At 28.8% G+C, this 57,671-nt stretch carries 56 protein-coding genes and 1 pseudogene (1 of these 57 running past the window's edge); 34 read left to right on the top strand and 23 right to left on the bottom strand.

From position 1 onward, the window contains the following. The 6 genes in view from L8U04_RS06185 to L8U04_RS06160 are tightly spaced (at most 59 nt apart) and all read left to right on the top strand, a layout consistent with a single transcriptional unit that may run on beyond the window. Positions 1-668: the 3' portion of a nitronate monooxygenase gene (locus L8U04_RS06185; protein WP_263659924.1), read on the top strand. It extends 430 nt beyond the left edge of the window; only the last 668 of its 1,098 coding nucleotides appear in the window; its start codon lies beyond the left edge, outside the window; its stop codon occupies positions 666-668. Further along, positions 661-2,541, top strand: coding sequence for an N-acetylmuramoyl-L-alanine amidase family protein (locus L8U04_RS06180; RefSeq protein ID WP_263709634.1), 1,881 nt, complete (start codon positions 661-663; stop codon positions 2,539-2,541). Before L8U04_RS06185 ends, L8U04_RS06180 begins: the two co-directional genes overlap by 8 nt. Further along, positions 2,538-4,373, top strand: a complete 1,836-nt coding sequence (mnmC, locus tag L8U04_RS06175; RefSeq protein ID WP_263661287.1) for a bifunctional tRNA (5-methylaminomethyl-2-thiouridine)(34)-methyltransferase MnmD/FAD-dependent 5-carboxymethylaminomethyl-2-thiouridine(34) oxidoreductase MnmC — start codon at positions 2,538-2,540, stop codon at positions 4,371-4,373. The genes L8U04_RS06180 and mnmC overlap by 4 nt, the downstream gene beginning before the upstream one ends. 59 nt (positions 4,374-4,432) lie before the next feature. Continuing rightward, positions 4,433-4,939 carry a PAS domain-containing protein gene (locus L8U04_RS06170; protein WP_263709633.1) on the top strand — a complete coding sequence of 169 codons (507 nt, stop codon included), beginning with the start codon at positions 4,433-4,435 and terminating at the stop codon, positions 4,937-4,939. Beyond that, entirely contained in the window at positions 4,914-6,287 is a 1,374-nt protein-coding gene (locus L8U04_RS08315; protein ID WP_133319243.1) for a methyl-accepting chemotaxis protein, read from the top strand. Before L8U04_RS06170 ends, L8U04_RS08315 begins: the two co-directional genes overlap by 26 nt. An 11-nt stretch (positions 6,288-6,298) precedes the next feature. Then, the gene (locus L8U04_RS06160) at positions 6,299-7,129 is read left to right on the top strand and encodes a hypothetical protein (protein WP_133319242.1); all 831 of its coding nucleotides are present in this window, start codon (positions 6,299-6,301) and stop codon (positions 7,127-7,129) included. On the opposite strand, the gene rseP is transcribed toward L8U04_RS06160, so the two are convergent. From rseP to murJ, 9 genes are read right to left on the bottom strand one after another with little or no spacing between them, the layout of a single operon-like run. Further along, positions 7,126-8,232, bottom strand: coding sequence for an RIP metalloprotease RseP (rseP, locus tag L8U04_RS06155; RefSeq protein WP_263709632.1), 1,107 nt, complete (start codon positions 8,230-8,232; stop codon positions 7,126-7,128). The genes L8U04_RS06160 and rseP overlap by 4 nt on opposite strands. A gap of 1 nt (position 8,233) precedes the next feature. After that, positions 8,234-8,764 (bottom strand): CDP-diacylglycerol--glycerol-3-phosphate 3-phosphatidyltransferase, encoded by a 531-nt coding sequence (gene pgsA, locus L8U04_RS06150; RefSeq protein ID WP_263671590.1) that lies wholly within the window; start codon positions 8,762-8,764, stop codon positions 8,234-8,236. 38 nt (positions 8,765-8,802) lie between these two features. Beyond that, positions 8,803-9,582: an enoyl-ACP reductase gene (locus L8U04_RS06145; RefSeq protein ID WP_087689753.1), complete on the bottom strand. Its 780-nt coding sequence runs from the start codon at positions 9,580-9,582 to the stop codon at positions 8,803-8,805. After that, complete coding sequence (gene dapA / locus L8U04_RS06140) at positions 9,582-10,478, bottom strand: 4-hydroxy-tetrahydrodipicolinate synthase (RefSeq protein ID WP_133319239.1); 897 nt, start codon at positions 10,476-10,478, stop codon at positions 9,582-9,584. Before dapA ends, L8U04_RS06145 begins: the two co-directional genes overlap by 1 nt. Beyond that, on the bottom strand, positions 10,468-11,721 hold the full coding sequence (locus L8U04_RS06135) for a M16 family metallopeptidase (protein ID WP_263709631.1): 1,254 nt from the start codon (positions 11,719-11,721) through the stop codon (positions 10,468-10,470). The genes dapA and L8U04_RS06135 overlap by 11 nt, the downstream gene beginning before the upstream one ends. Continuing rightward, positions 11,718-12,776: a quinone-dependent dihydroorotate dehydrogenase gene (locus L8U04_RS06130; RefSeq protein WP_133319237.1), complete on the bottom strand. Its 1,059-nt coding sequence runs from the start codon at positions 12,774-12,776 to the stop codon at positions 11,718-11,720. The genes L8U04_RS06135 and L8U04_RS06130 overlap by 4 nt, the downstream gene beginning before the upstream one ends. 50 nt (positions 12,777-12,826) lie before the next feature. After that, positions 12,827-14,590, bottom strand: a complete 1,764-nt coding sequence (locus tag L8U04_RS06125; RefSeq protein WP_263709642.1) for an ABC transporter ATP-binding protein — start codon at positions 14,588-14,590, stop codon at positions 12,827-12,829. Further along, a complete protein-coding gene (gene cysS, locus L8U04_RS06120) occupies positions 14,583-15,965 on the bottom strand; it encodes a cysteine--tRNA ligase (RefSeq protein ID WP_263709630.1) in 1,383 nt (460 codons plus the stop codon). The genes L8U04_RS06125 and cysS overlap by 8 nt, the downstream gene beginning before the upstream one ends. Then, the gene (gene murJ / locus L8U04_RS06115) at positions 15,965-17,419 is read right to left on the bottom strand and encodes a murein biosynthesis integral membrane protein MurJ (protein WP_263709629.1); all 1,455 of its coding nucleotides are present in this window, start codon (positions 17,417-17,419) and stop codon (positions 15,965-15,967) included. Before murJ ends, cysS begins: the two co-directional genes overlap by 1 nt. Before the next feature lie 124 nt (positions 17,420-17,543). Between murJ and L8U04_RS06110 the strand changes: the two genes are divergently transcribed. The 6 genes from L8U04_RS06110 to L8U04_RS06085 are packed head-to-tail and all read left to right on the top strand — an operon-like array spanning position 17,544 to position 23,362. Then, positions 17,544-19,400, top strand: a complete 1,857-nt coding sequence (locus L8U04_RS06110; protein ID WP_263709628.1) for a FapA family protein — start codon at positions 17,544-17,546, stop codon at positions 19,398-19,400. Then, positions 19,397-19,948 (top strand): Holliday junction branch migration protein RuvA, encoded by a 552-nt coding sequence (ruvA, locus tag L8U04_RS06105; RefSeq protein ID WP_220566641.1) that lies wholly within the window; start codon positions 19,397-19,399, stop codon positions 19,946-19,948. Before L8U04_RS06110 ends, ruvA begins: the two co-directional genes overlap by 4 nt. A 16-nt stretch (positions 19,949-19,964) precedes the next feature. After that, positions 19,965-21,005, top strand: a complete 1,041-nt coding sequence (locus L8U04_RS06100; RefSeq protein ID WP_263709627.1) for a D-alanine--D-alanine ligase — start codon at positions 19,965-19,967, stop codon at positions 21,003-21,005. Between the two features lie 2 nt (positions 21,006-21,007). Further along, positions 21,008-21,223, top strand: a complete 216-nt coding sequence (locus tag L8U04_RS06095; RefSeq protein WP_087699049.1) for a type II toxin-antitoxin system Phd/YefM family antitoxin — start codon at positions 21,008-21,010, stop codon at positions 21,221-21,223. Positions 21,224-21,225: 2 nt separating this feature from the next. Continuing rightward, positions 21,226-21,969, top strand: coding sequence for an alpha/beta fold hydrolase (locus tag L8U04_RS06090; RefSeq protein WP_263709626.1), 744 nt, complete (start codon positions 21,226-21,228; stop codon positions 21,967-21,969). Next, on the top strand, positions 21,962-23,362 hold the full coding sequence (locus tag L8U04_RS06085) for a Mur ligase family protein (RefSeq protein ID WP_263659596.1): 1,401 nt from the start codon (positions 21,962-21,964) through the stop codon (positions 23,360-23,362). Before L8U04_RS06090 ends, L8U04_RS06085 begins: the two co-directional genes overlap by 8 nt. Before the next feature lie 14 nt (positions 23,363-23,376). Here the strand turns inward: L8U04_RS06085 and flgH are convergent, their stop codons facing one another. Next, complete coding sequence (flgH, locus tag L8U04_RS06080) at positions 23,377-24,078, bottom strand: flagellar basal body L-ring protein FlgH (RefSeq protein ID WP_133319229.1); 702 nt, start codon at positions 24,076-24,078, stop codon at positions 23,377-23,379. Between the two features lie 85 nt (positions 24,079-24,163). Between flgH and pta the strand changes: the two genes are divergently transcribed. Together pta and L8U04_RS06070 are read left to right on the top strand one after the other, a co-directional pair. Then, positions 24,164-25,633, top strand: coding sequence for a phosphate acetyltransferase (gene pta / locus L8U04_RS06075; RefSeq protein WP_318530211.1), 1,470 nt, complete (start codon positions 24,164-24,166; stop codon positions 25,631-25,633). Between the two features lie 8 nt (positions 25,634-25,641). Next, the gene (locus tag L8U04_RS06070) at positions 25,642-26,823 is read left to right on the top strand and encodes an acetate kinase (RefSeq protein WP_263660271.1); all 1,182 of its coding nucleotides are present in this window, start codon (positions 25,642-25,644) and stop codon (positions 26,821-26,823) included. A 31-nt stretch (positions 26,824-26,854) separates the two neighbouring features. Here L8U04_RS06070 and L8U04_RS06065 read toward each other — a convergent pair whose 3' ends face one another. From L8U04_RS06065 to aspS, 9 genes and pseudogenes are all read right to left on the bottom strand, one after another. Further along, on the bottom strand, positions 26,855-27,625 hold the full coding sequence (locus L8U04_RS06065) for a MetQ/NlpA family ABC transporter substrate-binding protein (protein WP_263662390.1): 771 nt from the start codon (positions 27,623-27,625) through the stop codon (positions 26,855-26,857). 128 nt (positions 27,626-27,753) lie between these two features. Continuing rightward, positions 27,754-28,905, bottom strand: a complete 1,152-nt coding sequence (locus L8U04_RS06060) for a glycosyltransferase (protein WP_263709625.1) — start codon at positions 28,903-28,905, stop codon at positions 27,754-27,756. A gap of 9 nt (positions 28,906-28,914) precedes the next feature. Next, a pseudogene (locus L8U04_RS06055) lies at positions 28,915-29,571 on the bottom strand (methionine ABC transporter permease); the annotation flags it as partial. Between the two features lie 2 nt (positions 29,572-29,573). Continuing rightward, positions 29,574-30,530, bottom strand: a complete 957-nt coding sequence (locus tag L8U04_RS06050; RefSeq protein ID WP_263661301.1) for a methionine ABC transporter ATP-binding protein — start codon at positions 30,528-30,530, stop codon at positions 29,574-29,576. A 3-nt stretch (positions 30,531-30,533) separates the two neighbouring features. Beyond that, positions 30,534-33,146: a valine--tRNA ligase gene (locus L8U04_RS06045; protein WP_263709624.1), complete on the bottom strand. Its 2,613-nt coding sequence runs from the start codon at positions 33,144-33,146 to the stop codon at positions 30,534-30,536. Between the two features lie 74 nt (positions 33,147-33,220). Continuing rightward, on the bottom strand, positions 33,221-34,258 hold the full coding sequence (locus L8U04_RS06040) for a hypothetical protein (protein WP_263709623.1): 1,038 nt from the start codon (positions 34,256-34,258) through the stop codon (positions 33,221-33,223). 36 nt (positions 34,259-34,294) lie between these two features. After that, the gene (ppa, locus tag L8U04_RS06035) at positions 34,295-34,813 is read right to left on the bottom strand and encodes an inorganic diphosphatase (protein ID WP_263709622.1); all 519 of its coding nucleotides are present in this window, start codon (positions 34,811-34,813) and stop codon (positions 34,295-34,297) included. Positions 34,814-34,823: 10 nt separating this feature from the next. Next, positions 34,824-35,396, bottom strand: a complete 573-nt coding sequence (locus L8U04_RS06030; RefSeq protein ID WP_263709621.1) for an adenylate kinase — start codon at positions 35,394-35,396, stop codon at positions 34,824-34,826. Beyond that, positions 35,393-37,144: an aspartate--tRNA ligase gene (gene aspS, locus L8U04_RS06025; RefSeq protein WP_133319218.1), complete on the bottom strand. Its 1,752-nt coding sequence runs from the start codon at positions 37,142-37,144 to the stop codon at positions 35,393-35,395. Before aspS ends, L8U04_RS06030 begins: the two co-directional genes overlap by 4 nt. Before the next feature lie 85 nt (positions 37,145-37,229). Between aspS and L8U04_RS06020 the strand changes: the two genes are divergently transcribed. The 12 genes from L8U04_RS06020 to mrdA all read left to right on the top strand — a co-directional run bounded on the left by L8U04_RS06020 (position 37,230) and on the right by mrdA (position 47,935). After that, positions 37,230-38,060 (top strand): NAD(+)/NADH kinase, encoded by an 831-nt coding sequence (locus tag L8U04_RS06020; RefSeq protein WP_133319217.1) that lies wholly within the window; start codon positions 37,230-37,232, stop codon positions 38,058-38,060. Continuing rightward, a complete protein-coding gene (locus tag L8U04_RS06015; RefSeq protein ID WP_263709620.1) occupies positions 38,060-39,574 on the top strand; it encodes an AAA family ATPase in 1,515 nt (504 codons plus the stop codon). The genes L8U04_RS06020 and L8U04_RS06015 overlap by 1 nt, the downstream gene beginning before the upstream one ends. A 67-nt stretch (positions 39,575-39,641) precedes the next feature. Further along, positions 39,642-40,886, top strand: coding sequence for a diguanylate cyclase (locus tag L8U04_RS06010; protein WP_263661305.1), 1,245 nt, complete (start codon positions 39,642-39,644; stop codon positions 40,884-40,886). Beyond that, on the top strand, positions 40,877-41,674 hold the full coding sequence (locus tag L8U04_RS06005) for a TatD family hydrolase (RefSeq protein WP_220566657.1): 798 nt from the start codon (positions 40,877-40,879) through the stop codon (positions 41,672-41,674). The genes L8U04_RS06010 and L8U04_RS06005 overlap by 10 nt, the downstream gene beginning before the upstream one ends. Continuing rightward, positions 41,674-42,825 (top strand): lytic transglycosylase domain-containing protein, encoded by a 1,152-nt coding sequence (locus L8U04_RS06000; protein WP_133319213.1) that lies wholly within the window; start codon positions 41,674-41,676, stop codon positions 42,823-42,825. The genes L8U04_RS06005 and L8U04_RS06000 overlap by 1 nt, the downstream gene beginning before the upstream one ends. Next, positions 42,761-43,600, top strand: a complete 840-nt coding sequence (locus L8U04_RS05995) for a septal ring lytic transglycosylase RlpA family protein (protein ID WP_133319212.1) — start codon at positions 42,761-42,763, stop codon at positions 43,598-43,600. The genes L8U04_RS06000 and L8U04_RS05995 overlap by 65 nt, the downstream gene beginning before the upstream one ends. Before the next feature lie 4 nt (positions 43,601-43,604). Next, the gene (locus L8U04_RS05990) at positions 43,605-44,093 is read left to right on the top strand and encodes an HAD hydrolase family protein (protein WP_133319211.1); all 489 of its coding nucleotides are present in this window, start codon (positions 43,605-43,607) and stop codon (positions 44,091-44,093) included. Then, entirely contained in the window at positions 44,084-44,590 is a 507-nt protein-coding gene (locus L8U04_RS05985) for a hypothetical protein (RefSeq protein WP_263659606.1), read from the top strand. The genes L8U04_RS05990 and L8U04_RS05985 overlap by 10 nt, the downstream gene beginning before the upstream one ends. After that, the gene (gene lptA, locus L8U04_RS05980; protein WP_263662395.1) at positions 44,572-45,030 is read left to right on the top strand and encodes a lipopolysaccharide transport periplasmic protein LptA; all 459 of its coding nucleotides are present in this window, start codon (positions 44,572-44,574) and stop codon (positions 45,028-45,030) included. Before L8U04_RS05985 ends, lptA begins: the two co-directional genes overlap by 19 nt. Further along, a complete protein-coding gene (gene yihA, locus L8U04_RS05975; protein ID WP_133319208.1) occupies positions 45,027-45,626 on the top strand; it encodes a ribosome biogenesis GTP-binding protein YihA/YsxC in 600 nt (199 codons plus the stop codon). Before lptA ends, yihA begins: the two co-directional genes overlap by 4 nt. Beyond that, positions 45,616-46,107: a hypothetical protein gene (locus tag L8U04_RS05970; protein ID WP_133319207.1), complete on the top strand. Its 492-nt coding sequence runs from the start codon at positions 45,616-45,618 to the stop codon at positions 46,105-46,107. Before yihA ends, L8U04_RS05970 begins: the two co-directional genes overlap by 11 nt. Position 46,108: 1 nt before the next feature. Beyond that, positions 46,109-47,935: a penicillin-binding protein 2 gene (gene mrdA / locus L8U04_RS05965; RefSeq protein ID WP_263709619.1), complete on the top strand. Its 1,827-nt coding sequence runs from the start codon at positions 46,109-46,111 to the stop codon at positions 47,933-47,935. On the opposite strand, the gene queA is transcribed toward mrdA, so the two are convergent. Genes queA through tatB form a run of 3 tightly spaced genes read right to left on the bottom strand, consistent with a single transcriptional unit; the run spans position 47,928 to position 50,078 of the window. After that, the gene (queA, locus tag L8U04_RS05960; RefSeq protein ID WP_263709618.1) at positions 47,928-48,956 is read right to left on the bottom strand and encodes a tRNA preQ1(34) S-adenosylmethionine ribosyltransferase-isomerase QueA; all 1,029 of its coding nucleotides are present in this window, start codon (positions 48,954-48,956) and stop codon (positions 47,928-47,930) included. The two genes, mrdA and queA, sit on opposite strands and share 8 nt — an antisense overlap. Beyond that, positions 48,943-49,683: a twin-arginine translocase subunit TatC gene (gene tatC, locus L8U04_RS05955; protein ID WP_133319204.1), complete on the bottom strand. Its 741-nt coding sequence runs from the start codon at positions 49,681-49,683 to the stop codon at positions 48,943-48,945. Before tatC ends, queA begins: the two co-directional genes overlap by 14 nt. A 2-nt stretch (positions 49,684-49,685) precedes the next feature. After that, the gene (gene tatB / locus L8U04_RS05950; protein ID WP_133319203.1) at positions 49,686-50,078 is read right to left on the bottom strand and encodes a Sec-independent protein translocase protein TatB; all 393 of its coding nucleotides are present in this window, start codon (positions 50,076-50,078) and stop codon (positions 49,686-49,688) included. Positions 50,079-50,232: 154 nt separating this feature from the next. Between tatB and L8U04_RS05945 the strand changes: the two genes are divergently transcribed. Beyond that, complete coding sequence (locus L8U04_RS05945; RefSeq protein WP_263709617.1) at positions 50,233-51,213, top strand: permease; 981 nt, start codon at positions 50,233-50,235, stop codon at positions 51,211-51,213. An 8-nt stretch (positions 51,214-51,221) separates the two neighbouring features. Then, positions 51,222-51,539 (top strand): ArsR/SmtB family transcription factor, encoded by a 318-nt coding sequence (locus tag L8U04_RS05940; protein ID WP_263662398.1) that lies wholly within the window; start codon positions 51,222-51,224, stop codon positions 51,537-51,539. Here the strand turns inward: L8U04_RS05940 and hemW are convergent. Next, positions 51,536-52,585: a radical SAM family heme chaperone HemW gene (gene hemW / locus L8U04_RS05935; protein WP_263662399.1), complete on the bottom strand. Its 1,050-nt coding sequence runs from the start codon at positions 52,583-52,585 to the stop codon at positions 51,536-51,538. The genes L8U04_RS05940 and hemW overlap by 4 nt on opposite strands. An 80-nt stretch (positions 52,586-52,665) precedes the next feature. Between hemW and L8U04_RS05930 the strand changes: the two genes are divergently transcribed. From L8U04_RS05930 to ligA, 6 genes are all read left to right on the top strand, one after another. Next, on the top strand, positions 52,666-53,136 hold the full coding sequence (locus tag L8U04_RS05930) for an RNA pyrophosphohydrolase (protein ID WP_133319199.1): 471 nt from the start codon (positions 52,666-52,668) through the stop codon (positions 53,134-53,136). Further along, entirely contained in the window at positions 53,136-54,338 is a 1,203-nt protein-coding gene (locus L8U04_RS05925; protein ID WP_263659611.1) for an aspartate kinase, read from the top strand. The genes L8U04_RS05930 and L8U04_RS05925 overlap by 1 nt, the downstream gene beginning before the upstream one ends. Beyond that, positions 54,339-54,875, top strand: coding sequence for a HobA family DNA replication regulator (locus tag L8U04_RS05920; protein ID WP_133319197.1), 537 nt, complete (start codon positions 54,339-54,341; stop codon positions 54,873-54,875). 41 nt (positions 54,876-54,916) lie between these two features. Then, positions 54,917-55,528 (top strand): DNA polymerase III subunit delta', encoded by a 612-nt coding sequence (locus L8U04_RS05915; RefSeq protein ID WP_263709641.1) that lies wholly within the window; start codon positions 54,917-54,919, stop codon positions 55,526-55,528. After that, positions 55,515-56,657, top strand: coding sequence for a dihydropteroate synthase (folP, locus tag L8U04_RS05910; RefSeq protein WP_263709616.1), 1,143 nt, complete (start codon positions 55,515-55,517; stop codon positions 56,655-56,657). Before L8U04_RS05915 ends, folP begins: the two co-directional genes overlap by 14 nt. A 2-nt stretch (positions 56,658-56,659) precedes the next feature. Beyond that, on the top strand, positions 56,660-57,671 hold a 1,012-nt coding region (ligA, locus tag L8U04_RS05905), incomplete at its 3' end, for an NAD-dependent DNA ligase LigA (protein WP_263709615.1).

The following is a 57,671-nucleotide window of genomic DNA, read 5'->3' as shown; positions in this document are numbered from 1 at the left end:
CTATTGTATCATCAGCTAAGGCTTTAAAAATTATTTGTAAAAGATGGCAAAGTAGATACAATCGCTTACCTGATGCAGTTATAGTTGAAGGACCAAAAAGCGGCGGACACCAGGGTTTTACTTATGAGCAATGTTTAATGGATGAATATCAATTAGAAAATGTGGTGCCACAAGTTGCGCAAGAAATTAAAAATTGGGGCGACATACCACTGATTGCTGCAGGTGGAATTTGGGATAAGCAAGATATAGAAAAGATGATGTCTTTAGGAGCAAGTGGCGTTCAAATGGGAACTCGTTTTATAGGAACTTTTGAGTGTGATGCGAGTGATGATTTTAAACAAGTATTACTTGATTGTAAAAAAGAAGATATTGAGCTTTTAAAATCCCCGGTTGGTTATCCTGCAAGAGGAGTAAGAACTAATCTTTTAAATTTAGTAGATAAAAGAATGGGGCCAAAAATTTCTTGTGTGAGCAACTGCGTTGCACCATGTGGTAGAGGCAAGGAAGCTACTAAAGTAGGTTATTGTATAGCGGATAGATTATACGATGCTTGGAGTGGCAAAAAAGAAACAGGTTTATTTTTTACAGGAGCTAATGGGTATAGATTGGATAAACTTATTAGCGTAGAAGAACTAATGAAAAAATTAGTTTATGGTGAAGATGCTTAGAATATTTTTTATTTTTTTATTATTTTATATTGGTGTTTTTGCTAATGTAGAGGTTAAAAAATTTGATCAAAACTTTTTAACCTCTAATGCAGAAGAAAAATTGCAATTACATCAACAACTAAAATCTTTATATATACAAAGCGTAATTAATGATAATAATGAAGAAAAAAATGAGATTTTAAAAAGATTAATCATTAGTTCAAATTTTTTAGGTTTTGATGATAAGGCTTATGTGCAAGAGCTTAAAGAAAGCGGAGTAAGTGAAGAAGAAATTTCGCGTTTAAAAAATGCTTTAAAAGTTATACAAGATCAAAAAATAAAAAAAGAGCTAGTAAAAAACGAAACTAATACTACGGCTTTTACTAATAAAAAAGAAGATAAAAAAGAAGATAAAAAAGAAGATAAAAAAGAAGATAAAAAAGAAGATAAAAAAACTTCGGCACAAAAAGAGCTTTTTATTCTTGATGTTAAAAAATTAGATAATGGTATTTTGCTTGATTTGAGTGAAAAAATTAGCCAAAAAGATATAAAAAATTTTACTTTAAAAGGTGATAATTTTCGTTATGTTGCAGATTTTGATGGAATTTTAAAAGGGCCAAAGAGAAATTTTGAATTTAAAGATTTTGATATTATTGTATCACAATTTAATCCAACTAGCATGCGTTTAGTTTTGAGTTCTAAAAAAGAGTTAAAAGTAAAAATAGAGCTTAAAGATCAAAGTCTTTTTATGGGACTTGAAAAAATAGAAAAAAAAGAAGAACCTAAACCTATAGTTAAAAAACAAAGCGAGATTAAAAAAACAGAAGTTAAAAAAGAAGTTGTTAGAAATGAACCTTTATATATTTTAAAATCAAGTAAAGATAAAAGTGGTGTTAATTTAAAATTAAACAATGATATTGATATTGAAGATATTAAAATTAACTCTTTTAAAGATGGTAAAATGTATCGCTCTATTGTGAGTTTTGAAGCTATTCTAGAAGGTGATAGAAAAAAAATTGATATTAATAAAAATCAATCTATCACAATAGTGCAGTTTAATAAAACTACAGTAAGAATTGTTTTAAATTCTACTAGTGATTTTAAGACTAGTCTTGATTTGGATGATGATGAGTTATTTGTAGGATTTGAGAAAAAGATTAAAAAAGCACCAGTAAAAAATACTTCAAAAGCAGCAAAAGCTACTATCAAAAAATCAGGCAAAATTATAGTAATTGATCCAGGTCATGGAGGTAAGGATCCAGGAACTTTAGGAGATAAGGGTGTTAGAGAAAAGGATGTAGTTTTAAGTGTGGCTTTAAAACTTGGAAATGAGCTAAAAAAAAGAGGATATAAAATTTATTACACAAGAAGTACTGATAAATTTATAAACCTTAGAGATAGAACTTCCATGGCTAATGAGAAAATGGCAGATTTGTTTATTTCTATCCATGCAAATGCAGCACCAAATAAACAAAGAGCTAAGACTTTACAAGGAATTGAAACTTTCTTTTTATCTCCTGCAAGAAGCGAAAGAAGTAAAAAAGCTGCTGAAGCAGAAAATCAATCAGATTTTGAAGAAATGAATTATTTTTCCAAGCAAACATTTTTAAATTTTTTAAATCGTGAAAAAATAGTTGCTTCAAATAAATTAGCTATCGATGTGCAGAAAAAAATTTTGAGCAATGTAAGAAAAAAATATAAAGTTGTTGATGGCGGGGTTAGAGAGGCTCCGTTTTGGGTTTTAGTAGGAGCACAAATGCCAGCGATTTTGATTGAAACAGGTTATATTAGTCATCCTAGTGAAAGAAATAGATTGACAAATAAAAATTTCCAAGAATTATTAGCCATTGGTATTGCCAATGGAATTGAAAGTTATTTTTATAAGAATCAATGAAAAAAGCAAATATTATTATAAAAAATAATGCGCCTTTTTCTTTGGATTTTGATGATTATTATTTTAATTCTAGTGATGGTTTAAGTGAAAGCAAATTTATATATACAAATGCTTTTGACTTTGAAAACAAACAAACTATTGTAGCAGAACTTGGTTTTGGTATAGGCTTAAATTTCTTTCTTACATTAAAGCGTTTTTTAAAAGAAAAAAAACACAATCAAAGACTTTTTTATCTTAGCTTTGAAAATTTTTATATAGAAAAAGATAAATTAAGAGAAATTTATAAAAAACTTGGTTTTTATGAGGAATTTAAAGAAGTTTTAGAGCAATTTTTAAATTTTTATCCTCCATGTAAGGATGGAGTTTATAGGTTTTATTTTCAAGATTGTTTTTTAGATTTGGTGTTTGGTGATGCTAAAGAAAATCTACAAAATTTAGACTTTAAGGCAAATATTTGGTATTTAGATGGTTTTTCACCTTCTAAAAATCAAGATATGTTTGATGATAATATTATAAACGATGTTGCTAAAAACTCAAAAATAAATGCTAAGATTTTAACTTTTTCTTCTGCTAGTGTTTTAAAAAAGGCTTTAATTAACAACAATTTTCAAGTGCAAAAGATAAAAGGTTTTAGAAAAAGAGAAATGATACAAGCCATTTTTAATGGTTTAGAATTTGAAGATAAATTTGCATATTTTAATACCCCATCTTTAAAAAAAGAGATTCAAAAAATAGCTATTATTGGAGCAGGTATAGCCGGAGCAAGCATGGCTTATGAGCTTTCTTTAAGAAATGTTCAAGTAGATGTTTTTGAAAAAGAAAATTCATTAGGAAAAGGCGCTTCTGGAAATATCAATGGAATTTTAAGTTCTTTGATTTTAAAACCCGATGTTTTATTGGGCGAGTTTTCACAATATGCTTTTTTAGAAGCAAGTAGATTTTATAGACAAATTTTAAATTTAATTCCACAAGGGGTTTATGAATTTGCTCATAATGAGCTTATGCAAGAGCGTTTTGATAGTCAAAAAGATAATGTTTTATTTGAAATTATTAATAATCAAGCCTTTTTAAAAGATGGATTTTGTATAAAACCTCAAGAGCTTGTGAAGACACTTTTGCAAAAAAGCAAGGCTAGGGTATTTTTTGAGTATGAATTTAAAGATTATTCTTATAAAAATGAAAAGTTTTTTTTAAATTTTAATAATCAAAAAATTTTAAAAGATTATGATGTGTTAATCTATGCTCAAGGTGCTGATGTTAAGAATTTTTTAGAGTATAAATATATGAAATTAAGTAGTGTAAGAGGTCAATGTACTCATTTAAAACCATTTTTAAAAAACCCGTATGCCTTATCTTCTAAAGGATATATTTGTCCTATTAATGAGGAGCTTAATTTACAACTTATTGGCGCAAGTTATGATAGGCTTAATCAAGATACAACGCTTTTAAAAAATGATGATTTGCAAAATATTGAAAATGTAAAAGAGTTTTTGCACGATGAAAATTTAGAGATAATGGGCGGTAAAGTAGGATTTAGATCATATTCTAGTGATAGATTTGCCATAGCAGGTCAAGCCTATGATGAAAATTTTTATATGCAAAATTATAAAGCACTTTTATGGCATAAAAATAAAAATCAAGTCATACCAAATGATTTTATTCCTTTGTATTTTTCTATTGCTCATGGATCTAGAGCTTTTGCTAGTGCTATTGTTTGTGCTAGAGTGATGAGCTCATTGATTTTTGATGAGCCAAGAATAAAAAAAGAATTTTTATATGCCTTACATCCTGCAAGATTCTTAATTAGAAAGCTTAAAAAAGGACTTATTTAATCCTTGATTTATTAATTTTATATATTGGTATATTAAAATTAATATTTTAAGGAGGGTATATGAAAAGAAAAATTTTGCCAAATAATAATCAAAAATTTTTCAATGACGGACAAATGATTATTTCCAAAACAGATACTGCAGGAAAAATCATATATTGCAATAGAATCTTTATTTCTCTTTCGGGCTATAGTGAGGAAGAATTATTGGGAAAACCTCATAATATAGTGCGTCATCCGGATATGCCAAAAGTTGTTTTTGAATTACTTTGGGAAAGACTTAAGAGTAAAAAAGAGATTATAGCTTATGTTAAGAATCTATCAAAAGATGGATCATTTTATTGGGTTTTGGCTTTTATCAGTCCTTCGTTTGATTCCAAAGGAGAAGTTGTTGGGTATTATTCTATGCGTTTAAAACCCAAAAAAGAAGCAGTTGAAAAAATAGAAAAATTATACAAAGAGCTTTTGATTGAAGAGCAAAAAGGTGGAAAAGGTGCATCAAGGAAGAAACTTGATGATTATTTAAATACAAAAGGGATGAGTTATGAAGAATTGGTTTTATCAATATAATATCAATCAATCTGTAAATTATTTTGCTTTATTTTTATTTTGTTTGATGGCAATCTTGGAAATAGTAGAAAATAATATTTTTGGTTTTATTTTTTGTGTGATTGGAACTTTAGTGGTGTTATTTGGACTTGCTAGTGCTTATTATAGAAATAAAGAAGTTTTAAGGATTACTCAAGTTTTAAATGAGCTTACAAAAGGAAATTTGGAAGCAAGAATTACTCATATAGCTGTTCCAAAATCTGGAGTAGGAAAATTAAGTTGGGTTGTGAATGATTTAGCTGATCAAATGGAGGCTTTTAATAGAGAAATTCTTAATGCTATTTTAGCTGTAAAAGAACAAAGATTTTATAGAAAAGCAAGATTAGAAGGCTTAATGGGTACTTTTGCATATAATGCTAAAATTATTAATGAAGCTACTTTAGAAATAGAAAAAACTCAAAATTTATCCATAAGAAGTATTGTCGTTGAAAATGTTTCTAAGGATATGTCAGATTCTTTGCAAAAAGAATTAGCTTTGATTAATGTGAAATTAAATGATAATGCAAGCACCATGCATGATATATATGAGCAAGCAAATGATATTTCTACTCATTCTTCAAAAAGTGCCAAAAATGCAGAATTAATTTCAGTCGATTTGCAAAATTTAGGCGAAAATATCACTCAAATTCATACTTTAATGGATACTTTTTCACAGCAAATTAATAATGTTTCTTCTTTTATATCTATTATAGAAGATATTACAGAGCAAACCAATCTTTTAGCATTAAATGCAGCTATTGAGGCAGCTCGTGCAGGAGAGCATGGTAGAGGTTTTGCAGTAGTTGCAGATGAGGTAAGACATTTAGCTGAAAAAACTCAAGAGGCCGCCAAAGAAATTTCTGTGATGATTAAAGTATCAATAGAGCAAATGAGTAATATTAAAAATATAACTAATGAAGCTTATAAAGTTGCTAAAAAATCTAACTCAAGTTTAGAAGAATTTCAAGAGGTGTTTACCGGTGTTGATGAAAAAGCTAAAATTTTATTAGATGAGATTTCTAAGACAAGTGTTGATACTAATAAAATATTGCTTTATTTAGAGTGTTGCTTAAAAACATATCTAGCTTGCTCTTGTGTGATTAATTCCAAAATAGAAGATATAGAAGATAAAAATTTAGCCAAATTTGATTCTACAAGTAATATTTATGTTTTAAATCAAAATTTAAATTCTTATATAGAAAAATTATTTGATTATATAAGAAACAATCAAATAGTCAAAGAGGAAAGAAAAATTTATGCACATATTAAGCAAATTCAAGATATAAATGAAAAAATGATAAGCGAAATAGAGCATAAAAAACATATTTAATAAGAGGTTAAATGAAAAAATACATTTTTTTAAGTTGTATATGTTTAAATGTGCTTGCTTCTAATTTAGAAGAAAGCTTAAGTGAGGGTGATGTTAATATAACTAAAGAACAAAAAACAAATGCAATTTCCAAACAAGTATTTTTTCAAAAACCGCAGGAGTATCAAGCTCAAAATGTTGATTTTGGTACTTTTGCTAGTAATTCTTTAGCACAGGTTTTAAATTTAAGCTCAAAGGATAAAACAGAAGCTAGTTTAGATTATAACGCTTTAAATGTAAATATTAAAAATATCAACTCAATTTTAGATTATGATAATGCTACTTTACTTTTAGAAAAACAAGCAAGAATAGGGCAGTTAGAGCAAGCTTATTCTTTGGGAATTATTAATCGTTATGAATTTGATGAAATCAATTTTGGTTTTAATTATTTTAACGATCAATATAAACAAGCTTATGCAAAAAATAGTTTTGGTGCTGAATTGCAATTTAGTCAATATTTTAAAGCATATGCTAATCATTATGATATAAAAGAAAATAATAGTGATGATAGTACAGAGTTTGGGGTTATATTTGATTTACCTTATTTAAATGTTTTAAATGTAAATTCTAACATGAAAGAAACACAAAATCAGTATAACATTACTTATTCTCCAATTTCTATTTTGGATTTATCGCTTAATTATCAAGATGAAAAAACTAGTGCAAAAGATCAAACAGCAATGTGGGTTAAGTTTAGACTAAATTATGAGCAAAGTTTAAGTAAGCAATTTTATAATAGCTTTTATCGTAAAAATAGTATAGCCGAGTTTAATCGCTATGATTTTGCTACTAGGACTTATTAATTGCTCATAAAACGAGTAATGTCATTGTAAGTTACAAATACCATTAAGCTTAAAAGCAAAGCCATGCCAAAATAACTAAGATATTCAAAACATACTTTTGGTACTTCTTTTTTAAAAATTAATTCATAAAGATTAAAAAGTATATGTCCTCCATCTAGTGCTGGAATGGGAAGTAAATTTAGTACTCCAAGATTGATGGAAATTAAAGCTGTGATTAAAAATAAAACTACTATACTAGTATTTGCTGCTTTGGAGGTTATATCCACCATAGTGATGATTCCACCCATATTTTTAGCATCTAATTCCCCGCTGATGATTTTAGCAAGACCTTTAAAAATAAGCAAAGAAGCTTCTATACTTTCTTCATAAGCATATTTTAAACTGCTAATTCCTGAGTGATAAATAGTAACAAACTCACCCTTAGGTGCTATACCAATAAGAGGTTTTTGAACTTTTTGATAAAACTCGTTATAGCCTTGGTCAATTTGCGGTGTTAAAGTGATATTGATAAATTTATTATCGCGTTCTATGTCAAGCAGGGTTGGTTTTGCGTGAACAAGTTTGCCAATTTCTTCAAAACTTTGAATTTGAACTCCATCTATAGCTAGGATTTTATCACCAATTTGTAAATTTGCTTTTTGTGCAGCTGAGTTTGGCGCTATATCTCCAACAACAGGTGCAAGTTTTTGAACTCCTAAAAAACCTATGGCTATATAAAGTAAAAATGCTAGAAAAAAGTTAAAAAATGGTCCCGCAAAAAGTATATAAATTCTAGCTAAAGGACTTAAAGTGTTATAGCTATTTGGCTCATAATTTTTTTCACTAGGATTTAAATCATCTTGTCCTTTAAGCTTAACATAACCACCAAATGGTAGGGCAGATAAGCGATATTCTGTATTTTTGTAAGTTTTTTTAAAAATAGCTTTTCCAAAACCTATGCTAAAAATTTCTACATCAACCCTCATATGTTTTGCAGCTAAAAAATGTCCTAATTCGTGAAAAAAAATTAAAAAAGATATCACTAAAAGTGTTATTAAAAAACTAAAAGAATAAAATTTAAAGCCAATAACTAAGATAATAAATAAAAATAAATATGATTTCAATTTATACCTTTTTTAAATGTTTTACATAAGCTAGTATGTATTCAAAAGCTGAATAAAGTGTAAGTACTAAAGCAATAAATAACAATATATTAGCAAAAGGCCATTGCATAATTAAAAATATAATAGCTATCATTTGAAAGGTTGTTTTTATTTTGCCTGCAAAAGAAGCACTTACATCAAATTTTTCACTTACCATAACCACTCTAAAGCCGGTGATGAAAAATTCTCTTACTAAGATAATGTAAACCATCCATGGATCAGCTTTTTGTGTAAGTAATAACCCTAAAAATGCAGCTAGAATAAGCATTTTATCTGCTAAAGGATCTATAATAGCTCCAAGTTTAGTAGTTTGATTCCAAGTTCTTGCAATATAGCCATCGAAAAAATCAGTTAAAGCAGCTATGCTAAAAATAACACAAGCAAAATAATTTACCCAACTAGGATGGATATTTTCAAAATCATTAATAAGTAAAAAAAACAAAAGTGGAGCTAATAATATCCTTATAAAAGCTAAGATATTGGGTAAATTCATACTTTTAAAATCCTTTATAAAACACCCTTAAGGTAATATTACTTAAAGGTGGTGCCACCATCTACGATCAAAGTATGGCCTGTGATCCAATTTGCCTTATCAGAGCATAAAAATAAACATGCGCCAGCTAGATCTTGTGGCTGTCCAATGCGGTTTAGCGGACTAAGATTGATAGTTGCATTTTTTACCTCTTCATAATTTGTAAATGCTTTAAGCGCGTCAGTATCAATTGGTCCACCGCTAACTACATTTACACGGATATTTTTAGAACCAAGCTCGGTTGCAGCATATCTTGCCATAGCTTCAACCGCTGCTTTAGCTGTACCATGACCAGCATAATTTTCAATATGAACTAAATTTCCTGTTGAAGAAATAGATAATATACTACCCCCACCAACTTTTTCCATTCTTTTTGCCGCTTCTTGTGCTCCAACAACAAAAGCATTTACGGTTGCTGTGAAAATATTATTAATACCTTTTGGCTTTAATTTCATAAATTTAGTATATCCACCTACAACGGCACGACCTGAAATGATAGCATTAGAGATGAAAAAATCTATTCTATCAAAATCTTGATCGATTTTTTCAAACAACTCTTTATATGTTTCTGGTTCAAGTATATTAAATTCATAAGCCTTTGCTTTGATTTTATAATTATTTTCTAAATCTTTCACAATTTCTTGAGCTAAATCTGCATTAGAATTATAAGTAAAAGCTACATTGGCTCCTGCTTTTGCAAACTCATATACAATAGCTTTACCAATCCCTCTTGTTCCACCGCTAATTACTAAAGTTTTATTTTGAAAAAAAGTATCCATTAAAATCCTTTTATGTTATAGTTTTTCATAATCGCTTCTATTTTTGTTAAATTGCAATCACTAGGTTTGCAAAGTGGCAAACGATATTCTAAAGTAGGGGTTAAACCTGCTATATACATTGCCGCTTTAATAGGTATAGGATTGCTTTCACAAAATAAAATTTTATTAATATTATATAACTCATCATTGATTTTTTTAGCTTCAATGTATTTTTCTTTTAAAGCTAGATGAGTTAATTTTGAAATCATATCAGGAAGTAAATTTGAAGTAACTGAAATCACACCCTTACCGCCATTTGAAAGTATAGGATAATTAATCGCATCTTCCCCGCTTAAAAGTATCATTCTAGGTTCATGCGCTAGCAAATCAACGCACTTATCAATGCTTCCACTAGCTTCTTTTACTCCGTAAATATTTTCACAATCTCTAAATAATCTTATAATAGTTTCTGTTTGAAGCTCACACCCTGTTCTTCCTGGGACATTATATAAAAGTACAGGTATATCTATACTTTTTGCTATTTCTTTATAATGAAGATATAAACCTTCTTGTGTGGGTTTGTTATAATATGGAGTAACGCTTAAAATTCCATCAGCTCCATGCTCTTGTGCAAACTTAGCCAAACTTACAGCTTCATGTGTGGCATTGCTTCCTGCTCCTGCTAAAACCTTACAAGAACTTCCTTTGCATGCATCTAGTGCTATTTCTATACAAATTCTATGTTCTTCATGGGTTAAGGTGGCACTTTCTCCGGTTGTTCCAACAGGCACTACTACATCAATTCCATTTGCGATTTGTCTTTTGATGAGTTTATGGTAAGTTTGCTCATCTAATTTTCCATTTTTAAATGGAGTTATTAAAGCTGTCATTGCTCCTATGATGATGTTATTGTCCATTTTCGCCCCTTTTTAAGATTATTGCTGTAGATTTGTCTTCATTGAAGTATTTTCTAGCACAATGAATTAAATCATCTTTGCTTAGATTTTCTATATTTTTTTCATAATCAAGCAAAGGTTTTAAATCACCCTTTGCAAGATAAGATCCATAAATATTTGCAACGCTACTTGCATTGCTTAGTGAAAAAATAAAATCACTTTTTACGGTATTTTTGATTTTTTCCATGATAGCATCATCAAATTTGGCATTTTTTACATCTTCAAGAATTTTCAAAAGCTCTTTTTCAACATCTTCTGCTTTTATACCTTCATTGCAAACACAAATAAATATAAATAAATTCTCATCTATATTTTCACTTGCATAGGCATAAAATTCATTGATTAGTTCTAATTTATCAATTAAAATTTCACTTATTAAAGAACTTTTTCCATTTCCTAAAAGCTCACTCAATGCGCAAAGTTTTGGCATATCTTCATGATTAAATGCAGGAATTTTGTATGCAAGTGCTAGTAGTTGCGTATCGCTTTCTTTGTGCAAGATCACGCGTTTAGCACCATCTTGTTCAGGTTCTTTTTCATGAACTATAGGGATTTCTTTGGTGTTTTTTATATCTTGAAAATGTTTTTTAGCAAGATTGAAAACTTCATCTTCATTAATATCGCCACTCACAAGCAAAATAGCATTTTTGGGTTGATAAAAAGTTTGATGAAAATCTTGTATATCTTCTATTTTCCAATTTTGTATATCTTTAAAAAAGCCTATTGGAGTCCAATGATATGGATGATGTAAAAAGGCATGATTGTATAATCTAAAATATAAATATCCTAAAGGATTATTATCAGTTCTCCAACGCCTTTCTTCTAAAACTACATTTCTTTCAGGCTGAAACTCATCATCTTTTAAATTTAAATTACGCATTAATTCAGCAAAAAGCCACAAAGATTTGTCTAAATTTTCACTAGAGCATTTTATAAAATAATGCGTATAGTCAAAACCAGTACTTGCATTATCCACTCCACCAAAACCCTTGACTATCTCATCAAATTCGCCTGCTTTTAAATTTTTTGTACTTTTAAAATTTAAATGTTCAAGCATATGAGCTATGCCGCTTTTTCCCATTTTTTCATTTCTTGAACCAACTTTATAAAAAATATCTACACTTATAACCCCGCTTTTTTTATTCACAGGTAAAGTGTAAATTTCAAGTTCATTTTCAAGGGTGATTTTTTTATAATTAATCATTTAAAATTAACTCCTATAGCTTGACTAATATGATTAAAACCATCTTGTTTTAAAAGTTCAATTAATCCTTGATTGATATTTTTAACAATGCTTGGTCCTTTGAAAATCATAGCTGTATAAATTTGAACCAAACTAGCTCCATTTTTAATGCGTTCATAAGCAAGTTCAGCACTATCTATACCACCGCTTGCTATTAAAATAGTATCTTGATAAATTTCTTTAGCTACTTCTTTAAAAAATGTCGCACTTTTTTGAGTGATTAATCTACCACTAATTCCACCAAAGGTTCTTGTATTATCAATTAAAGAATAATCTATACTAGTATTTGCCATGATAATACCATCAGCTTTTGCACTAATAGCACTTTTGCAAAGTGAAATTGCACTATCTATACTCATATCTGGAGCAATTTTTAAAATCACAGGTTTTTTTGTGATTTCTTTTGCTTGATTAAATAGGGTGTTTACAAATTCCTCACTTTGTAAATCTCTTAAATTTTTGGTATTTGGAGAGGATATATTAATCACAAACAAATCGCACAAATCTTTAAATTCTTTTAATAAAATAATATAATCATTAATAGCTTCTTCATTTGGAGTGATTTTATTTTTGCCTATATTTGCTACTAAAGGTATGCTAAAAGGATAGACTTTTTTTACTTCTTTTGCGATAGCATCTTTACCTTTATTATTAAAACCCATAGCATTTTGAATACTTTCTTGTTCAACAAGTCTAAAAAGTCTAGGTTTTTCGTTGCCATTTTGAGGTTTTGGGGTGAAAGTTCCATATTCTAAAAAACCAAAACCTAAAGCACTTAGCGGTCTTATCATAGTTGCATTTTTATCAAAGCCACCTGCTAAGCCCACAGGATTGTAAAAATTTAAATTAAAAATTTCTTGATTTAAAATTTCATCATTTATTATACAATCTTTTGCAAAAAAACTAAGCCCTCCAGGAAATATACAATCTAGCGTTCGCATACTAAATTCAGCTAAAGCATGGGCATTTTCTGGATCTAATTTATATATTAAAGGTTTTAAACTTTCATAAGTCATATTTTTCCTTTTTTACAAAATAGCATATTTTACTAAAAAAATGATAATTCTTAGTTTTCATTTTCTTTAACTTTATCAGTTTTTTGTACTTTTTGTTTTAATTTTTGATAAATTTCACAATGTCGCATTAAATAAGCATCATTTCCTATAGAAGCTATTTTTCCTTTATCAAGCACAGCAATTTTGTCAGCATTTTCTATAGTGCTAAGCCTATGAGCGATGATGAGTATTAAGCGATCTTTTTTTAAGCTTTCTATAGTTTTTACTATGGCTTTTTCACTTTCATTATCAAGTGCTGAGGTTGCTTCATCAAAAATTAAAATTTGAGGATTTTTATATAAAGCCCTTGCTATAGCAATACGTTGTTTTTGTCCGCCGGAGAGATTTTTCCCATGTTCTTTTAATTCAGTATGTATACCACCAAGTTCTTGGACAAAATCATAAGCATTAGCTTGTTTTAAAACCTCTATCACGCGTGTTTCGTTATATTCTTTAGCATAAGCAATATTTTGAGCTATAGTGTCATTAAATATATAAATATTTTGAGTTACCAAAGAAATATTTTCTCTTAAACTAATAATATCAAAAGAACTAATATCTTTTTGATTGATTAAAATTTCACCGCTATCTTTTTCAAAAAAATACATCAAAAGATTGATAATAGAAGATTTTCCTCCACCACTTGATCCAACTAAGGCTAGAATTTCTCCTTTGTTAAAAGAAAAATTTACATCTTTTAATACCATTTTATCTTTTTGATAGCTTAAAGAGACATTTTTAAAATGAATATTTTGGATATTTTCTGTAAGTTTTTCATCGCCACCTTTAATTTGTGGTTCTAAATCAGTTAAATAAAAAGTTCTCTCACTAGCTGCTACTGCATTTTGCAATCTTGTATAAAGTGAAGAAAGTCTTTTAATAGGAGTATAAGCCATAAATAAAGCTGTAGTAAAGCTAAAAAAAGAACCTATGCTTAAACTTCCATCAATTACTTCTTTACCACCTATTATAATTACTATTGCAAAGCCAATTGAACCCATAGATTCCATTAAAGGGCTACTTAAAGCTTCAATTCTAATGCCTTTTAAGGAAAGTTTGCAAACTTCGCTATTAGTTTGGCTGAATTTTTGCATTTCATTTTTACCTGCATTAGAAGCTTTAATAAGTTCTATATTAGAAAAGATTTCACTTAATCTTGAAGTAAGATCAGAATTTTTTTCTTGAGTATTGCGTCCTATTTTTTTGATTTTTTTAGCAAAAATAGCAAGAGGGTAAATTGCTAAAGGTAAAATAACTAAAGCAAAAAAAGCAAGTTTTGGACTTTGATAAATTACCACACTTAAAAGTCCAATCGCGGTTAAACTTTCTCTTAAAATTTCAGGTATTATAGTAGAAACTATATTTTGTAAAGCTCCAATATCAGAAGTACATCTGCTGATTAATTCTCCACTTCTGTATTTATGAAAAAAACTCATATCTAAGCGCAAAAGATTGCCAAGAACTAATTCTCTTAATCTTCTTAAAATATCTGTCCCAACATAAGATATATAATAAACTTGCATATAAGCACCAAGATTTTTTAAAGCATAAATTAAAACAACAAGCAAAGGCATATAATAAAGCAAATCAACATTTTTTTCTATAAAAATTTTATTTAAAATAGGCTCTATGATATATGCACTAGCTGCCGTTCCACCACTAGTTAAAAGCATACCAATAATAGCTAAAACAAAATAAAACCAATAATCTTTATAATAAGGCTTAAAGCGAGTAAAAACCTCTTTAAGCTTCATTTCTTTGTAATTTTTATCCATTTTTCTCCCATACCACACCATTTGGTGTATCCATTAAAAGAATATTCTCTTTAGCTAAATCATCACGAATTTGATCTGCTAAGGCATAGTTTTTTTCTTGCTTTGCCTTGTTGCGTAGAGCGATTTTTTCTTCTATTTCCTGACATTTTTCTTCACTAATACCAAATTGAAAATATTTTATAGTATCCATAAAACCTATACCAAAAATAAAAGCGAGTTCTTTTAAGGTTTTTTCTAATTGTATTTTATAAGCTTTGTCTTTTAGGTTTTGATCTAAGTAAATATTACTTTCATTGATAAACTCATCAAGTAAAGCCAAGGCTTTAGAGGCATTTAAATCATCATTTAAAACTTCTAAGATATTTTTAGCTACTTCGCCTTCTATGGTAGTTTTTTCATTTATAAAAGCATTTAAATTTAAGCGTTTTTTTAAGCGATAAAATTTATCAAGTCTTTTTTTAGCAGCTTGTAAGTCTTCTAAAGCGTAGTTAAAATGCGCTCTATAATGCACACTTAAAAGATAAAATCTCAAAACCTCTCCACTAAAAAGTTTTAAAGAATCTTTTAGAAAAAAGCTATTTCCCAGGCTTTTGCTCATTTTTTCACCATTAATTTGCACAAAGCCATTATGCAGCCAAAAATTAGCCAACTCATGATTGTTTTTACAACGACACTGACAAGCTTCATTTTCATGATGAGGAAAAAGTAAATCTATGCCTCCTGCATGAATATCAAGTTTATCTTTAAAAATACTTTCTATCATCACAACGCATTCTGTGTGCCAGCCTGGTCTTCCTTTACCAAAACTTGCAGGATAAAATTTTTCATCAAATTTCCATAAAACAAAATCGCTATCATTTTTTTTGGCTACACTTTCTTCTAAGCGTGATTGATTATCTTCTAAATTTCTTTTAGAGATATAAAAGTATTTATCATCTTTGCTGGTATCAAAATAAATTCCATCTTCAAGTTTATAAGCTAGGTTTAATTCTGAAAGTTTTTCTATATATATAATCATTTGCTCAATATAAGCTGTAGCCTTTGGCTTAAAGTTAGGTTCTAAGATATTAAGCGCTTGCATATCTTCTTCATATCTTTTAATATAAAAATTTGTAATTTCTTCTAAACTTTTACCACTTTCTTGCATTTTTTTTAAAATTTTATCATCAATATCAGTGTAATTTCTAGCAAAAATCACTTCATAATCACTTGCTAGTAAAACTCTTCTTAAAAAATCAAAACAAACACTACTTCTTGCATGTCCTAAATGTGCATCATCATATACAGTAGGCCCGCATAGATAAATGTTTGCTTTTTTTACCTCATTTGGGATAAATTCGCATTTTTTCTTTAAAACACTATCAAAAAAAACCATTAAAATAAACCTTTAAAAAAATGATAAATTCCAATTAAAAATTGTATTAAAATATCTTTAATTTCAAATAAGCCTAGAGTAAATAAACTTAAAAATACTATACTAATAAGCCAAAATTTAATCCTAAAAATACCCCAAAGATTTTTAAAGCCAAATTCTTTAATATTAGCATATAATAAATAAAAAGCACTAATAGATGAAGCTAATGCAATGCCTAAGCTCTTATAAGCTTCTTCTTTGATAAGTAAAATAATCACTATACTAAAAAATGCTGATATAAAAAGTGTTTTAAAGGCGATTACAGCGGCTATTTTTTGTTTAAATTTAGCATAAAGCCACAAAGAGAAAAGTTTTTGCAAACCAAAAGGTAAAAGTCCTAAAAGATAAGCTTGTAATAAAAATGCAGTGATTTTTGTATCTTCTTGATTAAAATTTCCTCTTTGAAATAAAAACTCCACAATTTCTTTAGCTAAGATAATCCCAACTATACTAGCTAAAATCAAAAGCACACTTAAATATTCAAAAGCTTTTTGTATAAAAGCTAAGGCTTTTTGTTCTTCATTTGCTTTTAAATGTCTTAGTATTTTTGGGAAGCTTACTTGACTTAGAGCGATTGCAAAAAGAGCTAAAGGAAGCTGAAAAACTCTGTTAGAATAATACAAATACGAAATACTTCCAGCCATTAAAAAACTAGCTATAGTAGTATCTAATAATGAACTAATTTGATTTGCCGAAGAGCCTAAAAGTCCATGGGTAAAAGTAGAATGAAATTTATCTAAATTGGTCTTTGTTTTTTTAAGTTTTATGCTTAAATACATGCTTTTTAAAATTCTAGTATTTTTTAAAGCAAAAATATGCCATATAAGTTGAGCTAAACCACTTAAGACAGTTGCATATGAAAAATAATACAAGGCCTCTAAAGGCTCATCTTGATTGACAAAAAAACCTGCAATCACAACAAAAAGATTAAAAAATGAAGCAGAAAAAGAAGTGATGAAAAAATTTTGTTTATAATTTAATAAAGAGCCTAAAAAAGTTACCAAAAAAATAAAAAACAAATACCAAAAATTAATAGAAACCAAAGGCGCAGCCAAGATAATTGTTTCTTTATTAAAGCCAAAAGCAAAAATCTTTGTAAAAAATTCAGCAAAAAAACTCACTAAAATACAGGTTAAAAACACTATAATACTAAATTGCAATAAAACATTTATACAAAAAGCACCTTTTTTACTTGCTTTTAAAAAACTTGGTAAAAAAGCTTGTCCAAAGGCCCCTTCTGCAAAAATTCTTCTAAAAAAAGCAGGCATTTTTAAAGCCACAAAGAAAATATCGCTATAAATTCCAGCTCCTAAGTACAAAGCTAAAACAATATCTCTTAAAACGCCCATAATCCTAGAAAATAAAATTCCTAAGGCATTGATGATGAAATTTTTAAAAACAATATTTTTTCTCATTAATTTTCATTCTTTAAACATTAGTTTGAGTATTATAAAATTTTTAATAGAGCTAATTTTAACTAAATTTTGATTTTATTTTTGCTAAAATCAAAATTTTATATATAATAAGGAAGCTTAAGCTATGGAAGAAAAGAAAATTTTATACACTAAAGACCCTTATAGAGAGCTTTTAATATTTGCTTCTGAAAATAAATGTGAAGTTGATGAACTTGATTTTAGGTTGTTAAGTTTTAGTACTTCTTATACTTATGATAATCAAGAATGGATAAAAGTTAATGAAAAAGAGTTGAAAATTTTTGAAGAAGATGAGAAATTTTTAAATCATGAATTAAATATAGAACAAGAATATAAAATAGAAATTTATTTTAAAAAATTTGCACGCATTTCAACTTTTGAAGTTAGTTTACATACTAACGAGCTTTGTACTTTATTAAAAGCCAGCGTTAGAGCTAGTGAAACTATTGCTTTTCATGACAAATTAGCTCTAGAGCTTTTAGAAGCTATTTATAAAGTGATGATAAAAGAAAAATATTTGCTTGGGCTTAGAATTTTTGATTTTAAAAAGCAAATTATTGATTTTAATGCTAAAGTTAAAGAAAAGCAAAAATTTGATTTTGAAGTTGAATTTGAAGTATGTAAGGGAGTTAATCCACAAGAGCCTACAAATGAAGAAATTCAATATCACTATCTAGAAAATCTAAAAAAACACAACGATGTGATGAATAGAAACTATGTAGCACCTATAGGAAAAGATGAGGTGGCTATTGAGAGAATCAAGCCAAAAGAGGGTAGCGATGGCAAGGATTTAAGATTTAAAATTTTAAAAGCACTTCCACCAAAAATAAACAAAGAAAAAGTTATTTGTTCTGATAAATTTGAAGTTAAAGAAGATGATGAGAGTATAAAATATATTGCTAAAAAAGATGGTTTTATTATACAAAGAAAATCCATTTATGAGATAGAAAATTATTTAGAATTTAGTAAGGTTGATTTTAAAAGTACAGGTTCTATTTGGGCGGGTTTTGATAAGCAAGTTATTATTGTGATTAAAAATACAAACACTCTAGAAGATGCAATAGGTCCTAGAATTACTGTTGAGGCTCAGGAATTAGAAGTTACTGGTAATATGGCTCAAGATTCTGTTTTAAGAGGTAAAAAGATAATTCTTAAAGGCAATATGCATCATAAAAGCACTATTATAGGACAAAAGGTTGAGGTTAATATCTTAAGAGGATATTGTGAGGCTGAGGAGGTTTTTGCTGAAACTTTGGAAAATGGTTCTATCAAGGCTAAAAAAGTAAATATTAAAAAGGCTATGGGTGGAGAGATTATTGCTGATGAAATTTACATACAAGAACTCGGCGGAAATTGTTTATGTAGTGCTAAAAGTTTAATCCATGTTGAAAAAATTCAAGGCAGTGGAAATAAATTTATAATTCAAGATCTTAAAGCTTTTGGAGAAGAAAAAAGCGGAGAAGAGATACTAATACATGTTGATGGATTGAAAAAAGAACAAGAAAATTTAGCTAAAGAAATAGAAGAGACTAAACACACAATTAATATAAGTAAAGACTCCATACGAATTTTGCAGCAAAAAGTAAAAGAATTAATGAGTGCAAAAAGAGCTATACCACAAGCTTATAAAGCTACTATTAAAGATTTTAATCAAAAGATTGAAAATTTAAGTATTTTTGCCAATAAAATAGAATCTTTAAAAGAAGAAGAAAAAGCAAATATAGAAAAGCTTAAGAAAATTCAAGAAAAACTTTTAAAATCTAAGATTATTAATAAAAGTGGAAAATGGATGGATTTAAATGAAATTAAATTCATTTTGTTAAATCCTAGAAAAGAATTAAGCTATTATCCTCATGATGAAGAAAAAATTCAATGTTTTGAGCTTCAAAAAATTGATACAGAAAATGAGATGGAACTTTTTGAAATTCGTGCTATTAGTAATTACAAGGAAGAAACTAAATGATAGTGGCAATTGAAGGAATAGTGAGTAAAAAAGAACCTACTTTTGTAGTTTTGAAAACTTCAAGTGGGGTAAGTTATGGTGTTTTTGTTTCGCTTTTTTGCTCAAGTAATTTTGAAAAAGATCAAAAGGTTGAGTTTTTAATCACACAAATTATCAAAGAAGACTCTCATAAATTATATGGATTTTTAGATATAAATGAGCAAAAAATGTTTGAGTTGTTGATTAAAATTAGTGGTATAGGAGCAACTACTGCTATGGCACTTTGCTCAAGCTTAGATACTAATACTTTTTATGCGGCTTTGCAAAGTGGCGATGAGAGTGTATTTAAAAAGGTTCCTGGTATTGGTCCAAAGAGTGCAAAAAGAATTATAGCTGAGTTAAGTGATGCAAAAATCAATATAGAAAATTCCAATCAAGACCAAGCACAAGCTTTGGCAGCTTTACTTTCACTTGGTTTTAAACAAGAAAATATTTTAAAGGTTTTAAGAACTTGTGAGAGTAAAAATACTAGTGAGCTTATTAAAGAGGCTTTGAAAAAATTAGCATAATAAAAGGAAAAATATAATGATATATGGTGTAATTTTTGGCGCAAATTCTTATGAGCATGAAATTAGCATTGTAAGTGCTGTGGTATTAAAAAAAGTACTCAAAGCACAAAAAAAATTTATATTTTGTGATAAAAATAAGGAATTTTTTCTTATAGATGAAGAAAAAATGAATGCAAAAACTTTTAGCAGCGGTGCTTATAAAAAAGAAAAAGCTTTGGTATTAAAGCAGGGTGGGTTTTTTATAAAAACTATGTTAGGTGAGAAAAAACTTGACATTGATATAGCGATAAATATCATACATGGAAAAGATGGTGAAGATGGCAAAATAGCTGCTTTGCTTGATTTTTATGGTATAAAATACATAGGCCCACGCATAGAAGCTAGTGTTTTATCTTTTAATAAGGTTTTAACTAAACTTTATGCACAAAGCGTAGGGGTGAAAACACTTGATTATAAGGTTTTAAATTTGCATAAAGAGCAAAATGTATCTTTGGATTTTCCTTGTATTTTAAAGCCTGCAAGATTAGGTAGTAGTATAGGTATAAGCATAGTTAAAGATGAAAGCGAGCTTAAGTATGCCAAAGATGTTGCTTTTGAATTTGATGAGGATGTTGTGATAGAACAATTTGTAAGTAATATTAAAGAATATAACTTAGCAGGTTGTATGATAGATGAAAAAATGGAATTTTCTATTATTGAAGAGCCTAGAAAAAATGAAATTTTAGATTTTGAACAAAAATATTTAGGTTTTTCAGAAAGCTCTAAAGTAAGTGAAGCAAATATTAGTGAAGAATTAAAACAAAAATTAAGGGATAATTTTACTAGAATTTATAATCCTTTATTTAAAGGAGCTTTGATTCGCTGTGATTTTTTTGTGATAGATGATGAGGTTTATTTAAATGAGATCAATCCAAATCCAGGATCTTTAGCAAATTATTTATTTGAAGATTTTACTAATGTAATTAATAGTCTAGCTAAAAATATAGAATTTGAAAAGCAAATTAAGATTGATTATGCTTTTATTCATAGTATTAATGGACAAAAAGGTAAGCTATAATCATGGCTACTTTTAGCAAAGATGAAATTTATACTGCAACTGAAGTGGTAAGAAATTTCAGCACTATGCTTGAAAAAACAAAAAAAAGTGAAAATGGTAGAGTAGTGATTGTAAAAAACAATAAATTTGAAGCTGTACTTTTGAACTTTGAAGAATATGAGCGTTTAAATGAAGCTGTGATGCTTTTAGAAAAGATTTACAAAGATAAAAAAGGCTAGAAATGGCAAAAACTAGAGTATATTCTAATGGGTATTTTTATAATTTAAGTTATGAAATCATCAATCCAAAATGTGAAAAAATAATTCTTATTTTACATGGTTGGGGTGCTAATAAAGAGCTTATGAAACAAGCTTTTGAAAAGCCTTTGAGTGATTTTAAGCAAATTTATTTAGATTTACCTGGTTTTGGAAATTCAAGTATAGATGCATCTATGAATTCTTATGCTTATGCCAAGGTTGTAGAAGACTTTTTAATTACAATTGAGCAAAAAACAGATTATTTAATGGGGCATTCTTTTGGTGGAAAAGTTGCGACTATTATGTGTCAAAATGCTAATTTTAAGGGTTTGATTTTACTCTCTAGTGCAGGCGTGGTTTTACCAAAAAGTTTTAAAGTGAAGTTTAAAATAGTCTTGTTTAAAATTTTGAAAAATCTCCCTTATGGGGATTTTTGGAGGAAATTTTTTATTAGTAAAGACGCTCAAGGCATGAATGAAGTGATGTATGAAACCTTTAAAAAGGTTGTTAATGAAAATTTAGAAAATGAATTTCAAAAGCTTAAAAACCCTATTTTGATTTTTTGGGGTAATGAAGATAAGGCTACACCTTTAAAAAGCGGAGCAATTATCCATTCTTTAGCACAAAAAGGGAAATTTTTTGCATTAGATGGGGATCATTTTTTCTTTTTAAAACATGCTGATTTTATAAATGAAAAAATACATGAGGAATTTTTTAAAAATGATTAGTATGATAGCTTTTTTAAGTTTAAATTTTTTACTTGGATTTTATCTGATTTTAGCCTTACAATGGTACTCTTATAAATTTTCACGCATAATTTTACACTTTCCCAAACCTTTATGGCATTTGTATTTTTTAATAATTCCTTATTTTGCTTTTGTATTTTCTTTGTATAGTGGAAATTTTTATTTATATTTTATAGTTTTTGCTCTATCTTTACTATATGGTGGATATTTATATAAAAATTTAGATAAAAAGTTAGTTTTTACTGCTAGGATTAAGCGTTATTTTTTATTTTTGTCGCTTTTTAGCTTGATATTTATACCATTTTTTTGGATCGGTTTAGAAGCTTTAGTAGTTACATTTTTATTAAGCTTTTTTGTGGAAAAAATTAATCAGAAAAGTTTTATAAAAAAAGCAAGTAAAAAGATTTGTGATAATCCAAATTTAAAAATTATTCTAATAACTGCAAGTTTTGGAAAAACAAGTATAAAAAATTTTTTATACGAACTTTTAAAAGATGAGTTTAAGTGCTATAAGACTCCAAGAAGTGTTAATACTTTTATGGGTATAGTAAAAGATATCAATGAAAATTTGGAAAATAATACTGAAATTTATATCGTAGAAGCTGGTGCAAGAGAGCAAAATGATATTTTAGAAATTACAGAGTTTTTAAATCCTCAAATTTGCATAGTAGGTGAGATTGGTTTGGCGCATTTGGAATATTTTAAAACTCAAGATAATATCCGCAAAGCTAAGTTGCAAGCTTTAAAATCCAAGCGTTTGGAAAAATACTTTTTACACTCAAGCACCTTATATGAAAATGAATTTTATGATGAGTATTTAAGTGATGTTAGGGCAAGTTTGGAAGGATTGGATTTTAAAATAAGATTAGATGATAGTATTTATGACTTTCATGCAAATTTACTAGGTGCTTTTAATGCTTATAATATTAGCGTGTGTATTTTGCTTGCATATTATTTAGGAATTAAAATAGAAAATATTACAAAAAGCGTATCGAATTTAAAGGCAGTAGAACATCGCTTGCAAGTGATTTCTAAAGAGCCTAAATTTATCATAGATGATGGCTTTAATGGAAATTTTAAGGGTATGAGTCAAAGCTATGAGCTTTGTAAAAGCTATCAAGGAAGAAGAGTTTTGGTAACTCCTGGTATAGTTGAAGTTAATGAAGAAGAAAATATAAAATTATGTAAAATTATTAATGAATGTTTTGATTTTGTGATTATTACTTCAGAGACTAATAGTGTGATTTTACAAAAACATATCACATTAGATTTTTATGTATTGAAAGAAAAATCTCAACTTGTGCAAACTTTATCAAGATTAACTCAAAATGGGGATTTGATTTTATTTTCCAATGATGCACCAAGTTTTATGTAAAACCATTTAGCTTATTAAAAAGGCCAAATGGTCTCCATAAATTTTGTCCCCCAAGGCTTGCGTGTAGATTTGTCTATATCGCCTTCAGTTTTATAAAGAATTTTTGCATCAGCTATATATTTACTATCTATCATATTATCTTGAGAAATATCATAAGGTCTTATAACCCCGCTTAGTTGAATGATTTGTTTTTCTCCATTGATTAAAAGCTCACGACTTCCTTCTATAAAATAATTTCCATTAGATAAAACCTTAATTACTCTAGCAGAAATTGTAGTTTGGAAATTTTCACTTCTAGTTTGGCTTCCTGTGCCTTGATATTGTGAAGTACTTGCTGTGGTATAGCCTATATTTGTATAGTCATTAACAAAATCTCTAACTTTGCTAAGTCCAGCACCTGTAGTTATTTGTCCACCACCTAAATTTACATTGTTGTTTTTGCTTGTAGATTTAGAGCCTTGTGAATTTTGTGTAGCATTTTCTCTAATGACTACGGTTACCAAGTCATTTACATTCATTGCTTTTTTATCAGAAAATAAAGGGTTATCTCCTTTACCAAACAGCGATCCAGGATTGCTTTGAGTATTATGATTTTGCTTAGGAGCTAGTTCTTCTACATAAGTAGGTGGTTTCATATTAATATGTGGATCAACTGTGGCACTACAGCCAAACATTACAAAAGGTAACAAGTAAAAATTAACATTTTTAAATTTCATAGCTTTATAACCTTATATTATTATGATGAATTTTAAAATAATTATATTATAAAAAACAATTATTTTGTTAAATAAAGAGGAAAAAATGAAATCTATGTTTTTATTAAACTGCATTGATGAAAAATTTTTGCAGCAGTGTTTAGAAAAGGTACGAGGTAAAATAGCTTTTTACTTTCCTGTTTTTTGTGAAAAAAATAAAGAAAAAATTACTTCATTTTGCACAAAAAGAAATCTTAAAATAGATTTTTTTAGTAGTTTTGCAAAAAATGAGTATCAAGGTAAGTTCACTCAAAATTTAAATGATTTTTTAAAAAAAATTATTGAAGATTTTGAGAAAACAAAAAAAGAAAATGATTTTACTATAGTAGTTGGAGTAGATGATTTTGGCTTGATGGGGGATTTAAATTTGAATATAGCCTTAGCTAAAGAGCTAAACACTCCATTGTATGCAAAAAGTCAAGATGAAAATCATACTATGTTAAATTTTTTACTAAGCCAAAAGCTTAGCGACTTTGTTTTGTTAAAAGAAAATGAAGATTTTACTCAAGATTTATTACAAGAATATGCTTATAAAACTCAGGCAAGATTTTCTTATGAGCTTTTTGAAAAAGCAAAAGCAGATAAAAAAATAGTAGTTTTACCTGAAAGTTTTGATGAAAGAGTATTAAAAGCTAGTGAATTTTTAATACAAAATGAAATTGTTGATTTGATTTTGCTAGGTGATAGCAATGAAATTTGTGCGAAAGCCAATAGTTTAAATATCAATATCGATGGTGTGCGTATTATAAATCCTAAAAATTCTCAATATAATGAAGAATTTGAAGAGCTTTTATATGAAGCTAGAAAAAGCAAAGGCATGAGTAAAGAAGAAGCTAAAAAACTCGTGCAAGATAAAACTTATTTTGCGACTTTACTTGTACATACTCAAAAAGCCCATGCTATGGTAAGTGGTGCAAGTACAACTACTGCTGAAACTATTCGTCCTGCTTTGCAAATTATCAAAACAAAACCTGATGTGAGTTTGGTTTCTGGTATGTTTTTTATGTCTTTAGAAGATAAGGTTTTGGTTTTTGCTGATTGTGCTGTTATGCCAAATCCAACCCCTGAACAACTTGCTGAAATTGCTTATGTGAGTGCAAATAGTGCTAAAGCTTTTGGACTTGAACCTAAAGTGGCTTTACTTTCATATTCTAGTGGAGATAGTGGGAGTGGAGCTAGCGTGGATGCAATTAAAGAAGCTACTAAAATAGCTAAAGAAAAATATCCTCAACTTGAGCTAGAAGGTCCTATACAATTTGATGCAGCATATGATATGCTAACAGCAAAAAGTAAAATGCCAAATTCTAAAGTAGCAGGAAAGGCAAATGTATATGTGTTTCCTGATTTAAATGCGGCAAATATTTGCTATAAAGCAGTACAAAGAACAGCAAATTCTTTAGCTATTGGCCCGATTTTACAAGGTCTTAAAAAGCCAATTAATGATTTAAGTAGAGGTTGCTTGGTGGAAGATATTGTTAATACTGTGATTTTAAGTGCTATTCAAGCACAAGAATAAGGAGAAAAATGAAAATATTAGTTTTAAATTCAGGTTCATCTTCAATTAAATTTAAGCTTTTTGAAAAAGATGAAGCCCTAGCATCTGGTTTAGTGGAAAAAATAGGCGAGCAAAGCTCTAAAATAGAACTAAAAGATCTAAAAAGTGGTCAAAAATACCAAAAAGAATTAGCAATTAAAGATCATGAGCAAGGTATTGAATTAGTAAATGAATTATTTTCTCAAAGTGGAATTTTACATGATTTAAATGAGCTTGATGGGTGTGGACATAGGATAGTTCATGGAGGTCCAAATTTAACTAAACATTGTTTAGTAGATGATGAAATTTTAAAAGAAATTGATAGGGTTTCTCATATAGCACCTTTACATAATCCTGCACATTTAATAGGTATTAAAACTATGATAAAAGCAGCTCCAAAAGTTCCCAATGTGACAGTTTTTGACACAGCTTTTCATCAAAGCATGCCTGATTATGCTTATATGTATGCTTTGCCTTATGAGTTTTATGAAAAACACCAAGTTAGAAAATACGGCTTTCACGGTACTTCACATTCTTATGTAAGTAAACAAGCTGCACATATACTTGGTAAAAATATTAATGAATTTAATGCAATTAGCGCTCACCTTGGAAATGGTGCGAGTGTTTGTGCTATAGAAAATGGAAAATGCGTAGATACTTCTATGGGTTTTACTCCACTAGAAGGTTTGATTATGGGAACTAGATGTGGTGATATTGATCCTGCTGTATTGCCATTTTTAGCAAAAGAATTAAATTTAAATCCATCTGATTTAGATACTATAATGAATAAAAAAAGTGGTGTTTATGGAATTTGTGGGTTTAATGATTTTAGAGATATTGAAGCACAAATTGAAGAAAATAACGAAAAAGCAAGACTTGCTCTTGATATGTTTTGTTATCGTTTGAGTAAATATATTGGCTCATATTTTGCGATTTTACCTAGAGTCGATGCGTTGATTTTTACAGCTGGTATTGGAGAAAATGATAATATTGTTAGAGCAAAAGTTTGTCAAAGACTAGCGCATTTGGGATTTGATATAGATTTAGATAAAAATACACAACTTAGAAATGGTGAGATTAGTAAAAAAGACTCTAAAATTAAAATTTTAATTATTCCAACAGAAGAAGAATTAGAAATAGCTAAAATTACCACAGAACTTATTAAAAAATAAATAACCTTGAGTTTTAAACTCAAGGTTTGTTTTAAAATGCAGGAACTACAGCACCTTGGTATTTTTCATTGATAAAATCTTTTACTTTTTGACTTTGCAAAGCCTTTATTAAAGCTTTGATTTTAGGATTGTCTTTATTATCTTGTGTAGTTACTAAGATATTTGCATAAGGACTTTCTTTACTTTCTATTAAAATAGAATCTTTTACAGGATTTAAATTTGCTGATAAAGCATAGTTTGAATTAATCACTGCAAAATCAACATCATCTAAAGCCCTTGGAAGTTGTGCTGCTTTTAACTCTTTAAATTTGATGTTTTTTGGATTATCTTTAATATCAAGTGGAGTTTTTAATGCGCTATTTTTAAAACTAACTAGTTTAGTACTAGCGATAATATCTAAAGCTCTGCTTTCATTTGTTGGATCATTTGGTACAGCTATAGTAGCATTTTGTGGAAGATCTTGGATATTTTTATATTTTTTAGAATAAACAGCCATTGGTTCGATGTGAACTTTTGCAACGCTAATTAATTTTGTGCCTTTATTGGCATTAAACTCATCCAAATAAGGTTGATGTTGGAAGAAATTTGCATCAAGTTCTTTACTATCTGTACTAAGATTTGGTAAAACATAATCATTAAATTCTTTAATTTCTAATGTGTAACCTTCTTTTTTTAATAAATCTTTAGTTTGTTCTAAAATTTCAGCATGAGGGACAGGTGTTGCACCTACAGTGATAACTTCATTAGCAAATAAACTTGCACCTAAAATTGTGCTTGCAGCGAGCAGTTTTAACAATTTCATATTAACTCCTTTTTTATAGTTTTTTAAAATGTTTGATTATATTGTAAAAATATTAATAAGATGAGAAAAGTTTTATTTTTGTTTGTTTTTATATTCTTTAGAAAAGCATTTAAGTTCTTTTATAAATTTTATATAACCACCTTTATACCAACTTTTTTGAGCATTAATAAGGGCTTTTCCAATTTTATAAGAATAAGTATTTTGATTTTTTTAATACCTTCGCTTTTGTAATCATCATAGCTTGATAAAGGTGGAAGTTTAAGGTAAGGTTTTGTTTTCAAATCTTTTTGGTATTGTTTAGCTAGTTTTGTGTGTTTGTAATAAATCTTTAGTAGAGTAAAAGGTAAAAAAGGAATTTTTTTCTTATTCTTAGCACACTCTATAAAGGCATAACCTAGTTTGTATGATAAATGATATCTTGTGCGTTGGATGGATTGCTTGTTGTCTTTGTGAAAAGAGCCTATATATTTACTTCCTCCAAGTTTTAACCATTTTTCATAATATTCTTGCCATTTAGGCCATGTTTGATTGCAAAATTTACTATTCCAAAAACGACTGTTGGTGCCACAAGCATGAACTATAGAAGCATTTTGTGTAAGATTTGTAAGATAATGAGTACTTCCCGTGTATTTGTCTTTTAAATCTTTGACTTTAAAGTGATTTTCATAAACCATTAAGGAAAAAATTCCTTGATCTTGCCAATTTTTAGTATTTTGTGAAAGATAATTATAAATGAATTGATAACACTGTAAAGGATTTGGTATAAGATCGTTAAAGACTAAAATTCCTGTTTGATATACACGCTTATTAAGATATTTTTTTTCTAAAGGCAGTGCTGTGTGAATTAATGTTTTACCTAATCTTGCACCAAAATGATATTTTCTAGCTCTTAATTTACTAAGTTCATCTATACTTTTTAAAAGTAAAACATCAAAATCAAGATAGATAATACTTTCGCATTCATCTAAAAACTTAAAAGCTTCAAATCTTGCAAAAGCCATATGCGTCCATCTTTTTAAGAAAAATAAATTATTAATATCGTTTTGATTTTTATCAAGAGTGGTTAAAAAATCTTCTTGGGTAAAAAGAATAAATTTAATTGTTTTGTTTTTAATAATTTTTTGCATGATATTTTGATCATTCAAGCTAAAACCATCATGTAAAATGTAAAACACATCTACCTTTTCACCCATAACATCCATGATATTAATGAGCAAGGTTCCTATGGTAAAGCTTGAATTTTTAGTCGCTGCTAGTAAGATACCAAGTTTATGTTTCATTGTTTATCTTTTGGTGATTTTATAAAGAATATTTCCTATAAATTGTATGATTTGAACTAAAACAATTAAAACCACAACAGTTTGAATCATAATATCAGTTCTAAAACGCTCATAACCATAGCGAATAGCTACATCACCTAAACCACCACCACCAACAGTTCCTGCCATAGCAGAAAAACCAATAACAATAATCAAAATTAAAGTAATACCATTAATAATACTTGGTAAAGCCTCGCTAAACATAACTTTAAAGATAATTTGTGCTTTACTAGCTCCATAAGATCTTGCTGCTTCAATGATAGCAGGATCAATTTCTTTAAAAGCACTTTCAATCATTTTGGCCAAATAAGGCGCAATTCCCATGGTAAGTGGTACTATGGTAGCAGTTGTTCCTATGCTAATACCAATGAGATATTTTGTAAAAGGACTTAAAACTACAATAAGTACTAAAAATGGAAAAGATCTTAAAATATTGATAATAAAATCAAGTACGCTATAAATGCTTTTATTTTCCCATAAGCCACCTTTATCAGTAACAGTAAGCACAATTGCAGGGATAAGCGCGATTAAAAAGGCTAAAAAAGTGGCTGTAAAACTCATATAAAGAGTTTCTAGTAATGCCGGATAAAGTATATTTTCAAAATTTCTTAAAATTGTTTCTAAGTTCATTACACAAGCTCCCAAATAACGCCATTTTCTTGTAAATAATTTAAAACTCTTTCTTGATCTTTAGCTTCTATATTGATCACCAAATTTCCTAAAGCATTGTTGTTTAATTTTTCTATCTTACCCCAAACTATATTAAAATCAATATTTAAACTTCTAGCCATATGAGTGATAATGCTTTGGTTTGCTTTTTCTTTGCAAAAGTATAAGCGCACATTAACTCCATTTAGTGGTAAAAAATCACTTTCCCCTAGAAATTCACGCATTTTTTCACTTGGTTTTAAGAATAAATCTTCGATTTTCCCTTGACCTATGATTTGTCCATGCTCTAGCAATACAGCCTTTTGTGCTATTTGTTTTACTGCCTCCATTTCATGAGTTACTAATACTACACTGATGTTAAATTCTTGATTGATTTTGGCAATAAGTTCTAAAATATTATTTGTAGTATTTGGATCAAGCGCAGAAGTAGCTTCATCACTTAGTAAAATTTTAGGATTTAAAGCAAGGGCTCTAGCTATGGCTACTCTTTGTTTTTGCCCACCACTTAGCTCATTTGGATAAGCTTTGCTTTTAGCTAAAAGTCCCACAAGATCTAAAAGTTCATTAACTCTTTTTTGAATTGTGCTTTTGTCAAAATTATGAATTTCTAAAGGCATAGCTACATTTTCAAATACATTTTTTCTACTCATAAGTGCAAAATGCTGAAAAATCATCCCTATATCTTTTCTAAATACTCTTAACTCTTTTTCTTTTAAAGTAGCTATTTCTTTACCAAAAACTTCCACACTACCGCTTTGATAATTTTCTAAACCATTAATACATCTTAGCAAAGTTGATTTTCCTGCCCCGCTGTGTCCAACAAGAGCATAAATTTCTCCTTCTTTAACTTCTAAAGAAACATCATTTATAACTAATTCTTTGCCATAATATTTTTTAAGATTTTGTATTTTTATCACTTATTAGCCTTCTAAATTAGAAATTTCATCATTGATTTTTTCAAGTTGAGCTTTAATATTTTCAAGTTGAGTTTTATTTTGCTCAATGACTGCAGTAGGTGCATTAGAGATAAATTTTTCATTTTTCATCATAGCATCTAGCTTGTTAAATTCTTTTTCAAGTTTTGTTTTTTGACTATTAAGTCTATTTAAAACACCGCTTAAATCAAGATCTTGAGTTGGTATAAATACTTCTAAATTCTCGCTTACATCTCTAATGGATTTTTCTAAATTTGTATTGATAAACTCGATGTTTTCACATTTTGCAAGTGTTGAGATGAAATTAGTGTAATTTTTTAACTCAGCCATTAAACTCTCATCGTTTAATTTTATACAAGCTTTTTGAATTTTTACATTTGCAAGCTCTACTAGAGTTTTTGCACGGCGTAAGCTTACTATACTTTCTATAATGATATTAAATAATTTTTCTATTTTTTCATTTCTAGAATTAAATTTAGGATATTTTGAAATCATTATAGAATCATGAGTTTGGATAGAAGTTTTACTTAACTCATGGTATAAATACTCACTAATAAATGGCATAAAAGGATTTAAAAGTTTTAATGCTTCTTTAAAAATACTTCCAAGTTCTTTTATACTTGATTTTTCAGCCTTGCTAAGCTCAATCCCCCAATCACAAAATTCATCCCAGAAAAATCTATACAAAGTATTTGCCGCATCATTAAAACGGTAGTTGTCTAAATTTTCTCTTGTTTCTTTTATGCATACTTCAAAACGAGATAGCATGTATTTTGCCAAGTTAGTTTGAATTTTACTTTTATCTAAATCTTCAAATTTTTCTTCATTTAAGAGTAAAAATTTACTTGCATTATAAAGCTTGTTGGTAAAATTTCTAACTTGTATGAGTTTGTCATTGCTTAACTTTATATCTCTACCTTGGATAGCTAAAAGAGCAAGAGTAAAACGCAAGATATCAGCGCTGTATTCATCCACACTTTGCACAGGATCAATGACATTACCTAAAGACTTACTCATTTTTCTACCTTGCTCATCTTTAACCAAAGCATGCAAATATATATCTTTAAAAGGAAGTTCACCTAAGGCATTAGTGCTTTGAAACATCATTCTAGCAACCCAGAAAAATAAAATATCAAAACCAGTGATTAATAAAGAATTTGGATAAAAATCTTTTAAATCATCTTCATGCCAAAGTGTATTTTTACCCCAGTCTTTATTACCCCAACCTAAAGTACTCATAGCCCAAAGACCTGAAGAAAACCAAGTGTCTAAAACATCAGGATCTTGTTTGAAATTAGTGCTTTGGCATTTTGGGCATTGGCTTGGAGTTTCTTCGCTTGCCCATTCATGAGAGCATTCACAGTAATACACAGGAATTTGATGACCCCACCAAAGTTGTCTTGAAATACACCAATCTTTTAAATCCCTCATCCAAGCATTAAAACTATTAATCCAATGTGCAGGGTAAAATTTACTTCCACCAAGATTAACTTTTTCTATACTTTCTTTTGCGATTTCATTTTTTACAAACCATTGTTTAGAAATATATGGCTCAACCACATTTTTACAACGATAGCAATATCCTACTTGATTAGTATAATCTTCTATTTTTTCAACAAAACCTTTTTCTTGCAATTCTTTTATAATAATATCTCTTGCTTCTAATCTTTCTAAGCCTTTAAAATGCAAGCAATGTTCATTTAAGATACCTTTTTCATCAAAGATAGTAATAAATTCAAGTTTATGTCTTAAGCCTACTTCATAGTCATTATGATCATGTGCTGGGGTTACTTTCACAAAACCTGTACCAAATTCCATATCCACATGCTCATCAGCAATAATAGGAATTTTTCTATCTATTAAAGGTAAAATGACATTTTTGCCTATTAAATGCTTAAATCTTTCATCGTTTGGATTAACCATCACAGCACTATCACCAAAATAAGTTTCTGGTCTTGTGGTGGCTACTACGATATATTCTTGAGAATTTTCTAAGAAATATTTTAAATAATATAATTTTCCTTTATTTTCTTTGTGTTCTACTTCTATATCGCTTAATGCTCCATCATGAGTGCACCAATTTACCATGTAATTTCCACGCACAATAAGCTTTTTATCATAAAGATCCACAAAGGCTTTTTTTACTGCATTTACCAAACCTTCATCCATAGTAAAACGCAAACGACTCCAAGCGGGAGTGATACCCAAAATTCGCATTTGCTTAACTATGGTACCACCGCTTTGCTCTTTCCATTCCCATACCTTTTTTATAAATTCTTCTCTACCGAGTTCTTCTTTTTTAATGCCTTGAGCTAAAAGTTGTTTTTCTACAACATTTTGTGTTGCAATCCCTGCATGATCAAGTCCTGGCTGATAAAGAGTTTTGTAACCATCCATTCTTTTATAACGCGTTGTGATATCTTGTAAAGTACAAGTTAGAGCATGACCTATATGCAAAACACCTGTTATATTAGGTGGTGGCATCATAATACAAAAGTTTTTACCTTTTTCTTGAATTTTTTCATTACCATTGATTTCAAAATATCCGCGTTCTTCGCAAATTTTATAATATTCTTTTTCTAGTGATTTATCATACATAATTGCTACCTTGAGAATGAAAATAAATTGTTATGTTAGCTTAAAATTGTTAAAGAAGTTTTGAAATTTAGAAATTAGTTATAAAAACTAATTTCTACTTTACGATTATTTTGTCTTTGAGAATCAGACTTATCTTTAGTAGGATAGGTGTCTTTTCCCAAAGATTCTATTTCTATAACCTCAGTAAAACTAAAGAAATGTTTAGCCACATTCATTGCTCTATTTAATCCTATCATATAGTTTGCAAAAGTACTACCTCTATCGTCTGCATAACCTTGAATTTTAACTCTTTTGAGTATATCTTCTCTTGCTAGATTTTGATTGATTTTTTCAAGTAGATTTTCATTGCTGTATTCACTATATCCATTTCTTTCAAATAAAAATTTTAAATCAGAAATTTTAACATCTACATAATTGTATTTTTTCTTATTTTTAGCAAAAACAATATCTTTATTATATATGCTTAGTTTCATATTGTCATTTGAAAGCATATCGATAAAAATAGTTAAATTGTAATCTTGAGAATTAATTTTAACAGGATTAATCATTTCTTTTAACATATCAACTCTATAATCACTTAAACTTTTTCCATCCAATACATAAACTTTAACAAAATCATTACTTAATCTTGGTTCATATCTGCTAGTTTTACCTTTTGCAATGTATTCTTGCATAGTATTTTTATATTTTGTTGTTTTTTCTTTTTTTACACTTGTTTGTTTGTTGTTTTCAACGAGAACTTTTTGTTCTTCTTGGGCTACTTTAGGAGTAATAGTTTCATTTTTAGAAACTTCAGCTATATTTGTTTGGGTTGTTGGCGCGACTTCTTGAGTGCTTGTATTTTCATCTATGGTAGGATTATTTTGTACCGGAGTCTCTTCTTTTAAAGACTCCGGATTTATTTGCTGTGATGGATAATAAGTATTATCACTTATATTATTTCTTTCTTGATTGTATTGAGTACTTGGCGGAGTGTAGCTTTGATAAGAACTACTTTTTTTATAATCATATACATAAGTATTTGAATCATCTTCAAAATACCATATATAAAAACCAATACTAGCGCCTATTAGCACCACAAAAGCTATACTAAAAGCAATAATACTTTTCATTTTTTATCCTTTGTGAAGTCCTCAAAAGGACTTTGATTATTTATAATTTTTAATAGAATTTTCTAAAATTTCACTTGCTTTTTCAATACCTGCAAATTCTTTTACTTTTACCCATTTGTTTGGTTCAAGCATTTTATATGTTTCAAAGAAATTTTTGATTTTATCTAAGCTTGCTTTTGGTAAATCATCTAAACATTTAATATTATCATATCTTGGGTCAATTTTACTTACAGGAACAGCTAGTAATTTTTCATCCATACCGCTTTCATCTTCCATTAATAATACCCCTATTAAACGACAAGGAATCACAGCTCCTGCTTGGATAGGGTATTCATTTAATACTAAAACATCAATAGGATCGCCATCATCTGCAAGAGTATTTGGTATAAAACCATAGTTTGCTGGATAAAACATAGCTGAATACATCACGCGATCAACCATGATGACTCCGCTTTCTTTGTCAAGTTCGTATTTAATGTTTGATCCATAAGGAATTTCAATAACTGCATTAAGTTTATTTGGTACTTCTCCAACTTTGATTTTGCTAATATCCATTTTTTATCCTTTATTTTAATAAATCATTGATTAAATTTTTCATATCGGCTACGATAGCTTCAATACTTCTTTCACCATTGATTACATGGTGGATATTTTCTTTAGTATAAAAATTTGTTATTTCTTCTAAAGGTTCTAAATAAACTTTCATTCTATTATTAAAAACTTCTTCGTTATCATCAGCACCTCTAGCACGCCCTAAAACTCTTTCTCTAGCAACTTCTTCGCTAACTTTAACTTCTATCACACCTTTTAAAATTACTTCACTTTGATTTTTTAATACCTTATCAAACTCAAGCATTTGTTCAACACTTCTTGGATAACCATCTATTAATATAGTATTAGTTGGTGCATTTTTTAAAGCAGTGATGATAGTATTAACTACCACTTCCAAAGGAACCAAATTTCCTTTAGAAATAAAACTATCAATAATCTTTCCAAGTTCGCTTCCACTAGCCACTTCTGCTCTTAGCAAATCACCTGTAGAATAATGAGTAATGCTCGCATCATCTGTAGCTATGATGCTTGCATCGGTTGTTTTACCACTACCTGGTGCACCTATGATTAAAAATAATTGTTTCATTTAGTATTCTCCCTTAATCTTATACCTAGTTCTCTCATTTGTTCATTGCTTACTTCACTTGGAGCTTGAGTCATAAGACATTGCGCTCTTTGTGTTTTAGGAAATGCTATAACTTCTCTAATACTTGAAGATTTTGTTAAAAGCATGATAAGTCTATCAAGACCTATTGCTATACCACCATGTGGTGGTGCTCCAAAACTTAATGCATCAAGTAAGAAGCCAAATTTCTTTCTTTGTTCTTCTTCATCAATATTTAAAAGCTTAAATACTTTTTGTTGGATAGGACTTTTGTGAATTCTTATACTACCACCACCTAATTCTACACCATTTAACACTACATCATGTGCAATAGAATTAATTTCTTCTAAGTCTTGCTCATCAATATTTTTTGGCATAGTAAATGGATGGTGCATTGCAGAATAGCTTCCATCATCATTTTGCTCAAACATAGGAAAATCAATAACCCACAAGAATTCTAATTTATCCTCATCGATAATTTTCATTTCATCAGCAAGGAATAATCTAAATCTGCCCATATAATCAAGCACAGTTTTTTTAATCCCTGCACCAAAAAATACTACATCACCAACTTCTAATTCACATCTTTGGATTAAAGCATTTAAGTCCTCTTCGCTAAAGAATTTACAAAGTGGGCCTTTAGGACCATCTTCTTTCATTTGTATAAATGCAAGTCCTGCTGCTCCAAATTTACGCACAAATTCTTCAAATCTTTGCATTTGGCGTTTAGAAAAAATCGTATCGCCTTTTGGAACTCTTAAAGCTTTAATACGATTTTTCTTCGTGTCTTTTGCGATATTTGCAAAAATTTCATTATTTGATTTTGCAAAAATATCAATCACATCAATAAATTTCATATCAAATCTTAAATCAGGCTTATCAGAGCCATAATTTTCCATAGCTTCTTTGTAACTCATTTGCCTAAAAGGTATGCTAATTTCTTTTCCGCAAGCTTTGAAAATATCTTTAAGTAAATTTTCTGCCATAGCTATGATATCTTTTTGTTCACAAAAACTCATTTCTATGTCTATTTGAGTAAATTCAGGTTGGCGATCTGCTCTTAAATCCTCATCTCTAAAACATTTTGCAATTTGAAAATATCTATCAAATCCTGAACACATTAAAAGTTGTTTGAAAAGTTGAGGGCTTTGAGGTAGGGCATAAAATTCACCTTGATGTACGCGTGATGGTACTAAATAATCCCTTGCGCCTTCTGGAGTAGCTTTGGTTAAAATAGGGGTTTCAACCTCTAAAAATCCCATTTTTGCTAAAGAATTTCTTGTTGCTATACAAGCAGTTGATCTTAGAGCAAAATTATCATAAAGTTTTTTGCTTCTTAAATCTAAAAATCTATATTTCAATCTTAATTCTTCATTTACACTTTCATCGCCTATAGCAAAAGGTACTACAGCACTTTCATTTTCAATAGTAAGTTTATTTATAACAACTTCTATTTCTCCGGTTTTTAATTTTGGATTTACAAGTCCTTCACCGCGTGGGCGAATTTTTCCTTGTGCTATTAAAACATATTCATTTCTTACTGATGAAGCTATATTATGTGCTTCTTGATTATCCGCTGGATCACATACTAATTGTATAAGTCCGCTACGATCTCTAAGATCGATAAAAATTACACCTCCATGATCACGGTAAGAATTTACCCAACCACATAATGTTACTTCCTCGCCAACATTTTGTATGTTAAGCTCTGTATTATAATGAGTTCTCAAAATTTTTCCTTAGCTTAATTTTGTTCAATTTTGTTATTATAGTATTTTATTCTTTTGCTTAGCTAAGTTTTGTTATAATTTTTTTATGAAAAAATGTATAAATATAGAAAAAATTCAAAAAGTAGGCTTATTTTGCAGGTTAAATACAAATTTAAATGAGCAAATTGCTTTTTTAAAAACAATTTTTTTGCAAAAAAATATAGAGCTTGTGCTATTAGATCAGAAAAAAAATAATCTTAAAGATTTACAGAAATTAGATTTTTTAATTTCTCTAGGTGGGGACGGCACGCTTTTGTCTTTATGTAGGCAAGCTTATCAAGCAAAAAAGCCCATTTTAGGGATAAATGCAGGAAATTTAGGTTTTTTAACTGCTTTTTCTTTTAATGAAGTAGAAAGTTTTTTTAAAGATTTTTTTAAAAATGATTTTAAAATAGAAAAAGCTAAAATGCTTCAAATAACGCTTTGTAAAAAGAATAAAATCATTAAAAAATTTGCTTTTAATGACGCGGTTTTTTCTCGTGATAATGCTTTAATGGCAAATGTGGAAGTTTTCTTTGAAAATAAACTTTTTAATGCTTATTATGGAGATGGTTTGATTATAGCTAGTTCAAGTGGTTCAACTGCTTATAATATTAGCGCAGGTGGGCCTATAGTACATCCTTGGAGTGAAATTTTTGTTCTAACTCCGGTTTGTTCTCATTCTCTAACTCAAAGACCTATAGTTTTGCCTTATGGTTTTGAGCTTGAGTTGAAAGTTGAGCATTGTTTGTTGTATTTAGACGGGCAAGAAGTGGTTGATCCTAAAGAATATGATAAAATTCTTATAGGGCTTAGTAAAAAAGAACTTAGTTTTATACATAAAAAAGATAGAGATTATTTCCAAGTTTTAAAAGAAAAGTTAAATTGGGGTAAGTGATGATAGAAAGTATTTTAATCAAAGAAAATTTAGGTTTTAAACAAGCAAAATTAGACTTAGAAGTGGGGTTTACTGTCTTTACTGGTTTAAGTGGTGCTGGAAAGTCTGTGCTTTTTAAGGCTATTTTAGCAGCATTTGCTTTAAGTGAGAGCGAAGCTAAAATGGTGGAAGTTTTGTTAAATGATGAGCTTGAATTAGATGAGTTTGGCATTGAAAATGAAGAATTAAATGTATTTAAACTTTTAAAAGATAAAAGCTCGCGTTATTTTGTCAATAATCAACTTATTTCAAAAAAGAATTTAGCCTTACTTTCTAAGAAATTTGTAAAATATCTTTCAGCTAAGGAAAATAATGAGTTTTCAAATGAAAGATTTTTAAACTTACTTGATTTTATGCAATCAAAAGAGGATAATAAATTTAAAGATTTTTTAAATGAATATAAAAATGTTTATAAAGAATATATAGAAAATAAAATTAAATTAGAAAAAATTCAAGAAGAAGAAAAAAAGGTAGAAGAATTAAAAGAATTTACAAGCTTTGAAATACAAAAAATCCAAAGTATTAACCCAAAAATAGGTGAATTTGATGAGTTGATGAGTTTAAAAAAAAGGCTTTCTAAAAAAGACAAAATCGATGCAGCTTGGAACAGGGCAAGCAAAATTTTTGAATTAGAATCAGCAGTGATTGAAGCTTTGCAAATTAGTGATGTTGATAGTTCATTTTTTTCAGAGTGTTTAAATGAACTAAGGGTGGTGTGGGAAAATCAAAGTTTTGATGATTTTGATTTTGATATAGAAGAAGTGCTTGATAGGATAGAAAAACTTTCTTCTTTGATTTCAAAATATGGAAGTATAGAAGAAGCCTTAGAAGCTTTAGAGAAGAAAAAAGCAGAATTAGCTCATTATGAAAATTTAAGTTTTGAAAAAAAAGAATTAGAAAAGAAAGTGCAAAATGCTAAAATACTTTTAGATGAGAAAAGCCAAAAATTAAGCACTTTGCGCAAAAAAAGATTAAAAGAGCTTGAAAAATTACTTAATTTTTATCTTGAAAAACTTTATATGAAAGAGATTAAATTAGAGCTTAAAGATTGTGCTTTGAGTATTTTAGGTAAAGATGAAGTGAATTTAAATATAAATGAAGCTAGTTTGAAAAATTTAAGCTCAGGTGAGATAAATCGTTTAAGACTTTCTTTTATCGCAACTGAATGTAATGTTACTAATAAAGCTAGTGGGATAATATTTTTAGATGAAATTGATGCAAATTTAAGTGGTAAAGAAGCAATGAGTATAGCTGAAGTTTTAAAAGAGCTTGCTAAGTTTTATCAAATTTTTGCAATTTCACACTTACCACAGCTTTCATCAAAAGCAAGCAATCACTTCCTAGTAGAAAAAATAGGAAATGAAAGTAGGGTAAGAAAGATAGAAAAAGAAGAAAGAGTAAAAGAACTTGCTAGAATGGTAAGCGGGGAAAATATTACCCAAGAAGCTTTAGAATTTACTAGAACTTTGCTTTAAAAACAAAAAGTAAATTTCAATATGATATAATTAGTTTTTTAAAATTATTTAAAGAGAGTGTTTTACCATGGAAGAAAAAATTTTAATCATTGATGATAATAAGATGCTAACTAAACTTTTAGCAAAAAAAGTAGAAAATACTTTAGGATTAAAGGTAGATGTTGCTTTTGATATGAATAGTGCAAAAGATTTATTGAAAAATGATTATTTTATGGCTTTTGTAGATCTTTGTTTACCAGATGCTCCTAATGGTGAAGTGGTTGATGTAGTTTTAGAAAAAAATATCCCCGCTATTGTTCTTACAGGAAGTAATGACGGACAAACTCGTAAAAAATTTATGGAAAAAGATATTATTAATTATATTCAAAAAGAAAGCGAAGATTGTATTAATGAAATGTTAAATTCTATTAGAATGCTTCAAAAAAATAATAAAACTAAGATAATTTTAGCAATTGCAAATGTAACTTTACGCGCAGAAATGAAGAAAAACTTAAACAATCAGCTTTTTAATGTTTTAGCAGCAGCTCATGGGGAAGAGGCACTAAGCTATTTAAGCGATCATCCTGATACAAAATTAGTAATTTGTGATGCTACTATGCCGGTAATTAATGGGGAAGATTTACTTGTAGAAATTCGCTCAAAATATTCTAAAATAGAACTTGGTGTGATTATGGTTGGGGATAAAGATGATGCATTAGAAGCAAGAGCTTTTAGAAAAGGTGTGAATGATTATGTGATTAGACCTTTCCAAAAAGAATCACTTAATTGTAGAGTAAATAATTGTTTAGATTATATGCAAAAATGTGTTTTGCTAGATGAGTATAGTTTGGGTAAAGATTTATTAACAGGACTTGATGATTATGCTACTTTTGAAAAAAGATTTTTAGATTATTTAGAAGATATACAAGAAAATGAAGAAATGGCGTTGGCTTTGATTGATATTGATAATCTTGCAACAATTAATTATGAATTAAGTTATGATTGCGGTGATGGAGTGATAAAATATACAGCCGAAAAGATTAAAGATCAAATTCGTGGTATGGATTTAGCTACTAGAATTGAAGATGGTAAATTCTACATTGCTTTAAAAAATATAAGCAATAAAGAGGCTTTAAAAGCTTTTTCAAATATAAGAGTTAATATTTCCAAAGAAAGCGTTTTGATAGCTTTAGACGAGGTTGATTATAGCATCTCTGTGGGGGTTGCTTTTGGTAGTAAAGGAAGCCAAATGCAAGATTTGCTCAATAACGCACAAAAGGCATTAGATTTAGCTAAGGCTAATGGAAAAAATAGGGTAGAGGTATGTTTTTAGATTGTGATTTTAGTGAAAAAATCATAGATACTCATTGTCATCTAGATAGCCAAGCTTATTTTGGATATTTAGATGAGATGTTAACGCATGCATTTGAAAATGGTGTAGATAAAATCATTATACCAGGTGCAGATATAAAAGATCTACCAAGAGCAAGAGAGATAGCACATACTTATGATAATGTGTATTTTTCTTGTGGGGTGCATCCTTATGATATAGATGATTTTGATTTAGAAGTTTTAAAAGAATTTATAGATGATAAAAAATGTATCGCAGTGGGTGAGTGCGGACTTGATTATTATCGTTTAAATACTAATGATGATACTATTAAAACAAGACAAAAAGAAGTTTTTATAGCTCAAATACAACTAGCTATTGAATATAAAAAGCCATTGATTGTGCATGTGCGTGAAGCTAATGAAGACAGCTTTAATATTCTAAAAACATACTCAAAAGAATTACAAGGCGGTGTTTTGCATTGCTTTAATGCAAGTGAGCTTTTACTTCAACTAGCAGATGAAGGATTTTATTTTGGTATAGGCGGGGTTTTAACTTTTAAAAATGCAAAAAAATTAGTGGAAATTTTACCTAAAATTCCAAAAGATAAACTTGTTTTGGAAACAGATGGGCCTTATTTAACTCCAGAACCACATCGTGGTAAAGTAAATGATCCTATTTTAACGCATTTTGTAGCACAAAAAATATCTGATCTTTTAAAATTATCTAAAGTTGAAGTAGTAAAACTTACGAATTTAAATGCTAATCGTTTGTTTTTTCAAGGTTTATAATGAAAAAAAACTTTATATTTTTTATATTAGTATTATTATGTTTAAATGCTAAAGCCTTGCAGGTAACTCCTGAATATTATACTCAGCAAGCTCAAATTCTAAGAAATTTAGACATAGAAGCAAGCTATCTTAGTGATATGTTATTTTTAGAATTTAAAGAATCTTCTTTAAATATGCATTCTAAAACTTTAGTTGATACTATGAGAGAATTTTATAAAATCACTCCAATTATCCGTAAAATTTTAGAAAAAGAAAATATTCCTCAAGAATTTTTATATTTGGCAATTGTAGAATCTGGTTTAAAAATTCATAGTGTTTCTAGAACTAAAGCAGTAGGTGTTTGGCAGTTTATGAAGCCAACAGCACAAACTTTAGGTTTAAGGATAGATCCTTATGTAGATGAAAGAAGAGATTTAGTCAAATCAACTTATGCAGCCATTGCTTATTTAAAGCAATTAAAAGAGCAGTTTGGAAAATGGTATTTAGCAATTTTAGCTTATAATTGTGGTGATGGTAAATTACGCCAAGCCATAAAAAAAGCAAAAAGTGATGATTTAAGAATCTTGCTTGATCCTGATAAAAAATATTTACCATTAGAAACTAGAATTTTTATTAGAAAAATTCTTACTATGGCATTTTTGGCTAATAATAATGATTTTTTGATTTCACAAGATAGTGCTTTGCTTAATTATGCTCTATCGAGTGAAGTTAAAAAAATACCTGTTCCGCCAAGTGTTTCTTTAAGAGAGCTTGCTAAAGTAGCTAAGATGTCTTATAATGAATTTAAGCGTTATAATCCACATTTTAATTATGACTTTACTCCGCCTGATAAAAAAGATTATTATATGTATATTCCTTTAAGTAAAAGTGTGGCTGTGGAAAATGCATTAGAGAATGTAAAGCTAGCTAAAGTGGATACAACTATTCCGCATACAAAAATTTATATAGTAAAAAAGGGTGATAGTCTTTATACTATTGCAAAAAAACATAAAATTAGTGTTGAAAGCATTAAAGAATATAATAAAATCAAAGGAAACTTGATTAATATTAATCAAAAACTTGTGTTAAAAATTAAGGAGAATAACAATGCAAAAATCAAAACTACTCAAAAATTACCAAAAAACTCTCATACAAAAGTCGTTAGTCGTTAGTTGTGTAGGGGTTTTATTTAGTGCTTGTAGTATGGTGCCTATTAGCACACCTACTGTGTATTATCCAGAAAGAGATTTTAAAAGTATAAAGCATAATAATACAGGCTTAAAAGGCACTATGAAACCTTATACTATTAATGGTAAAACATATTATCCAACCGTAGTAGAAGTAGGTGAGACTGCTGATGGTATAGCTAGTTGGTATGGACCGGGCTTTCATGGTAAAAAAACTTCCAATGGTGAAACTTATGATCAACATGCTTATACAGCAGCTCATAAAACTTTACCTATGAATACTATAGTAAAGGTAACTAATTTAAAAAATCATCGTCAAACTACCGTAAGAATAAATGATAGAGGACCTTTTGTAGCAGGTAGGATTATAGATTTATCTAATATGGCCGCAAGAGATATTGATATGATTCAAGCAGGAACGGCTCCTGTAAGACTTGAAGTAATTGGTTTTGGAACAAGTGCAAATTCAGGTTCAGTGCATACTAATTCTAATTTAGGTAGCAGCGGGGAGATTGCTGATAGTGGCCATATTTTCCAAGGTGGAGCTTTTATGGTGCAAATTGGGGCATTTAGAAATAAAAGTGGCGCAGAGTTAATAGCAAGTAGATATAAAAATTATAATTCTTATACTTCAACAATACAAACAAGTGCTAAAGATGGTTTACATAGAGTATTTTTAAAAGGCTTTAGAAGCGAGCAAGAAGCAAGGGATTTTGTTGATGGTGGTTCTTTTCCCGGTGCGTTTATAGTAAGAGAGTAAAATTATGATAGAGCTTATTTTTTTAGATGTAGATGGTTGTCTAACAGATGGTAAAATCATCTACACACAAAATTATGGTGAAATTAAAGAGTTTAATGTAAAAGATGGCGCAGCAATTGAGGCTTGGCAAAAGCTTGGCAAAAAAGTTGCTATTATTACAGGCAGGACTAGCGAGTGTGTGTATTTTAGAGCTAGAGATTTAAAAATTGATCTAGTATATCAAGGTATTAGTGATAAATTAACTTGTGCTAAAGAAATTTTAGAAAAATTAAATTTAGACTTTTCTCAATGTGCTGCTATTGGGGATTATTATAATGATATGAGTTTACTTGAAGCAGTTGCTTATAGTTTTAAACCAAAAGATGCACATAAGGCTTTAAAAACTGATAAAGTTTTAAATAGAAAAGGTGGTAATGGGGCGGTAAGTGAGATGATAGAAATTTTAATTGAACATAATAACATGCAAGCTCAATGGGATAAACTTTGGCGATAAAAATTTTTGCTATATTAATGAGTTTATTTGCCTTTGTTATGGTGATTTTAAGTACTCAAGATCCTTATTTGTTTGCAATAAAACCGCAAAAGGTAGATGTGGCAAATATGCAAGCTTTTGATGTGCTTGATTATGAGCTTAATACATCTGTTACAAAAGCTAGTTATCAAGCAAGTCGTTGGATAAAATACCAAGATAAAGATATTTTTGATGATTTTAAAGTGCAAGCACTTGATTATAATTTAAGTTCGGATTTATTAGTAAGAAATGATGAAAAATCCATTTTAGAAGGTAATGTAAGTTATTTTGATCAAAATCAAACTTCTATTTTTACTCAAAAAGCAATTTATGATATGAAAAATAAAATTTTATTTTCCAATGAAAAATTTAAGGCATATATAGGGTTGAATGAGGTTTTTGGGGATAATTTTTTATATGATGTAAATCAAAAAGAATTAAAAATTCAAGGAATAAAAGCATGGTTTTTAGAGCAATAATTTTTTTGTGTTTGTTAAATTTATTTGCATTTAGTGCTCAAAAAATAGAAGTTTATGCTAAAGATTTTTATTTGGATGAGAAAAATGAAACGAGCATATTAACCGGTGATGTGGAAGTAAAAAAAGGTAAAGATATTTTAAATTCGCAAAAATTAGTCATTTATATGAAAAATAAACAACCCATTAAGTATATAGCTACTAAAGATGCTAAATTTAAAATTATGATGAAAGATAAGATTTATCATGGAAGTGGTGATGAGTTTGTTTATAATGTAGCTAAAGATACATATGAAATTAATGGTAATGCAAAAATTATAGAAGTGCAGTCAAAAAAAGAGCTTATAGGTGATAAAATCATAGTAGATAGAAAAAATATGACTTATAGAGTAGTTAGTAATGATAAAAAACCTGCTAAATTTGTATTTGAAGTAAAAGAATGATATTAAATGCTAAATTTTTAACTTCTGCTTCTAAAATAAATGAAGCTCCACAGCCTATATATACCGAAATTGCATTTTTAGGCCGCTCTAATGTAGGAAAAAGTTCTTTGATTAATACTCTTTGTAAGAATAAAAATTTAGCAAAAAGTTCTTCAACTCCGGGCAAAACCCAACTCATTAATTTTTTTGAAGTTGATTGTAAAAAAGATGAAGATAAATTTAAATTGATGTTTATTGATTTACCTGGTTTTGGCTATGCTAAAGTGAGCAAAAAAACTAAGGCTATTTGGAATAAAAATTTAGATGAGTTTTTAAAAGAGCGTAGTTCTATCAAGCTTTTTATTCATCTAATAGATTCAAGACATGAAAATTTAGATATTGATGCAAATTTAGATTTGTATTTAGATTCTTTTATTAGAGCTGATCAAAAAAAAATAATAGTTTATACAAAAGCAGATAAGCTCAATCAAAGTCAAAAAGCAAAAATTTTAAATGTAAATAAAAATGCCATTTTAGTTTCAAATTTGAAAAAAAGTGGTATTGATAAATTAGAACAAAAAATTATTTTAGAGAGCTTAGGTTTTAATGAGGAGTAGAAATTTAGTAAAAAATAGATTTGATTTTTCTTATTTATTTTTTTATTTATCTTTGATTTTTTATCAAGTGCTAAGCTCTGTTTATTATTGGATGCCTCCTTTGTTTGGCGTGTTTTTTTGTTATATGATAGTGCTTTTAAAAGAAAAAGAAAGAACTCTTAATAAGCTTGATTTTAGATGGTATTTTTCTTTGTTTTATCTTTTATTAATTGATATTATCCATGGATTTTATCTTTTTAGTTCTTGGATAGCTTTTTTTGTTTTTTATCATCTTTTTGTTGATTGGTTTAAAAGTAAATTAAAACTAGGCCATTATTTGCTCGTTATATTTACCTTTTGTGCTTATATTTTTATCTATCTTTTTGATGTATTTTTGGCGTATTTAGATAATAGTCAAATTTTAAAATTTGGTATTGAATATCTATGGTTTTTTGTCGTTGAAGCTTTGATTTCTTTTGTTATTTTTAAAGGGAAAATCTAATATGCGTATGCGTTTGGTGATGGGTTTTATAGCTTGTTTTTTTATACTTTTACTTGCTAGAGTGTATTATATAAGCATTAAATCTAATGTTTATTATGAAGAAATAGCTAAACAAAATGCCATTAAAACGCAATTTCTAGCACCTGTAAGAGGGCAAATTTTAGATGTTAAAGGTAGGCCCTTAGCAGTAAATAAATTAGGTTTTTCAATCTCTATAAAGCCATATTTGTATATAAAAAAGAAAAACAGAAATCTTTTAGAGCAGGAATTGCAAGTTATAGTAGATGCTTTTCCTGATTTAAACATAACTAAATTAAAACGAAATTATATAAAAGCAGATTCTTATTATAATCAAGATTATATAGAAGTAGTTCCATTTATAGAATATGATGCTATGATTAAGCATTTTACTAAGCTTAATTTGCGTGAAAATATGCAAGTTAAATCTACTACTCAAAGATTTTATCCTTATGATGCTTTAGCTAGCCATGTTATAGGTTATGTTGGAAAAGCAAATTTAAACGATATGAATGAAAATGAAATTGCAAGATTAACTAGCTATGTAGGGCGTAGCGGTATAGAGCGTTCTTATAATGAAATTTTGCAAGGTCAAAAGGGTGAAAAGGTTAGCAAAGTAAATGCGTTAAATAAAGAAATAGAAGAACTTTCTTATAAAAAACCTACTTCAAGTAATATCACTTTAAGCATTGATCTTGATTTGCAAGAATACTTGGCTAGTATTTTTGAAAATTTAGCAGGCGCTGCTATAGTAATGGATGTAAAAAGTGGAGCTATTTTAGCAGCGGGTAGTTTTCCTGAATATAATCTCAATCCTTTTGTTACCGGTATTAGTCAAGAAGAATGGGATAAACTTTCTAATGATTTAAACCATCCTTTTACTAATAAACTCATTAATGGTCTTTATCCTCCAGGCTCAGTTATAAAAATGGGAACAGCTTTAGCATTTTTAGATAGTGGAAAAGTGAATGAAAATCATAAATATTTGTGTGATTCTAACTTTGAACTTGGTGGTAGAAAATTTAGATGTTGGAAGGCTATAGGTCATGGTTATGTAGATATGACAGATGCTATTAGAGAAAGCTGTGATGTATATTTTTATAAAGGAGCTTTGGAGGTTGGCATTGACATCATTAGTTCTGTTTTTGAAAGAATAGGTTTTGGTGCAAAAACAGGAGTAGATTTACCTAATGAATTTATAGGAACAGTTCCTAATAGAATTTGGAAAAAAGAAAAATACAGTCAACCTTGGTATCAAGGTGAAACTTTAAATACAAGCATAGGTCAAGGTGATTTTCTTGCTACTCCTATGCAAGTGGCTAAATTTACAGCTATGATTGCTACGGCTAAAAATATCACACCGCATTTTTTACATAGCATTGATGATAATGTTACTAAGGTAAATTTTGACAATAATGAAAGTGTTTTTACGACTTTTGAATTATCAAAACTTCCACTTTTAAGGCGTGCGATGTATGAGGTGGCCAATGTTGATGGTGGAACTACAGCAAGATTTTTAAGAAATTCTCCTATTACTATAGCAGCCAAGACAGGAACAGCTCAAGTAGTTGGAATTTCTCAAAGTGAAAAAAAGCGTATTAAAGAAGAGGATTTAGAGTATTTTTTAAGATCTCATGCTTGGATTACTTCTTATGCGCCTTATGAAAAACCTCAATATGTAGTAGTAGTTTTAATCGAACATGGAAAAAGTGGTAGTAGCGCAGGCGGACCTGTACTTGCTAAAATTTATCAAAAACTTATAGATTTGGGTTATATTGATAAAAAATATATTAAGAAAAAAGCTAAATGATTAGCATTCCATCGCCATAAGAATAAAAACGATATTTGTTTTTTATAGCTTCATGGTAAAGTTCTAAAGTTTTTTCTCTGCCTATAAAAGAAGCCACAAGCATAATAAGAGTTGATTTTGGTAAGTGAAAATTAGTGAGTAAAAAATCAAGTCTTTGTGGGGTATTTTGTGGGTGTAAAAACAAATCACAAAAACCTTCTTTTAATTTTTTTCTATGATAATACTCTATACAACGAGTAACTGTGGTGCCTACACCAAGTATTTTTTTAGAAGAATTAATCAAAGCACAAGTTTCATCATCAACATAGAAAAATTCTGAATGCATTTTATGCTCGCGTATATCTTCGCATTCTACACCTTTAAAAGTTCCCGCACCAACATGAAGTGTGATAGTATGGATATTATGATTTTTTTTAAGTTCTTTTATCATTGCTTCGTCAAAGTGCAAGCTTGCAGTGGGTGCAGCAACCGCACCTTGATTTTTGGCAAAAATGCTTTGATAGTTAATGTTATCTTGTGCTTCATCTGCTCTTTTAATATATGGTGGTAAAGGTATATGGCCTATTTTTTCTAAAATTTCAAAAACTTCATGATGATTGAATTTTTTTTCATCATTAAAAAACTCTACTTCTCTTGTGCCATCATCGTGTAATTTTTTGATTTTAGCTTTTAAAGAATTTTCAAAATATAAAATTCGTCCTTCTTTAACCTTGCCACGAATTTGAACCAAAAAATCATTATTTTTTAAAGGGTGATTAATGAAAAGTTCTATTTTGCTACCACTTTCTTTAAATCCATAAATTCTTGCTTTTATTACTTTAGTGTCATTAAAGATGATTTCACAAGGTGGTAAAATTTTAGCTAAGTCCTTAAAATGTAAATGTAAAATTTGATCTTTACATCTTTCATAAACTAAAAGTTTAGCATTCTCCTTGGGTAAGATAGGAAAATTTGCTATAAGTTCATTAGGTAAATCATAATCATAACTAGAAAGCAAAAGATCTTTATCAATCGTTTTCATCATTTTCTTTTTGACTAGGATTAACTTTTTTGGCTATATAAATAGAAATTCCATAAAGCCCGCACAAAGGAACGGCCATTAAAAATTGTGAGATTATATCAGGTGGTGTCATCATAGCTGAAAAAACAAAAATTACTAAAACTGAAACCCTAAAGTGTTTTTTTAAAAATGCATCATCAATAAGTCCAAGTTTGGCAAAGAAAAAGGTTATCACAGGCATTTCAAACGCTAAGCCAAAGGCAACTACAAGTTTAGTAAAAAATCCCACATACAAGCCTATGCTGATTAAAGGTTTAAAATCTTGAGTTTGCACCCCAAAATCAATTAAAAATTTAAAAGCCAAAGGTATGACTATATAATAACAAAACAAAGCTCCAAGCGCAAACATAATGCTAGCAAAGCTTACAAAAGGCACTACTAGTCTTTTTTCATTATCATAAAGTCCTGGTGCTACGAATTTCCAAAACTGCCAAAAAATAACCGGTAAAGAAATCAAAAAAGCTGTAAAAAATGAAACTTTCATTGCAGTAAATAAAGGCTCTTGTAATTCAACGAAAGTCATTTGTTTTGAAATTTCAGGTAAGGCTGCTTCAACGGGTGCTTTTAGTATATCTATAATATAACTATTAAAACTAAAGCATACAAAAAACATTACAACAACACAAGCTACGCTTATAAATAATCTTTTTCTAAGTTCTACTAAATGTGGTTTTAATTCTTCAAACATTCTTAGCTTTCCATTTTTTGAGTATTTTTTTCATCTTTTTGAGTTTTTTCTTCTACACGCGAAAGTTCTTGTATATCTTTTTCTAAATCATTAATTTCACTTTTTAACTCTTTGGTATTATTTAAAATATCTTCTTTGAGTTGATCAAATTCTTCAAAACTCAGTTTTTTTCTGATATTTTCGTTAGTTTGTGAAAATTCATCTTTGTATTTTTGTGCTTCATCTTTTAACTCTGCTATTTTTAATTCTTTATTGATACTTGCTTTTGCTTCATCAATATTACTTTTAATGGCTTTTAAAATTTTTGCAATTTCAACTATAGTTGAAGGTAGTTTTTCAGGCCCAAGAACTAAAATAGCTATAACTAAAATAACTAAAATTTCTCCAAAACTCATTATTTTATCTTCTTTCGCTTAAATATATAGTTTGCATTTTACATAAAAATACTTAAAAATACTATTACTTTTATAATATTAATATATAAAGATATATTGATATATTAATATATTTTTGTTATGCTTATTTTAAAATGAAATGGAGTAAAAGATTATGGAAAAGTTATTTTTTATTTTTAAAGATTTTTTGATTTTATTTGTTGAAATTTCTATTTTATTTATATTAGTTAGCATGCTTATTGCTTATCTTAATGAGCGTTATGCTAAATTTTTCAATGAACATTTAAAGAAAGATTCTTTTGTAAGTTATATAAAGGCTATTCTTTTGGGTAGTTTAACTCCCTTTTGTTCATGTTCAAGCATACCGCTTTTAAATGCATTTTTAAAAGCTAAAGTACCACTTGGAGTATGTATAGCTTATTTGATAACTTCGCCTTTAATTAATCCTATTATAGTAGTGATGTTTGTAGTAAGTTTTGGCTTAAAAATCTCTTTATTTTATGTGGGATTTTTATTTAGCGTGATTTTATTTATTGCTTTTTGTGTTTCAAAAATAAACACTCAAAGATTTTTTAATGAAGACTTTTTAAAAAATGATTTAGAGCAAACTTCAAAGTGTTGTTCTAATGATACTTCTAAAAGTTTATGCTGTGAAAAACCTAGTTCTATTTTTGTTAAAAATTCTAAAATTAGCAGTAAAATTTTAAAATTTAAGACTAAAACAAAAGAAAATAAAATCAAAATATTATTTATGCAAAGCTTTAATGAATATAAAAAAATTCTGCCATATATTATTATTAGTATGGGCATTGGGGCTTTTATACACGGCTTTTTTCCGCAAGATTTTTTTCAAAATTATATGAAAGATTATGGGGTATTGGGTGTATTTATAGCAGCATTTATAGGGGTTTTGCTTTATATGAATTGCACTGCTATGATTCCTGTAGCACTAGCTTTAACTACCAGTGGAATTCCGCTTGGTATAATGATGAGTTTTTTAATAGCAGGAGCAGGGTGTTCTTTACCTGAACTTATTTTACTTAAAAGAATTTTTAAAACAAGCTTTTTGTTTTTATTTGCAGGTATGATTGTTTTTATTGCAATTAGTTTTGGACTTTTAATGTTTTTTATATAAGGAATTTTATGCAAGAATTTTTAAAAATAACAAGTGCAATTAACGATGAAAGCAGGATTTTAATCCTAGCCTTTTTACAAAAATACGGAAAACTTTGCGTGTGTGATTTGCAAAGCTCTTTAAATATGAGTCAATCAAGGCTTTCAAGACATTTAAAAATTTTAAAAGAAGCTAATTTTTTAGAAGTAGATAGACAGGGTGTTTGGGCGTATTATGGAGTCAAAAAAAATTTAAATAATTTTTGCAGCGATATATTAAAAAATATCAACGAGCTTTCTATAAAGCTTCCTGAGCTTAAAAAGTTTTCTTGTGAATGCAAAGTTTAAGTGCTAATATACAAGGCTAGTTCATCGCTTAAAAGATAATTAGTATTATAAAAAAATCCATTTTTATATACTAATTTCCCTTTTTTGCTAAGAAACATTGCCTTTTCTTTTTCTAAAGGTTCTAGCTTTGTTTCATCCACTCCTATAATGCTTCTAAGTCCTAGAAAAATATGCTCTAAACACAAATCTTTTGAATTTAAATTTTCAACCTCTCTAAAACAAGGATTTGCTATATAATCTTTTAAACTTTTTTTAGTATAAAATCTTTGATTTTTTGAAAATCCTACTGCACTTAATCCACATCCTATATAGTCTTTTCCTTGCCAATAAGCAAAATTATGTTTGCAAATTTGTCCAAAATTACTGATTTCATATTGTTTATAACCAAGATTTTCAATTGCTTTGATAAAATGTTTTGCAAGACGTGGAGCGTTTTTTTTAAAATGAAATTTTTTAGCAAATCTTGTCTTTTCTTCTATAGTTAAATTATAAGCACTCACATGGCTAATATCAATTAAAGCGAGTTTAGAAATTTCATAATCAAGCATTTTACTATCATCGAGTTTTGTATCATAAATTAAGTCTAAATTTATATTATTAAATCCTGCTTTTTTTGCATTTTCTATACTTGTAAAAATGCTTTTTTGATCATGAATACGCCCAAGGAATTGTAATTTTTTTTCATGAAAACTTTGCACCCCAAAAGAAATGCGGTTAAAACCTAAATTTTTTATCTCTTTAAGCCAAGAAAAATTGCTTGAGTTAGGATTTGCTTCTATGCTTATTTCATTATTTTTTTGTAAATAACTTTGTATAAAAATAAATATTTTTTCATAAAAACTAGCATCCATTAAACTAGGCGTTCCACCGCCTATAAAAACAGTCTTTATGGAATTTTTATCAAGCATAAAAAAATCTAATTGATATTTTATATCTTGCATTAATGCGTTTAGATAATCTTTTTCAAAATCTTTTTTTTTAAGTGAAGTAAAAGAACAATAAAAACATTTACTTTCGCAAAATGGTATATGTATATATAAATGCATAAAACTTCTTTAAAATGTGATTATAAATTCGTATTTTTTTGTTAGAATTATATTATTAAAAAGTCAAGGATAAGAAAATCATGGAAAAAGAAAAAAAATATAGGCCAAATGTAGCCGCAATAGTGCTATCATCAGCTTATCCTTTTGAATGTAAAATTTTACTCGCTAAACGCAATGATATGGAAAATATATGGCAGTTTCCTCAAGGTGGAATAGATGAGGGAGAGGATGCTAAAAGTGCGTTATTTAGAGAATTAAAAGAAGAAATAGGTACAGATGAGATTGAAATTTTAGCCGAACATCCTGAATGGATTAGTTATGATTTTCCACCTAAGGTTGCACAAAAAATGTATCCTTATGATGGTCAAAATCAAAAATATTTTTTAGTTAGATTAAAAAACAAAGCTATTGTTAATCTAAATACTAAAAATCCTGAATTTGATGCTTATAAATTTGCTTCATTAGAAGATGTGTATGATATGATTAATCATTTTAAAAAGCCTATATATATTAGAGTTTTAAAATATTTTAAAGAAAGGGGGTATATTTAATGCTGGTCGTACAAAAATATGGGGGAACGAGTGTAGGAACGCTTGAGCGTATTGATGAAGTTGCTAAAAGAGTGGCAAAAAGTAAAAAAACTTGCGATAAGTTAGTTGTAGTAGTTTCTGCAATGAGTGGAGTTACTAATGAGCTTATTGATTTTGCACATCATTTTAGTAAAAATCCTTCAGGTCGTGAGATGGATATGCTTTTAAGTAGTGGTGAGCGTGTAACTTCATCTTTACTTGCTATTGCATTAAATGAAATGGGTTTAAAAGCTACTGCATTTTCCGGACGCAATGCAGGGATTATTACAGATGATGTTTATACTAAAGCAAGAATTGAGCACATTGATACTACAAATATTAATACAGCTTTAGATGAGGGGTATATTGTAGTAGTTGCTGGCTTTCAAGGTATCGACAAAATGGGTAATGTTACTACTTTGGGTCGTGGCGGAAGTGACTTAAGTGCAGTTGCATTAGCAGGAGCTTTAAATGCTGATTTGTGTGAAATTTATACTGATGTAGATGGGGTATATACTACCGATCCTAGAATTGAACCAAAGGCTAAAAAGCTAGATAAAATTTCTTATGAAGAAATGCTAGAGCTTGCAAGTTTGGGAGCTAAAGTTTTACAAAATCGCTCTGTAGAGCTTGCTAAAAAATTAAATGTAAAATTAGTTACTAGAAGTAGCTTTAATGAAAATGAAGGGACGATCATTACTAAGGAGGAAAATATGGAACAAGCTTTGGTTAGTGGTATAGCACTAGATAAAAACCAAGCAAGGGTTACTTTAAGAAATATTGATGATAAGCCAGGAATTGCTGCTGAAATTTTTGGAACTTTGGCAAATGAAAATATCAATGTAGATATGATTATCCAAAATGTAGGTGTAGATGGAGCTACAAATTTGGGCTTTACTGTGCCTGAAAACGAGCTTGATTTAGCAACTAATGCTATGAAAAAAGTTTTAGGTGCTAATGCTAATATAGAAACAGATAGTGCAGTGGTAAAAGTTTCAGTTGTGGGTGTGGGTATGAAATCACATTCTGGAGTAGCTTCAGCAGCTTTTAAAGCATTGGCAAATGAAAATATTAACATACAAATGATTTCTACAAGCGAAATTAAAATTTCAGTTATCGTGCATGAAAAATACGGCGAATTAGCTGTAAGAGTATTGCATGAAGTTTATAAACTAGATGTATAAATGAGTAATAGTTTTTTAAAATTTACCCTAGAGCAAATCCGAGAAAATGGCACTTATACAAGTTGGTTAGAAGAAAGGCGTCTTGAATGGTCGCCTTTGATAGCTTCTAAATTAGCTTTGCTTTTACAAGGTTATACTTTTATTGTGATTACTGATGAGCAAAGAGCTTGGTTTGAAGAGTATTTTTTAAGCCAAATCAATGCTAACACCACAAGACCTTTAGTGCCTTTTGTGTCTTTAAAAGGAATTTATAATAAGGCTTGCAATACCCAAGAAGATATAGATTTGCTAAATGATCTTTTAAGTATTTCTTTTCCCAATGGTTATGCTTTTTTTTATATAGGAACTAATACAGGATTTAAATTTAAAATCGCTAATTCTAAAGCAGAAAGTATGCTTTGGCTTTTTGATGAGCAATTGCAAAATAGCTTTTATCTTTCCTCGCGCGATAAGGAATTAGACTATAAACTTATTTCTTTATACAAAGTATTTGAGCAAAGCTTAGAGGCTGTACTTTTTTCTAAGGTAGAAATTTGAATCTAAGAAATAAAATCATTATCCATAATGATTTTGAGTTTATGCAAGAAAAACTCACAGAAGAATATGGAGCAAAAAATCTTAGATTTTTCATACCTAAAAACCCTGATTTAGAATTAAGATTAAATGACTTAACTTATGACAAAAACGCTCAAGCAACGGCAAGGGCTATTATGAAAGAAAGTTATATGGCTGAAGCACAAGCTAAAATTATTGTTATACTAGCTAAGTCTTTTCGTGAAGAAGCACAAAATTTTTTATTAAAGCTTTTTGAAGAGCCACCAAAAAATGTATATTTTATTATCGTAGCTCCTTCAAAAAATGTTTTTTTACCTACTATACTTTCAAGATTTATCATAGAAAAGCATAAAATTCAAAAAGAAAAGATGTCTTTAAATTTAGATCTTAAAAAAATGGATCTAGCTCAAATTGCTTCATTATTAAAACAATATGAAAATATAGACAAGCATGAATGTTTAGATTTAATTAGTGTTTTAAGCTATGAGTGTTTTAAACAAGATATAAAATTAAACGATGAAGAAATTGAATTTTTTTATAAAGCTTATGAGCTAGCTAAATTAAATGCAAAGCCAACTATTTTACTAAGCACCATAGCTTTAATTTTACACGAGAGAAAAAATGAAAATCATTAAAATCAATCCTAACACAGACTTTGAGAAAATTTCTAAATATATAAAGCCACATAAAGCAGGTGAGAAAATTATGAGTGAAAAAACTCAAATTCATTTTTTTCTTATCAAAGAACTAAGAGCACCTGCTGCAAATATACTTAAACAAGACGCACTAAGGGTTGGAGCTGAACTTGTAACACATAAAGAAGTTATACTAGGTAAAGAACATACTAATGCCTTACTTATGGTAACACAAGATCAAGCTAAAAAGCTTATAGAAAAAGAAAAACTACAAGATTTTAAGCTTAAAAATTTAGCACTATTTTTAAAGTCTAATTTCGCTAAACCAAAATATGCAAAAATTATGGGTGTGATTAATATTAATGAAGATAGTTTTAACGCTCAAAGTAGGGTTAAAGAAAATGAAGTTTTAGAAAAAATCGAACTCATGATTTCTCAAGGGGCTGATTATATAGATATAGGCGGGGTTTCTTCAAGACCTGGTAGTGTGTATTGTGGGAAAGAAGAAGAGTTTAAACGCTTAAAAAATACCCTAGATTTAATCTATAAAGAAAAACTTTATGAAAAATGTATTTTTAGTTTAGATAGTTTTGATGAGTATTGTTTAGAATATGCTTTAAATAAAGGCTTTAAGCTTATTAATGATATCACCGGTTTTAAAAATGAAAATTTAGCCAAACTAGCTTTAAAATACAAAGCCACTTATACACTCATGCATATACAAAATACCCCACAAAATATGCAAGATAACCCACATTATGAAGATGTGTTAGCCGAGCTTGATGATTTTTTTACACAAAAGCTAGAAAGACTAAGTGAGCTTGGTTTAGAAGATGTGATTTTAGATGTTGGTATTGGTTTTGGTAAAAGCCCTTGGCATAATATGATGTTAATCAAACATTTAGAGCATTTTTTACGCTTTGAAAAAGAACTTTTAATCGGAGCTAGTAGGAAAAGTATGATAAATGCTTATTTTAATTCAAGTGTTGAACAAAGACTAGCGGGTACGCTTTATTTGCATTTAGAGGCTTTTAAAAATGGTGCAAGCATTATAAGAGCACATGATGTGTATGAACATAAACAAATGTTTGAACTTACAAAAGCTATGGATGAACTTTCTTTGGAGTAGTGATGACTTATCAAGAGTATTTAGAAAAGGTAAAATTAGCAAAAGAATGGATGAGGGCTTATTATGAAGATGATGAGCCTTTAGCAAGCGATGAAGAATATGATAAACTTATAAGAGAGTTAAAAGCATTTGAAACACTTCATCAAGAAAAGATTTCTAAAGATTCTCCTACGCAAAATATCGCTCCTATTATACAAAGTGAATTTCACAAACTTGCACATAGTGCAAAAATGTGGTCTATGGAAGATGTTTTTGATGAAGCTGAGCTTAGAGCTTGGGCAAAAAGAGCTAAATGTGAGTTTGATTTTTTCATAGAACCTAAATTTGATGGAGCGAGTTTAAATCTTACTTATGAAAATGGTATTTTAATCAGCGGTGCTACAAGGGGCGATGGAGAAGTGGGTGAGGATATTACTTTAAATGTAAAAGAAATATCAAACATACCTCAAAAAATTCCTTATAAAGACAAGATAGAAATTCGTGGCGAAGTAGTAATTTTAAAAGAAGATTTTGAAAAAATCAACGAAAAAAGAGCTAAAGATGGCTTAAGTTTATTTGCAAACCCACGCAACGCAGCAAGTGGTTCACTAAGACAGCTTGATACAAGCATTACAAAAGAAAGAAATTTAAAATTTTATCCTTGGGGAGTGGGGGAGAATTCTTTAGAATTTAGCAAGCACTCTGAAGTGATGGAATTTATAAGAAGTCTTGGTTTTTTAAAAGATGATTTTGTTTTTTGTGTTAAGACTTTAGATGAGGTTTTGGAAAAATACCACGAGCTTTTAGAAAAAAGAGATCAAAAGCCTATGATGATGGATGGTATGGTTGTAAGGGTAGATGATTTAGCTCATTGTAAGCTTTTGGGTTATACAGTGAAATTTCCAAAATTTATGGCTGCGTTTAAATTTCCTGCTTTGGAAAAAACTACAACATTGCTTGGGGTTAATTTACAAGTTGGAAGAAGTGGGGTAATTACCCCTGTGGCGGTTTTAGAGCCTGTAAATTTAGATGGGG

Source organism: Campylobacter sp. IFREMER_LSEM_CL908 (assembly GCF_025771545.1).
Lineage (GTDB): Bacteria > Campylobacterota > Campylobacteria > Campylobacterales > Campylobacteraceae > Campylobacter_D > Campylobacter_D lari_D.
Note: the sequence above shows the minus strand (reverse complement) of the source record. Positions and strands in the feature narration are given on the sequence as shown.

Excerpts from the sequence above, each read along its gene's own strand:
- L8U04_RS06020 (WP_133319217.1), top strand. The coding sequence starts at position 37,230 with ATGAAAAAATGTATAAATATAGAAAAAATTCAAAAAGTAGGCTTATTT.
- L8U04_RS05945 (WP_263709617.1), top strand. The coding sequence starts at position 50,233 with ATGGAAAAGTTATTTTTTATTTTTAAAGATTTTTTGATTTTATTTGTT.
- L8U04_RS06180 (WP_263709634.1), top strand. The coding sequence starts at position 661 with ATGCTTAGAATATTTTTTATTTTTTTATTATTTTATATTGGTGTTTTT.
- L8U04_RS06135 (WP_263709631.1), bottom strand. The coding sequence starts at position 11,721 with ATGATTAATTATAAAAAAATCACCCTTGAAAATGAACTTGAAATTTAC.
- L8U04_RS06010 (WP_263661305.1), top strand. The coding sequence starts at position 39,642 with ATGGAAGAAAAAATTTTAATCATTGATGATAATAAGATGCTAACTAAA.
- L8U04_RS06060 (WP_263709625.1), bottom strand. The coding sequence starts at position 28,905 with ATGAAACATAAACTTGGTATCTTACTAGCAGCGACTAAAAATTCAAGC.
- hemW (WP_263662399.1), bottom strand. The coding sequence starts at position 52,585 with ATGCATTTATATATACATATACCATTTTGCGAAAGTAAATGTTTTTAT.
- dapA (WP_133319239.1), bottom strand. The coding sequence starts at position 10,478 with ATGGACAATAACATCATCATAGGAGCAATGACAGCTTTAATAACTCCA.
- L8U04_RS08315 (WP_133319243.1), top strand. The coding sequence starts at position 4,914 with ATGAAGAATTGGTTTTATCAATATAATATCAATCAATCTGTAAATTAT.
- L8U04_RS06065 (WP_263662390.1), bottom strand. The coding sequence starts at position 27,625 with ATGAAATTGTTAAAACTGCTCGCTGCAAGCACAATTTTAGGTGCAAGT.
- L8U04_RS06130 (WP_133319237.1), bottom strand. The coding sequence starts at position 12,776 with ATGACTTATGAAAGTTTAAAACCTTTAATATATAAATTAGATCCAGAA.
- L8U04_RS06095 (WP_087699049.1), top strand. The coding sequence starts at position 21,008 with ATGGCTACTTTTAGCAAAGATGAAATTTATACTGCAACTGAAGTGGTA.
- lptA (WP_263662395.1), top strand. The coding sequence starts at position 44,572 with ATGGTTTTTAGAGCAATAATTTTTTTGTGTTTGTTAAATTTATTTGCA.
- L8U04_RS06090 (WP_263709626.1), top strand. The coding sequence starts at position 21,226 with ATGGCAAAAACTAGAGTATATTCTAATGGGTATTTTTATAATTTAAGT.
- L8U04_RS06100 (WP_263709627.1), top strand. The coding sequence starts at position 19,965 with ATGATATATGGTGTAATTTTTGGCGCAAATTCTTATGAGCATGAAATT.
- L8U04_RS05940 (WP_263662398.1), top strand. The coding sequence starts at position 51,222 with ATGCAAGAATTTTTAAAAATAACAAGTGCAATTAACGATGAAAGCAGG.
- L8U04_RS06145 (WP_087689753.1), bottom strand. The coding sequence starts at position 9,582 with ATGGATACTTTTTTTCAAAATAAAACTTTAGTAATTAGCGGTGGAACA.
- mnmC (WP_263661287.1), top strand. The coding sequence starts at position 2,538 with ATGAAAAAAGCAAATATTATTATAAAAAATAATGCGCCTTTTTCTTTG.
- L8U04_RS06160 (WP_133319242.1), top strand. The coding sequence starts at position 6,299 with ATGAAAAAATACATTTTTTTAAGTTGTATATGTTTAAATGTGCTTGCT.
- L8U04_RS06170 (WP_263709633.1), top strand. The coding sequence starts at position 4,433 with ATGAAAAGAAAAATTTTGCCAAATAATAATCAAAAATTTTTCAATGAC.
- queA (WP_263709618.1), bottom strand. The coding sequence starts at position 48,956 with ATGAAAACGATTGATAAAGATCTTTTGCTTTCTAGTTATGATTATGAT.
- L8U04_RS05990 (WP_133319211.1), top strand. The coding sequence starts at position 43,605 with ATGATAGAGCTTATTTTTTTAGATGTAGATGGTTGTCTAACAGATGGT.
- L8U04_RS06000 (WP_133319213.1), top strand. The coding sequence starts at position 41,674 with ATGAAAAAAAACTTTATATTTTTTATATTAGTATTATTATGTTTAAAT.
- L8U04_RS06125 (WP_263709642.1), bottom strand. The coding sequence starts at position 14,590 with ATGGATAAAAATTACAAAGAAATGAAGCTTAAAGAGGTTTTTACTCGC.
- L8U04_RS06045 (WP_263709624.1), bottom strand. The coding sequence starts at position 33,146 with ATGTATGATAAATCACTAGAAAAAGAATATTATAAAATTTGCGAAGAA.
- folP (WP_263709616.1), top strand. The coding sequence starts at position 55,515 with ATGAAAATCATTAAAATCAATCCTAACACAGACTTTGAGAAAATTTCT.
- L8U04_RS05995 (WP_133319212.1), top strand. The coding sequence starts at position 42,761 with ATGCAAAAATCAAAACTACTCAAAAATTACCAAAAAACTCTCATACAA.
- L8U04_RS05920 (WP_133319197.1), top strand. The coding sequence starts at position 54,339 with ATGAGTAATAGTTTTTTAAAATTTACCCTAGAGCAAATCCGAGAAAAT.
- L8U04_RS06030 (WP_263709621.1), bottom strand. The coding sequence starts at position 35,396 with ATGAAACAATTATTTTTAATCATAGGTGCACCAGGTAGTGGTAAAACA.
- L8U04_RS05915 (WP_263709641.1), top strand. The coding sequence starts at position 54,917 with ATGCAAGAAAAACTCACAGAAGAATATGGAGCAAAAAATCTTAGATTT.
- pta (WP_318530211.1), top strand. The coding sequence starts at position 24,164 with ATGAAATCTATGTTTTTATTAAACTGCATTGATGAAAAATTTTTGCAG.
- tatC (WP_133319204.1), bottom strand. The coding sequence starts at position 49,683 with ATGTTTGAAGAATTAAAACCACATTTAGTAGAACTTAGAAAAAGATTA.
- L8U04_RS05930 (WP_133319199.1), top strand. The coding sequence starts at position 52,666 with ATGGAAAAAGAAAAAAAATATAGGCCAAATGTAGCCGCAATAGTGCTA.
- L8U04_RS05970 (WP_133319207.1), top strand. The coding sequence starts at position 45,616 with ATGAGGAGTAGAAATTTAGTAAAAAATAGATTTGATTTTTCTTATTTA.
- L8U04_RS06070 (WP_263660271.1), top strand. The coding sequence starts at position 25,642 with ATGAAAATATTAGTTTTAAATTCAGGTTCATCTTCAATTAAATTTAAG.
- cysS (WP_263709630.1), bottom strand. The coding sequence starts at position 15,965 with ATGGTTTTTTTTGATAGTGTTTTAAAGAAAAAATGCGAATTTATCCCA.
- pgsA (WP_263671590.1), bottom strand. The coding sequence starts at position 8,764 with ATGAATTTACCCAATATCTTAGCTTTTATAAGGATATTATTAGCTCCA.
- L8U04_RS06040 (WP_263709623.1), bottom strand. The coding sequence starts at position 34,258 with ATGAAAAGTATTATTGCTTTTAGTATAGCTTTTGTGGTGCTAATAGGC.
- L8U04_RS06085 (WP_263659596.1), top strand. The coding sequence starts at position 21,962 with ATGATTAGTATGATAGCTTTTTTAAGTTTAAATTTTTTACTTGGATTT.
- L8U04_RS06110 (WP_263709628.1), top strand. The coding sequence starts at position 17,544 with ATGGAAGAAAAGAAAATTTTATACACTAAAGACCCTTATAGAGAGCTT.
- flgH (WP_133319229.1), bottom strand. The coding sequence starts at position 24,078 with ATGAAATTTAAAAATGTTAATTTTTACTTGTTACCTTTTGTAATGTTT.
- murJ (WP_263709629.1), bottom strand. The coding sequence starts at position 17,419 with ATGAGAAAAAATATTGTTTTTAAAAATTTCATCATCAATGCCTTAGGA.
- L8U04_RS06015 (WP_263709620.1), top strand. The coding sequence starts at position 38,060 with ATGATAGAAAGTATTTTAATCAAAGAAAATTTAGGTTTTAAACAAGCA.
- yihA (WP_133319208.1), top strand. The coding sequence starts at position 45,027 with ATGATATTAAATGCTAAATTTTTAACTTCTGCTTCTAAAATAAATGAA.
- ruvA (WP_220566641.1), top strand. The coding sequence starts at position 19,397 with ATGATAGTGGCAATTGAAGGAATAGTGAGTAAAAAAGAACCTACTTTT.
- L8U04_RS06005 (WP_220566657.1), top strand. The coding sequence starts at position 40,877 with ATGTTTTTAGATTGTGATTTTAGTGAAAAAATCATAGATACTCATTGT.
- L8U04_RS05925 (WP_263659611.1), top strand. The coding sequence starts at position 53,136 with ATGCTGGTCGTACAAAAATATGGGGGAACGAGTGTAGGAACGCTTGAG.
- mrdA (WP_263709619.1), top strand. The coding sequence starts at position 46,109 with ATGCGTATGCGTTTGGTGATGGGTTTTATAGCTTGTTTTTTTATACTT.
- ppa (WP_263709622.1), bottom strand. The coding sequence starts at position 34,813 with ATGGATATTAGCAAAATCAAAGTTGGAGAAGTACCAAATAAACTTAAT.
- tatB (WP_133319203.1), bottom strand. The coding sequence starts at position 50,078 with ATGAGTTTTGGAGAAATTTTAGTTATTTTAGTTATAGCTATTTTAGTT.